The sequence below is a fragment of the Pontibacter mucosus genome (genome assembly GCF_003054055.1).
Taxonomy (GTDB): domain Bacteria; phylum Bacteroidota; class Bacteroidia; order Cytophagales; family Hymenobacteraceae; genus Pontibacter; species Pontibacter mucosus.
In genome coordinates, this window is sequence record NZ_QBKI01000004.1 from 115,343 (window position 1) to 171,409 (window position 56,067).

Genomic DNA, 56,067 nt, shown 5'->3' on the forward strand with positions numbered 1-56,067 from the left:
TATACTTGCTTTTTTTGCTGCTGTCTCACTTCTGTGTTTAAACTCAATTCCGGCATGGTATCTGCACTATATATCCCGAACCAAACGAGAAATATATGATGCAAGACACCAAGAACAACACACAACTAATCAGTAAAGAGCGCATTCCAACCTTAAAATTCAGCAAGAATGACGTGCTGCAGGATGCCGACGCGAAAAGCCGTCGCTACTACGCCGCCAACCGCGCCACCATCCTGGGCAACACTTACCGCAACAAGTCCATGATTACATTTAAGACCGCCTCCGGCGAGATTAAATGCGTGGAGGCTGCACTCTGGGGCTTCGACAAGGACTTTGTACTACTTAAATCCGGCATGTTTCTACCGCTGTGCGCTATCCTGGAAATTAATTACTGCTAAACCATGACACCACTCCCGCCCATACTTCCACCCAAGTATAAAGTATAGCAGCTTGCCCGGTAAACCTGAGCAAGCTGTTATTTTTTTGGCCGGTTTATACTTATATTCTATCCAGCACCTTCAGGATTAGCTCGTCGATTACCTGCTCGGCGTTGTCGGCAAACTGCTGCGTGATGCGGTTGGCCACAATGGCGTTTAGCGAGAGCATCTCGTGGCCCAGCAGGCGGCCCATGCTGTAGTAGCCGGCTGTTTCCATCTCGAAGTTGGTGAGCAGGTAATCGTTATGGCGGAAGTTGTGGTAAGTCTGCAGCAACTGCTGGTTACGCAGGCCTCCGCGCAGCACGCGGCCCTGCGGCGCGTAAAAGCCGGGGCAGGTAAGCGTGTTGCCTGGTATCATGTCAAAAGCGATTTTTTGGATGAGGCTTTGCGAACCATTTACCAGGTAGGGTTGAAAGTCCAGGCCCAGTTCCTGCTGTAATTTGGAAGTTATACTTTGCTCCTCCGCTGTCTGCTCCAGGGGGTAGAACTGCATGAGGGTATCCAGGCCGATGCTGGTATGCGAGGCCAGGTGGCTGCCCAGCGGCACCGACTCCTGCAGCGAACCTGAGGTACCGATGCGCACAATCTTCAGGCTTATTTTATCCTCATTCACCTCGCGGCTCTGGAAATCGATGTTCACCAGTGCGTCCAGCTCATTCATCAAAATGTCGATGTTATCGGTGCCCATGCCCGTGGAGATGACTGTAAGCCGCTTACCTTTGTAGTAGCCAGTGTGCGTGATAAACTCGCGCTTGGCCACCTCCACCTCCAGTTCATCGAAATGCCGGCTTACCTTGGCCACGCGCTCCGGGTCGCCTACGGTGATGATGGTGTCGGAAATATGCTCAGGCTGCAGGTTAAGGTGGTATACTGTGCCGTCCGGGTTGATGATTAGTTCTGATTCAGGAATGTAGGCCATGGTTCTTTTTTTTCCGTATCACGTAGCACGTATCATGTAGCACGACTGGGTTCTTCGACTAGATGACGAAAGACTACTTGACAAGGGGCTCAGGGAGCATTAAAGAAGGCCTGAGCGTCTTTTGTCATAAATCCTTTGTCAAAAGGTCGTGCTATGTGTGTCGTGGTACGTGATACGTAGTTTAAATAAACACGAAAAGCGTGGCCGTTTGGGCGCACGCTTTTCTGAGCTTTAGAGAATACTTATACTTGTACGTCAGTTTTCTTTTTGCGGTTAAATCCTTTTAACGGATTATAGCCATTCAACTCTTTTTGATAGTAACCGGTGCCGTCGTAAGGGCGTTTCTCAGGATGCTCCTTGCACTCTGATGAGCAGGCGCCATCCAGTTCCCAGCCACAGGCCTCGCAAATCGGCACGTGCAGGTTGCACACCGGGTTAGCGCAGTTCACCATGCGGTCGCTCTTGGTGCCGCACACGTGGCAGGTAGAAATAACGGTGGGGTTCACGGTGTTCACATCCACGGCCACGCGGTTATCGAACACATAGCACTTGCCTTCGAAATCCTCGCCGCCGGCTTCCATGCCATACTTGATGATGCCACCGTGCAGCTGGTACACGTCCTCAAAACCCTGCTCCAGCAGAAAGGCGCTGGCCTTCTCACACTTAATACCGCCGGTGCAGTAGGTCAGAATTTTCTTGTCTTTATACTTCTCCTTCAGCTCCTCTACCTTCTCCGGAAACTCGCGGAAGTTCTCAATGTCCAGCGTCACGGCATTTTTGAAGCGGCCCACGCTGTACTCGTAGTCGGAGCGTACGTCCAGTACCACCACATCCTCGCGGTCCTTCATTTCCTTAAACTCCTTCGGGGCCAGGTGCTTTCCGGTGCGGGCGTTCGGGTCGATGTGCAGCAGGCCGGAGTGCACAATCTCGGATTTGGTGCGCACATGCAGCTTGGCAAAAGCATGCTTGTCGGAGTAATCCACCTTAAAGTCGATTTTGGCAAAGCGCGGGTCAGCGTGCATGGCGGCCATATACTTCTCACAGTCTTCTTTCAGACCGGAAATGGTGCCGTTCAGGCCCTCTTTGGAAATGATGATGCGGCCGAGCAGGTTGAGCTCCAGGCAGAAAAGGTGGTGTTGCTCACGAAACGCCTCCGGGTCCTCGATGGGCGTGTAGCAATAGTACAGTAGTATGCTGTAGGGATTGTTCATAACTGCTTAGGTTCAACTAAGTGTTTGACTTTATTTTGGTTAATCGTTTTTCGTTATTCGTTATTCGAATGAGTTTTTACAGGATTAGAAGGTGAGCAGGATTATCTCTATTCCTTATTCACTCATCCGCTCACGCACTCATTCAAAATTTGCCACAAAAGTATAACCTGCCGCGCTGCTGCAAAATGACTTTTGTCAGTTCTGTAACAGCTTGGGCAAGTATAAAAGTTTACTTTACCGGGGCGGCCGGGTTGCCGAATACCGTGGCTTTGGCAGGCACGTCAGCTACGACCACCGAACCGGCGCCTACGCGGGCGTTCTTGCCGATTTTCACGCCAGACACCACCACAGCACCTGTTCCGATAAAGGCTCCGTCTTCTACCACCGCCTCAGCGTTGATGATTGCGCCGGCACCAATTTCTACGTTGTCACCAACCTCTGCTTTGGTATCCACCAGCGCGCGGGCGTGGATGATGTTGTTATCACCTACTTTGGCGTTGTTGCTGATGATAGCACCCGCGCCCACGAGGTTGCCGTGGCCCAGCCAGGCATTCTCCGACACCGCGCTGAAACGGTGAATGGCGTTCACCGGCACTGCCTTGTACTCTTCCTTCAGCAGTTTTACTAAGCCTTTGCGCGCGGCGGAGTCCTCTACGGCCACAAACACGTCGCACTTCTTGCCCACCAGTTTCAGGAACTCGTTGTCTTCGGTATTGCCCATCACCGCCACGTTGTTCACCTCTTCCTGTTGCAGTTTGTCGTCCAGGAAGCAGTACACCATCACGCTGTTGCTGTTAAAGATGTCCAGAGCGGTAGTACCCAGTTTTTGGGCACCCAATATGATTACCGGATTTTGCATAACTCAGTCTTAAATAAGGCGCAAAGGTACGAAAAAGCGAGGGAGTTTGAAAGTAGGTCTACGGGAGGCGCAACCGCTGTAGCAGCCGTTGGGCATATACATTCTGCAGCAGCAGGTACACCAGGAACGGCAGGTACACGATACGGTAACGACTTAGGGTGCCAAAGTTTGGAGTAGAGAGCCCGGTAACGCCGGCCATACCAAGTATAAACACGAGCAGCAGCACGTGCAGCAGCGTTACCTTTATACTTGCCTCTTTTCGGAAGGCAGAGGCTACGGCCATGCCTGTGAGGAGAAGCAGCAGCAGGTTCTCCAAGCCACTCAGCAAGTATAGCAGCCGCCAGGACTCCCCAATAAAAGGACGGTAAATGGAGCTCAGCGCCGCCTCGGGGTAATGCAGAAGCATACTTAGCAGGGTCGGCTCCAGGTCGTTGAGGTTGATGTGGGGCCTGTGCTGGGAGCGGCTCAACAGCGTGCTGTAGTTGCGCTCCAGGTTCCAAAGTATAAAATCGGGATTAAATACGGAGCGTTGCCACATCACTACCAGCACCACTACACCTGCCAAGGCCAGCAAGAGCAGCAACTGTACCGTGGGCGACTGCAGCGGCTTGATGTATACTTTCAGGCGTTGCACCAGCACGTAAGCCAGCAACAGCGGCAGCAGTAGCCCGGCATAAAACAGTTTTATTTTGATGAACACGTATACCTGTAGGGGCAACAACAGCCAGGCCCAGATGCTGAGTTTTTGCCCTTGCGCCAGCTGCAGCGCCGCTCCCACCACCCAGCACATGCTGCCAAACATCACCGGCTCCTTCATCACGCCCGTGCTCCAGAACACCACCGACGGGAAGAACAGAAAGGCCGCCACAGCCGCCGATTTATACTTTGGAAGTACGCGCGTAAGCACCGACACCAAGTATAAACTGCCCCAGAAACTGAAAAGCGACAGGTAGAGGTTGTTGAGGTAATAAGCCCCGGCGGTCAGCAGATTCAGCACGCTCAGCAGCTTGACAAAGTAAAAGGAGTTGGTAAAGTCCGGGAACCGGGAAAAAGGTAAGGAAGCGCGAAACGCCTCGCTCTCAAACTGGTTTAAGAACAAAAGCTTCAGGTAAGCCGATGGATTGAGTTGCCCATACTCGAGCAGCTGCAAACTGGCGGCGTGGTACACGTGGGTATCGCTGGGGGCGGCATAGCTGTAGCGGAAAACGGCAAAGGTAAGAGCTAAGAGCAGCTTCAGCACCAGCGCCGGCCAGAAGTATGGCCTGAGCTTTTGCGCCCACGCCTGCCGGTACAGCCACCAGACCAGGCCACCCAATATAAGCAGGTTAACGAGGTAGACGAGAAGGATGCTCACAGGGTGGCTTTACGTTGTTTCATGATTTTGTTGCCGACGGCGCAGCGCATACAGTTGACATGGGAGCAGTAGCGTTTGTACAGCCCCAGGGCTGCCTGGTTATCCGCCGCGGATTTGGCACGCCACCCCAGCTCCTCGTAGAGCCGCGTATACTTGTTACTCTCTTCCTTCAGCTGTTCCAGTAAATTTATGGCTTTCTCCAAATAGGCGCGCTCGCCGCTGTGGTTGGCGTAGGCGGCAAGTATAGGCACGGCCACGTTAACCACCAAATTCTGCGCGCTGCTTTTGCCCATCCCCTGAGTTATCGTTTTACTCTCCCGCCCCAACATGTAGTGCCGCTGCCAGTATGCCGACACCGTAGCTGCAAACAACTGCTGATACTTTTGGGTAGTATCCGTTTCGAGTATGTTGGTGAAGAAGGAAGGATGCTGGTGCAGCAAAGCCGCTAGCTGGGCTAGCCGTGCTGTGGGGAAGTTAGCCGGGCGCATGCGCAGAAAATTCCAGTGATGGCGCGGCAGAGGTTGTAGTTTATACTTGTGTTGCAAGAAAGTATACTCCCGCTGCAGCTGCTGTGAATATTCGTCTCCGGCATCAGCCAAAAAGCCAGCCTGCCCCAACAGCAGTGCCTCCAGTTGTAGCAGGTTGTGCTGATGCCGCCGCACCACGTGGAACGGCAGTGATTTGGCCACTAGCTCAAATGCCTGCTGGTTAATTTTAAAGCCGAAGCCGCGCAGCAAAGTATAAAAAGCCGCCTGCTCCCAATCGTTGCCGTAGCTCTGGTATACCTGCAGCACCTCCCCGCCTTTTTCCTCCAGTCGTTCTACCAGCGCCCGCTCCAGCATTAGCGCTTTGGTAATCTCCGGCACCTCCGGCCAAAAAGCCGCGCAGGGAATTGCGTGTTGTGCTTGCTGTAAAACTTCGTAGGTCTTTAGCAGGCGCAAATCTACCCGGTGCTGCAGTTCCAGCACGGGTACCAGTGTTCCATCTGTTCGCACAACCGGCACATCGGACTGCCAAACCACATGCAGCACTACCTGGTCATACTTGGGGTCGTGTTGGTGCTGGTGGCGGTGCCAGTCAGAGGCGTTCAGGTGCACCTCCACGCTGCCGGCCCACTCTACCTCCCCTATCCGAAGTATAGCTTCCCGGAAATCGGGGCCAGCATCGGTGTTATAAAAACCCACCCGCAGTACCTGCACCGGCTCACCGGCAGTGGTCGCCAAATCGGCCTTATCGAAATACTGATGTTGCCAGATGTAGTGCAGGAAGTCCTCTTTCATGGGCCGGGTTTATACTCAAGATGCGGAAAGTAACGTATAAAATCAACCAAAGTATAAACGCCTGCCCCATAGGTTCGGGAACAGGCGTTTATACTTTGCTATAGCTATACTTTGTTTTCGCTGCTTCTCTACTTGCTCTCCCTTTATACTTCGCTCTTTCGGAAACAGGCGTTTATACTTTGCTATAGTTATACTTAGTCTTCGTTGCCTCTATACTTGATCTGCATGCCGTGGAGGAAGTTTCGCAGAATCTGGTCCTTCAGCGGGCGGTAGTGTTGGTGGTCAGGTTTGCGGAAGAAGGCGCTCAGCTCGTGCTTGCTCAACCGGAAGTTGGCCAGCAGCAGCATCTCCAAGATGTCCTCGTCTTTGAGGTTAAGGGCGATTTTGAGTTTGCGCAGCGTGACGTTGTTGTTCAGGCGCTTTTCCGGCGCTGGCTGGGGTCCTTCTTTTTTTCCGCGCTTCTCATTGATAAAGCCGTTGAGGAAAGCCGCCAGGTATTCATCGTTCAGCCCTTTGTACTCCGGGTCCTCCTCTTTCTTCAGCCAGTCGCTTACCTCGGCGCGCGTTACCTGCTTGCCGCCCGAGCCGAACAGTGCTATCATTTTATCGTCACCGTAATCAAAAGTATAGCGGATGCGGCGAAGTATGTCGTTGTTGGTCATGCTATGTTTTTTGTCGTTCAGGCATTGCCTGTCAATTTAATTTATACTTCCAGGTTTAGCTGCCACGACATGCCATACTTGTCGCTCAGCCAGCCGAACTTTTTGCTGAAGCCGTAGTCCCCGAGAGGCATCAGGGCGTTACCACCCTCCAGCAGCTTCTGGTAAAGCGTGGCAATTTCTTCCTCGCGCTCGCAGTTTACGAAAACAGACACAGCCGGGGTAAAGCTGAACTGGTGCCCCACGCCGCCATCCATGGCCCTGTACTCCTGCCCGTCGAGGGTAAAGATGGCCTGCTTTACGGTGCCTTCCTCGCCTCCGGGCTCACCCGCCTTAAAGTAGTCTATATGCTTTACGCCTGAGTTCCGGAAGAGCGAAGTATACAGGCTGATGGCTTCTTCTGCTTTCCCATTTTGCTCGCCGACAAACAGCAGGTAGGTGGTTGTTTTTTGCATGGAAGTATAGGGGCTTTTAAAAAATCATGGGCTTACTAGGCCTTTCTCACAAACTCAGACTTAAGTCCCATCGAGCCAAAGCCGTCAATTTTGCAGTCGATGTTATGGTCTCCGTCCGTCAAGCGGATGTTTTTTACTTTTGTGCCAGCTTTTACAGGTTTGGGAGCACCTTTTACCGGCAAATCTTTGATGACCACAACCGTATCGCCATCCTGCAGGACGTTTCCGTTCGCATCCACTACCTTCAAGCCTGCCTCTTCTTCCACTTCATTCGGGTTCCACTCATTGCCACACTCCGGGCAAGCATAAATTTCCTCACCCATTGCATAGCCATAAGGCGAATTACATTTCGGGCACTGCTTCATTTCTTCTGACATGGTACTGTTTGATATTAATGTTTTGGGTTCTGTTTTATCACCGCTTAATGGCCTCATATAGATAGTGAGTGAAGCTTCAACTGAACTTAGTGTCTGTGCTTTGTTGGTGAAATATGTTCTTTTATTTTATATTTTCTCCTACTCAATTCTGCAATAGCATTTTCTTCTAATTCAGCCTTACTTAGCTTATTCCTTTCTTTTTTATGCTTATAAATAGCAAATCCTATAATAATAGCCAAGATGATTATTGAAGGTACAATTATCCAATAAGGTAGATTGGTATGATAAGGTATTCCAAATTTCTCTTTCCCAGGATTAAGTGTCTGTAAGAGTATTTGCTTTTTCATTATCAATGCATCAAGAAATCCTCTTATTATTTTTTTTGTTACTATTTACCACCGATTATACTAGTACATAAGGAGTTATTCCGTTTACACTACCAAATCCAGCGTCTAAACAAACTCAAATTAATAAACCTCCTACACTTCCCGCAGGAACCAACCCCTACAACAACTCCTCCAGCAGCTTCTCCATCTCGCGCTGCACAGCAAAGGCAGCTTCGCGAGCGCGCTCTGCAAAGTCGTAGCCCGAGGAGGCGTAAATGATGGCGCGCGACGAGTTTACCAGCAAGCCGCACTGGCGGTTCATGCCGAGGCGGGAGATCTCTTCCAGGCTGCCGCCCTGCGCACCCACACCCGGCACCAGCAGGAAGTTGTCCGGTGCTACCTGGCGCACGCGCTGCACGTAGTCGGACTGCGTGGCACCTACCACGAACATCAGCTGGTCGGCAGTAGCCCACTCCTGGCTGGTTCTCAGCACTTGTTCAAACAAATATTCTTCGTTGCCATCCTCCAGGCGCAGCATCTGGAAATCCTGGCTGCCGGCGTTAGAAGTCAGCGCCAGCAGAATTACCCACTTGCCTGCCTGCGTCAGGAACGGCTTTACCGAGTCGGCACCCATGTAGGGGGCAACCGTCACTGAGTCGAAGTCCATGTTCTCGAAGAAGGCGCGGGCATAAAGCTCGGAGGTATTGCCAATATCGCCACGCTTGGCATCGGCTATCGTGAAAATCTCCTTCGGGATAACCTGCAGCGTTTTTTGCAGACTGACCCAACCCTGCGGCCCCTGCGCCTCATAAAAAGCGATGTTGGGTTTGTACGCCACGCAAAGGTCGGCAGTGGCCTCTATGATCTGGCGGTTAAACTCGAAAACCGGGTCTTCCAGGTCCAGCAGGTGCTGCGGCAGTTTCAACGGGTCGGTGTCGAGGCCGATGCACAGGTATGATTTCTTGTTGAGGATCTGCTCGAAAAGCTGCTCTCTTGTCATGGCTTGCAGGGAAATGGTTTATGCAAAAGTATGAATTTGCCCCAGAGCCCGAAACTTTCCACCTCATTTCCTGCCTGCACTCCCTTATTTATACTTTAAACTTAAGTTGCGACGAACCCACCTCGCTGAGAAGGCAGGGCTGTTAAGTTCTACAGAAGACTGTCCCCTTGAGGGGACTATAGGGGTGTAAAGCTAGAGGCAAAGGCCTTCCCTAAAAGTAAACACCCCTCTATGAACTGTGTTCGCAAACTACGCACTCCCGTGCTCGTTTGTCCTCAAGGGGAGACTCTAGCTCTTACTATCTTCAGCTTTACTGCCAAGAACTTGTGCTTTAAGTAAGAACTTAACAGCCCTGCCCGCTCGGAGGGATAGGGCTGGGTTTATACCTGCACAAAAAATAGCAAATCGCACTTGAGTATAAGCAAACTATAAAACAAAACAGGCTGCCCCAAACGGAGCAGCCTGTCTCATTATCATAAAGGGTTAGGTTTATCTTAAATCTACCACGCTCACGCCTTTATACTTGGCCTTGTTAAAGGTGAAGGCATCGGGAGCAAGCGTCGGGTTTGCCTGGAAATTGCTGATGGTGTAAGTATAGCGGTTGCCGTTGTTGCGGAACATCTGCCAGCTTCTCAGGGTCTTGTCTTTCTGGTTAATGTACAGGCGCACCTTGTAGATCGGGTTCTTACGGTCTTCAGGGGCCAACTCAATCACGTCATACTTCACGCCGCTAATCGTCTCCGTGCCGGCATGCGCATACTTATAGCCTTTTTTATACATGTCGAAGATCTTGCTTGGTGCCATCGCCTCTGCTTCTTCGTCTGTCTCGGTAATCGTCACCTCGTTGGCATCCTTCAGGAAAGTATACATGGTTTTGCCATCGCTGATGACCTCCTGGCCACTTACTCCCAGTCTATACTTGTCGCCGCTCACGGTAACGCTGCCGTTCATGGTTTCCTTTACATTGGCCGAAGGGTTCTCCATTGTCTGGGAAAAATCAGCTTTAAAGGCTTTCATTGAGCGGTACTTCTGGCTCATGGCGTTCAGCACCTTGGCCGCCTCCGGGTCTTGCTGTGCATGGGCCACAGACGCAATCATCAACACTGCCAGCAGAAGAGAGAGTAACTTTTTCATATCAGGTTTACGTGTACTTGTTTCTTGGTTTACCCAAGCGTATTCAATAACTGTTCCAAACTGTACTCATCCTGAATCAAAACTTCGCGGGCCTTGCTTCCCTCAAACGGTCCTACCACTCCGGCTGATTCCAGTTGGTCTATCAGGCGGCCGGCGCGGTTGTAGCCCAGCTTCAGGCGGCGCTGCAGCAGCGAGGTGCTTCCCTGCTGGTGCTGCACAATCACGCGGGCGGCCTCTTCAAACAACGGGTCGCGGTTGCTCGGGTCAAAGTCTGCTTTCTCGTTACCACCGTCATCGCCTACGAACTCCGGCAGCAGGTAAGCATCGCTGTAGCCCTGCTGCTCGCCGATAAAGTCGCAGATGCGGTCCACTTCCGGCGTATCCACAAAGGCGCACTGGATACGGATCATGTCCGAGCCAATCGAGAAAAGCATATCACCCTGTCCAATCAGCTGGTCGGCGCCGCCGGCATCGAGAATGGTGCGGGAGTCAATCTTAGAGGTTACCTTAAAGGAAATACGCGCCGGGAAGTTGGCCTTGATGATACCCGTGATCACGTTTACCGACGGACGCTGCGTAGCCACGACCAGGTGTATACCAATGGCACGGGCCAGCTGGGCCAGACGGGCAATCGGCGTTTCCACCTCTTTACCGGCTGTCATCATCAGGTCGGCCAACTCGTCTATCACCAGCACGATGTAGGGCATAAAGCGGTGGCCCTTCTGCGGATTCAGCTTGCGCTCCACAAACTTGCGGTTATACTCTTTCAGGTTACGGCAGCCCGCATCCTTCAGCAAATCGTAGCGCATGTCCATCTCCATACACAGCGAGTTAAGCGTGTTCACCACCTTTTTGGTGTCGGTGATGATGGCCTCGTCGGTGTCGGGCAGCTTGGCCAGGAAGTGGCGCTCAATCTTGTTAAACAGCGAAAGCTCCACCTTTTTCGGGTCCACGAGCACAAACTTGAGCTGCGAAGGGTGGCGCTTGTAGAGGAGCGAGGTCAGAATCGTGTTCAGACCAACAGACTTACCCTGGCCCGTGGCACCCGCCATAAGCAAGTGCGGCATCTTGGCTAGGTCAGTGATAAACACCTCGTTGGTGATGGTCTTACCGAAGGCAATCGGCAGATCCATCTCGCTCTTCATAAACTTCTCCGTGGAAAGTATGGAACGGATGGAAACCATCTCCTTCTTCGTGTTCGGCACCTCGATACCGATAGTACCTTTGCCCGGAATCGGCGCAATGATACGTATACCCAGGGCTGCCAGGCTCAGGGCAATGTCATCCTCCAGGTTCTTGATTTTGGAGATACGCACCCCGGCGTCCGGCACAATCTCATAAAGCGTAACGGTAGGACCAATCGTGGCCTTAATGCTGGCGATGCCAATGTTATAGTTGGCCAGCGTGTCTACAATCTTGTCCTTGTTGGCTTCCAGTTCCTCTTTTGTCACTGACACTTTGTTGGCGCCATAGTCGTTCAGCAGCTCGATGCTAGGGTATTGGTAGCGGGCCAGATCCAGCGTCGGGTCGTAGTTCTCCATCTCCCCAATGGCAGGCGCCTCCTCGGGTACTTCTTCTATCTCCAGGGCCATTTCCGACTCTTCTTCCTCGGGCATCACCTCATCCAGGTAGGCATCCTCCGGCAGGTCAATGTCCAGCTCCAGGGCAGGAGATTCTGTTTTGGCAGGCGGCGCTTGCTTCTTCTGGTCCTGCAACGACTGCAGTTCCATCTCCAGCGCCCGGTTTATCTCCTCGTCCTCCTCATCAAACGGCGGTTCCTCTTCCTCATAGTCCAGTGAGGCCGTTGGATCGGTGTTATGGTTGATGCTGTTCGTCTTCTTACCCAGCACATCGCCCAGGTTCTCGGCGTAGTTTTTATCGGCTCTGCCCGCGCCCGCCGCTGCGGCGGCAGGTTTGGAGCTACTCCAGTTTATACTTGTGATGTTAAAGAAGCTCACCACGAACACCAGCAGCAGGAAGCCCAGCAGCAGCCAGGAGCCCCAGCCAATCAGGCTATTGATCCAGATAGCCGCCTCCACACCGATGGCACCGCCCAGAAAGCCCAGCCCGCCGATCGTTTTGGTGGAGAAAACGATATAGCCCATCGTCAGGCTCAGCCACAGCATGCTAAAGCTGCACAGCCCCAGCACATAGCTCAGCGATACCTGCAGGCGTTTGAATACGATTTTGGCCCCTGTAAAGAAAAGTACCGGGATCAGGAAGAAAGCCCCGATTCCCACCAGATCGTTTATAAAGAAGTGCGAGATCCAGGCACCCAGCAGGCCCAGCCAGTTCTCCGCCTCCTGCCCCGACTCTTTCAGACCGGTGCCGCTCACGGTTTCCACCACGCTCTGGTCGGCGTTGCCGGTGAAGAGGTAGGATACAAAGGCAATGGTCAGGAAAAAGGAAAGGAGCAGGAACGTAAAGCCCACCGTCAGCTTAAAGCGGCGGTCGTGCAGAAAGCCTATTCTTAGATTTATCCGGGGAGTCGGAATCCGGAAAGACCATTTCTTCTTTTCTTTCTTCGGTTTCTGTCCCTTCGGCATATTTGCCCCACGTGGCTCATTCTTACCACGCACCTCGTTCTTCCGCCCTGCTTGCAGCGTGTCGTCTCTGTAAGTGTTCTTGGCCATACCCTCAGCTAAGTTAGAATCTCAAATTTACACTTTTTCGTGGCATTGCCTCAGCCTTTCAACCTGAAAGTGTCTCTACCGGGAGAGTATTTTTTTATTGATCTGGCTTATCAGGGAAGGCCCCTCGTAAATAAAGCCGGTATAGAGCTGTACCAGGTCCGCGCCCGCATTCAGCTTGTCAATCGCGTCCTGCGCTGTCATAATGCCCCCCACTCCAATCAGGCGGATCTCCGGCGGTAGGTAAGTGCGCAGGTGCTGTATGATCTGGGTTGATTGTATTGTCAACGGCTTGCCGCTCAGGCCACCCATGCCAATCTCCTGCACCCGTGCCTCCGGTGTTTGCAGTCCGGCGCGGCTCACGGTGGTGTTGGTGCCGATGATGCCGCTCAGTTTCGCCACTTGGGCAATTTCGATGATGTCGTTGAGCTGGTCGAGGTTCAGATCCGGGGCGATTTTGAGCAGCAGCGGCTTGGGCGTGCCCATCCTCTGGTTCTCCTCCTGCAGCGACACCAGCAGCTTCTGCAGCGGCTCCTTGTCCTGCAGCGCGCGCAAGTCCGGCGTGTTGGGCGAGCTGACATTCACCACAAAGTAATCCACCACGTGGAACAGCGCCCGGAAACAGTATAAATAGTCGCTCAGCGCCTCCTCGTTTGGCGTTACCTTGTTTTTGCCGATGTTACCGCCTACGATGATGTTGCTCTTGCGCTTCTCCAGCCGGCGAACGGCTGCATCCACGCCCTCGTTGTTAAAGCCCATGCGGTTGATGATGGCCTGGTCCTGCGGCAAGCGGAACAGACGCGGCTTATCATTTCCCGCCTGTGGCTTGGGTGTCAGGGTGCCAATTTCCACAAAGCCAAAGCCCAGTTCTGCCAATTCATCTACCAATTTGGCATCTTTATCAAAGCCTGCGGCCAGTCCTACAGGGTTCGGAAACTTCAGTCCGAACAGCTCCCGCTCCAACCTCGGGTCCGTTACCTTAAACATACTTTCGGTGATGCCCTTGGCAAAAGGCAGCTTTAGCGAAGCGCGCAGGGCATCGGTCGTCAGGTAATGTACTTTCTCGGGGTCGAGTTGAAACAGCAAAGGGCGAAGCAGGCTTTTGTACACGGCGTAGAAGGTTAGGTTATACTTGCCTGCAAAGATAGGATTAGCTTTTGATGATTGCTGCGGGTAGTGGATTTTTTAAGCACGTCTCCGCAGGCGCTTATACTTATACTTATACTTGCCTTGTAGCCAGCTTAAGCCAGTATAACCAAAGGCCGATGCGCATGCTTACCTGAAAAGGTTCTCCAGAAAATCGCCGGCGAAGTAGGCAAGTATAGCTGCAATCCCTCCCAGAAACAGCGTCTCAGCCACGCCCTGCAGCACGTTTTTGTTGTTTACCGTGCTCTTCAGCACCCCGATAATACTGAGCGCCACTCCCGTCAGGATGCAGGCATAGAGAAAGAGGTTGTCTTTGCTGGTGTCGAAGATCAGCGCGAACACGTAGGCGGCCAGGGGTATAAAGCCAATCAACAGGAAGGAGAAGAAGGTCATGCCAGCGGTCTGGTACGGGGATTTCTGATCTTTCGACAGCTCCAGCTCCTCCTTCATCATCGTATCCACCCATACTTCCTTATTCGAGGTAATCACAGCTACCACTTGCTCCAGCAGCTCTCCTTCGAAGCCTTTTTTGCGGTAGATTTCGCGAATTTCCTCTACCTCTGTTTCACGCAGGTTGTCGATCTCCCAATGCTCTGTCGCCTTGTGCTTTTCATAAGCATCAACACTAGCTTTGGACGAGAAGAAGTTCCCCACCGACATAGAGAAGCCATCCGCAATCAGGTTGGCGAAACCAAGTACAATCACCACCGGAATATCGAAGCTGGCGCCTGTGGCACCGGCCACCACGGCAAAGGTAGTGATGGCCCCGTCGATGCCCCCATACACAAACTCTGGCAGGAAATCCCTGCTCAATAAACCAGTTTTTCCTGCTGCATGTGGCTCTTCCATAGCTTTTACATTTCAGCTATACTTATACTTGATTTTTAGCTTCTTGGGTGGAAGTCGCGGATCACCTGTTTGAGGTAATCGCGGTCGAGGTGGGTATAAATCTCGGTAGTAGTAATGGACTCGTGGCCCAGCATCTCCTGCACGGCACGCAAATCAGCGCCACCCTCTATCAGGTGCGTGGCAAAGGAGTGGCGGAAGGTATGGGGGCTCACTGTCTTCTGGATGCCTGCCTTGGCCGCCAAATCCTTGATGATGGTGAACACCATCACCCGCGTCATTTTAGCGCCGCGCCGGTTGAGGAACAGGATATCCTCGTGTCCTTTTTTGATGTTGAGGTGGCAGCGCACCCCTTCGCGGTAGAGTTGAATGTGCTTCAGGGCATCCCGGCCAATGGGCACCAGTCGCTCTTTGTCGCCTTTACCGGCAATTTTCAGGAAACCGGCATCGGCATATAGGTTACTGATGCGCAGGTCCAGCAACTCAGATACACGCAGTCCGGAGCTGTAGAGCGTTTCCAGCATGGCGCGGTTGCGGGTGCCCTCCGGCGTGGAGAGGTCGATGGCTGAGAGCAGCTGCTCAATCTCGTGGAAGTCCAGCGTATCGGGCAGTTTGCGGCTCAGCTTAGGCGGCTCGATAGTGTCCGTGGGGTCGGTCTGCATCATGTCCTCCATAATCAGGAACTTGTAAAAGGCGCGAATGCCGGACAGGGTGCGGGCCTGTGAGTGCGCCGTCATGCCCAGTTCGTTTATCCACTCCAGGAAATCCCGAAGTATGGCCGGCTTCACGTCCTGTGGGGAAACTTGCAGTCCCTTGAGCTCCAGAAACTCCACCAGCTTGCGCACATCCCGCCCATAGGCTTCCACGGAGTGGCGCGAGAGCGACTTCTCCAGTTTCAGGTATTCCTCAAATTGCTTTAAACAGATGCGCCAGTTCACGGTTGGAAGTTAGAGAGTTAGAGAGTTAGAGAGTTAGAGAGTTAGAGAGTTAGAGAGTTTGGGAGTTAGAGAGTTTTGAATGAGCGGATGAGTGAATTTTGATTCTGCCCACCTTAAAATTCTGTAAACCCTGACCCAACAATTTAACCATCCAACAATTAAACAATTTTCACTGTGCAAAGATAGTTAATCCTTACCTTTGTAGCCTTGGAAATCTGCATTCGCTGAACTATGAAAGTACTTATTCTAAACGGCCCCAACCTGAACCTGCTGGGTGTGCGCGAGAAGTCCGTGTACGGCAACCGCTCCTTCGAAGACTACTTTGAGGAGCTGAAGGAGGCCTTTCCCGTGCTGGAGCTATCCTACTTCCAGTCTAACACGGAAGGCGTGCTCATCGACAAGCTGCACGAGGTTGGCTTCAGTTACAAAGGCATCGTCTTCAACGCCGGGGCTTATACCCATACTTCGGTGGCTATTTCGGACGCCATCCGCGCCATCGACGCGCCTGTGGTGGAAGTGCACATTTCCAATGTATTCGCCCGAGAGGCCTTCCGGCATAAAAGCATGATTGCCCCTTACTGCAAAGGCAGTATCAGCGGGTTTGGGCTGGACAGTTACCGCCTGGCCCTGCAATATTTCGAGCGCCTGAAGCCGAAACAGATAGGTTTTAATGTATAACTTTTGCAACCTGGACCGTTATCAGATCGTTTAAGAAACTCCGTTAATATAGTTAGATAGCTATATAAAAATTCCTGCATTATGCTCAACTTCTATCCCGGCCCTTCCAAAGTATACCCTGAAGTACGCTCCTACTTGCTGGATGCGTACGACGAGGGCTTTATGAATACACCGCACCGGGGTGAGCAGTTTGTGCAGATGTCGCGCACGGTGGTAAACTCCATCAAGCGTAAAATCAACATCCCGCAGGATTACTACATCTTCTTTGCCTCCTCGGCCACCGAGTGCTGGGAGATCCTGATCCAAAGCCTGACCAGGCACAAAAGCTACCACATCTACAACGGCTCCTTTGGGGAGAAATGGTATGAGTATGCCAAAAAGCTGCGCCCCAACGCCGAGGGCTTTCAGTTTGACCTGAACGAGCCCATGCCGGTGTCGGACCTGCAGGTGAGCGCCGATACCGAGCTGATTTGCTTTACGCAGAACGAGACCTCCAACGGCACACAGGTCAGCCCTACTACCATCCTGAACCTGCACAACCGCTACCGCGACACCCTGATTGCCGTGGATGCGACTTCATCTATGGCGGGCCTCAACCTGAAGCTGATTAAAGCCGATATCTGGTTTGCCTCGGTGCAGAAGTGCTTCGGCCTGCCCCCGGGGCTGGCCGTAATTGCCTGCTCGCCGCGCTCTATTTTCCGGGCCAAGAAGCTGGCCGAGCGCAGCCACTACAACAGCCTGGTGCCGATGTACGAGAAGATGCTCAATTACCAGACCACTCATACGCCCAACGAGCTGAACATTTACCTGCTCAAGCGCATGCTGGAGGACCGCCCTTTTATCAAAGGCATTGAGCAGCACCTGACCGACCGGGCCCAGGATCTGTATACGTTCTTTGAGCAGTTCGCTGACTTTAAGCTGCTGGTTGAGAATGAGGAAGTGCGATCTAAGACGGTGATAGCTGTGCAGGCCAACGAGAAACTGGTGGAGGACGCCAAGAAGCGTGCGCTGCACCATAACATCCGGCTGGGCAACGGCTACGGCCCCTGGGCACGCAACACGTTCCGCATCGCCAACTTCCCGGCCATACAAGACGAGGAGTACGAAGAACTAAAGCGCTTTTTCCTGCATTACTACGCCTAAGCCGAGTTAAAGAGTTTGGGAATTAGAGAGTTTAGGAGTTTTTTTGTACTCAAAAACTGTAACCTCTCAAACTATAAATAACTCTCTAACTCCTAAACTCATTAATTCTCTAACTGTCTATGTTTAGCATCAAAGAGATAGCTTCTGTTACACTTACGCTGTTTGCGGTAATTGATATCCTTGGCTCTATCCCGATCATCATCAACCTGCGCAAGCGCGAAGGGCGCATCGAGTCAGAAAAGGCCACCATTATCTCAGGTATACTGATGATCGCCTTCCTGTTTCTGGGGCAGTCCATCCTAAAACTCTTTGGCATCGATTTCCAGTCTTTTGCCATGGCCGGTGCGATCATTATCTTCCTGATCGGCCTGGAAATGATTTTGGGCAAAGATTTCTTCCATACCGACCCGGAGAGCAAAAGCGGCTCTATTGTACCGCTGGCTTTCCCGCTTATTGTGGGTGCCGGCACCATGACCACGCTGCTCTCGCTGCGGGCCGCCTACTCGCTGCCCAACGTGCTGGTAGGTATCGTGATTAACCTGATATTTGTATACATCGTGCTCAAATCGAGCAGCTGGATTGAGGCTAAACTGGGCAAAACCGGCGCCGATGTGCTGCGCAGGGTGTTTGGTGTCATCCTGCTGGCCATCGCCATTAAACTGTTTAAGACTAATCTGTAATTTTGAATGAGTGGATGAGCGAATGAGTGAATTGAATAAAAAATCACTCATTCGCTCATCCACTCATTCACTCATTTAAGTACATGATCGAATTATATACTGACGGAGCCTCGCGGGGAAATCCGGGACCGGGCGGCTACGGCACCATTCTGCGCTGGAGGCAGCACGAGAAAGAACTGACAGAAGGCTTCCGCAAAACCACCAACAACCGCATGGAGCTGCTGGCCGTGATCAAGGGGCTGGAAGCGATTACCAAGCCGGGGATGCCGGTTACCGTTTACTCCGACTCGAAGTATGTGGTGGATGCCGTGGAGAAGGGCTGGGTGTTTGGCTGGCAGAAAAAAGGCTTTAAAGGCAAGGCCAACGCTGACCTGTGGGCCCGCTTCCTGCGCGTGTACCCGAAGCACCAGGTAAAATTCGTGTGGATACGCGGCCACGCCGGCCACCCCGAAAACGAGCGTTGCGACCAACTGGCCGTCGCCAGCGCCCTCTCCTCCAACCTGCTCGTAGACCAGGGCTTTGAGTCAGGTGCTTATTTGCCGAGTTAATTCAATGAGCGAATGAGTGATTGAATGAATGAGTGAATGTAGTTCTCAGTATCAGTTATAAAGTAGCTTTGGTTGAGAGTAAGACTGCGGATTCCAAATAAAATCTTCCTAAAGTATAAACATCAAATTATTCACTCATTCACTCAATCACTCATTCAAAACTCCCCCACTCCTCATGCCCAACACCTACTTCCAATTCAAGCAGTTCCGGGTGGAGCAGGACAGGTGCGCCATGAAGGTATGCACCGACTCCTGTGTGTTTGGGGCCTATGTGGAGGTTGGTGAGGCGCAGCGGATACTGGACATTGGCACGGGCACGGGATTGCTCGCGTTGATGGTGGCGCAGCGCAGCGGGGCCAGTATAGATGCCGTAGAGATAAACCCGGAAGCGCAGCAGCAGGCGCAGGAAAACTTTGCCGCCAGCCCTTGGGCCGACCAGCTGCACCTTCACCCCATGCCGCTTCAGGTCTACGCCCAGAAACAGCTCCCCAAGTATGATGTTATACTTTCCAACCCGCCTTTCTTCCTGAGCTCGCTTAAATCCGCGGATGCAGCCAAGAACATGGCTAAACATACCGGCGAGCTGCTATTCGAGGATATTTTATACTTCGCCCAGCAGCACCTCACGGAGCAGGGGAAGTTATACTTGCTGCTGCCGCCTGCCGAGGCTTTATACTTTGCCGGGCTGGCCAAAGCATCAAATTTATACTTGGCGGAGGTGCTGCAGGTGTATACTTACCACGGCGGCAAGTGCATCCGCCACATTCAGACGTATACTTATACTCCCGTAACAGCGCCTGTGGCAAAAGATTTCTTCATCCGGGAGGCCGACAAAACCACCTATACTTCGGAGTTCAGGCAGCTGCTGCAGCCGTACTATCTATACCTTTGAAAGTATAGCCGGCTTAGCTAATATCCTGCAGCCGGATAATTTTATCGCCGGAGAAATGGAAGATGGATTTCCCTTCCATACTTACCTTGTCGCCTGCCTGCATGCCGTTGGGTAGCTCAAAGGCCACGGTACCTTCGTAATCAATCTCCACCTCGGCAACGCCATCCTTGAAAGTTATACTTTTGATCCGTTGCTCCCGCTCCTGAAAAAACTCTGTGGCCTGCTCGGCCTGCGTCCGGAAGCCCGAAATGCCTTGAATTTTAAGGTTAGTCATCCCGTCGGAGATGTTCTCAAACACCACATCAGGGTGCAGGTCCTTCACCATACCTGCCACGTCGAAAGAGTTATAAGCCTGGATATAAGCTTCTATGATTTGCCGCTGGCGCGTTTCGTCTGTCATACTGCAAAGTATAAATTTTAAGGCACTACTTAAATTTTGAGTCGGCTAAGTATAAATTTAAGGTTTACCCTACCCGCTCGACTACCTTCTCCGTCTCCACAAACCGGATACCGTACTCCTCCAGCTCGTCCAGCACCGGCTCATATAGCTCCGGGTGAATCGGGATGACAACGCCGCGGTGCGTGATTTTGTCCTGCAGGAGCAGCCTGGCCAGCATGCCTACCGGCAAGCCCACGGTTTTGGCCATAGCCGTCTGTACTTCGTCTTCGCCCAGCACCACTAAGGTAGAGCATACTTCGCGCTGCTCCCCGTGCAGTTCATAGGCAAACAGGTGCTGCATCACAATCATGTCTTTGTCGCCGGGCGTCAACGTCCATTTGGCTTTCAGGATCTTCTCCAGCACCTGCGCTGGTGTAGCCGCTTCCAACTCCACGGGAGTTTCGTCAAACAGCCCCAGCCACTCCAGCTTCTGCATTACCTCCCCTTCCTGCGGAATCCCCAAGTATACACTTACCCGCTCGGCCATACTTTGAGCGGATGAGGTCGCGGCCGGCAGAAAGGCCTCTACAAAACTGCGGTGCGTCATGCGCTCCGAGCCCTCTAACGTATAGCTGTCGTCGGTGAGGCCCAGTTGCACGAAGGCATCCCAGGCCTCGCAGTAACCCGGACGGCGCAAAGTGCCGCGCAGCATGGTGGGGATGGTGAGCAGGCCGTAGGGCTCGCGGTAGCTCAGGGAGTCGCGGTTGGCGTAGCCCTCGAAGGGGCCGTAGCCATCCACGTAAAGCGTTTCGGTGCGCTGAAAGAGCTGGTGGTAGGGGATATACTTGTACTGGCCCTCCCGGATGTACTTGGCCGTGCCCTGGCCTGCCAATACCACGTTGCGTGGGTTCCAGGTAAACTTATAGTTCCAGGGGTTGTTATCTGATTCAGGGGCCACCAGTCCGCCCGTGTAGGATTTAAAGGAAGTGAGTGTTCCGCCGGCCGCCTGTATACTTTTTATCACGCGCATGGCCGACATGTGGTCGATGCCCGGGTCCAGGCCTGACTCCATCAGGAACGTCAGGTTTTTCTGCTGAGCCTCCGCGTGCAGCGCCAGAAACTCCGGCGACACGTAGCTGGCCGTAATCAGGTGCTTCTCTTGCTTGAGGCATTCTTTGGCTACTTCGATATGGAAAATGGCCGGCAAGAGCGAGATCACCAGATCTGCCTGGCCTACTTCTTTCGCCCGTTGCGCCGAATCGTGCACATTAAAAGTGATGACCTCCGCAAAGGAGAGGCGCTCTACAAGCGGCTGCAGGTGCGTAATACTGATGTCGCCGATGGTGATGTGCCAGCTTTCGGCGGTGGCGTGGTCGAACAGGTAGCGGATAAGCGAGGAGGCCGAACGACCGGCACCAAGCAGGAGAATCTTTTTCATAGGATTATCGGGTTCCGGCATAAGTTATAAATTAGCTGGTGCAAGGCAAAGATTAAGTATGGTTTTATCAGAATTATGCGCTAGATTTATACCCCTTTTCTCATTTTCAGACCTATTTATACTCAGATGGCAAGTAAACTGGAAGTACAAATCAGCGTGGATGTGCTGGAGCCGCAGGAACTGACACCGCAGGAACAGCAAGCCATGCAACTGGCGCAGGAGGCGGCCAATGATGCCTATGCCCCCTACTCTAACTTCCTGGTGGGCGCGGCGCTGCTGCTCGAGGATGGCTCCTTCTTTAAAGGCAGTAACCAGGAAAACGCCGCCTATCCTTCCGGGCTTTGCGCCGAACGCACGGCCCTTTTTGCCCTGAGCGCGCACCATCCCAAATCGAAAATAAAGCTATTAGCTGTGACGGCCCGCCGGCGCCAGGAAGAGCACTTTCTGCCCGCCATGCCATGCGGCGCCTGCCGGCAGGTAATGGCCGAGTATGAGTTCCGGCAGCGCGAGCCCATTCCGGTACTCCTGCAAGGGCCGGATGGCCAGTTCTACCGCTTCCAGTCTGTGGGCGACCTGCTGCCGTTCCAGTTTACGCCGGACAACCTGTAGGGAGTTAAAGAGTTTGGGAGTTAGAGAGTTAAAAAGTTAGAAGGTTAGAAAGTTGAGAAGTTAGAAAGTATGGGTTTGGCGCGGGTTTGTAACTTTTGGCTTCGTGGGGAGTTGGGTTGGTAATTAAACTGGTTATACTGCCGCCTATACTTTGCACCAGGTATACTTATACTTCATAAACATTCCGGGTAAAGGTGGCAGAAGTATAAATCCTGAAAGCACTTTTTTGATGATGAACGAACACAGCCTTACTGTACCCCGCACGGCCCGCTACTATACGTTGGGCACGCCTTCTGAAAGTATAACCGACCTCTGGATTGTGTGCCACGGCTACGGCCAGTTGGCGCGTTTCTTTCTGCGGCATTTCAGTGTGCTGGATAACGGGCGGACGCTGGTGGTGGCCCCGGAGGCGCTGTCAAGGTTTTACCTGGAGCGGTTCTCGGGCCGCGTGGGCGCCACCTGGATGACAAAAGAAGACCGCCTTTCTGAGATTGATGACCAGGCGAGTTACCTCAACCTGCTGCTAGAGGAGCAACTGCGCCAGTTGCCGCAAAACGTTCGCCTTACGGTGCTGGGCTTCTCGCAGGGCGGGGCTACCGTAAGCCGCTGGCTGGCTACGCAGCAGGTACCGGTGCACCGGCTTATACTTTGGGCTGCCTCCTTCCCCGAAGACATCGACTTTGCCACCGGAAAAGCTGCCTTTGCTAATTTGCCTGTGGCCATGGTCTACGGCACTCAGGACGAGTTCATCACACCCGAAGTCCTCCAACGCAAGCATCAACTGATGCATGAGTTAGGCATCAACCCACAAATTTATACTTTCGAAGGCGGCCATACCTTGCACCCTGAAACGCTGGCGCTGGTGGACAGGGAGTTGTAGGTGAATTGCGGTTTTACTATATTACTCTTCTTATATTATCGCAAGATAGAGTTCTCCCCAAAGCTTCTATGCAGAACTCCGCACATAGTGCAGATAAACGGAATAGAGTAACGTTTATACTTTAGTTGGCAGTTATAAAAAGACAAATATGAAACATGTACTCTTCATTTTTATAGGAGTCTTTCTTCTATCAAGCCTTAAGCAAAAGAACAGGTACGCTATTGAAGTGGAAATCTTAGGCTGTGAAACCAGCAGAAAGTATAGTGACTGGGTCTACCTTATGAAAGGAGAAAAAAAAGTAGATTCAGTCAATACCTATACATACAGAGACTTTGTTCTTTTCCAGTCATGGGTTCGGAAAGATAAGTTCAGGTTCAAAGGTTTAAGCCCAGGCGAATACCAAATTAAGTATACCCCGAGATACAATTTTGATTCTGTAGCTACGGTACAGGTTATCGGCAGCGACATCAAACACAGAATCTGTTTTGATGAAATCCCTACAAATGCATATAAACAACTTACCCTGATTGATAAGCTTTCCTCTGGTGATACCCTGTATGTAAACGGATACATTGCTGCTGGCGGAGAGTTCGGAGGATATGATGAAGGACTGTGGATTTGGAAGGCAGAAAACCAACTTAAAGGACAATTCTACGCTCTCGCCAATTCTTACGGTATAGGATGGGAAACGAATCGGCAGGAGTTTTATAGGCAAAATATGAGTAAGGCTAAAGCTATTTCTCAGGTGTTTGTGCTAACTGAGAACCAAATTCAAGATATAAAGCGGTTTTTAGTCGAGACAAGGAATTACAGGAAAAGAAATGCTATTAGTAATGCTCCTGAGTTCATAGCAGTTTATAGCAATAGCGGAGGTTATCAGATTATTGAGCACGACTTTAAGTGGCGCCCTTTTTTGAGCTTAAAAGAGAAAATTACAACTGCCAACAAAGTGTATGAATAACAGCATCCTTTGGAATGCTCCATTTCATACACCAGCACGTTGCCATTAATTGTAATCATGAAAGAAGTACTATTAGGAATGATTATGCTGTCATTTTTGGGTTGCAACTCGACCAATCCAGAAACAGGCACTTTAGACGCTCAAAAAGAAATCTTATCACATGCTGACTACAACATAATCTTCGACAATGATACAGTTGAAGGAACAGCTATTGAGATACTTAATGCAGGTAATTTGGAAGTTACATCAGGGCAGATTGTTGTATGCGACCCGCTTGTTATGCCCAATAGCAAGCCACTGGCCAGAAGTGTAAAAACTGGTAGCTATCCTGTTAAACTCTATGTTGCTAAGACTGAAGACGCTGGCGATAGATTCGCCATTGCCAAACTTGAGTTCAACAGCAATAAAGCAGTGAAATGGGTACTTGCCTTAAAGGCAGGTGAAGATGTTACTGAATTGAAACAAGGAGACTTCTTCGGATTTCCTGTTGACGCTGGCTTAGGGGCTTTCTTCGACTATGAATCAGGAATCGCTTACAACAAACTTTATGAAGGCATTATGCGTGCCAACCCTGATGGCAACATTTATGATGACTTGCTTGCAGCAGAGTTTAAGAAAAGTGCTAAAAACCCTAATGACCCAAACGACTATGGTGACTGGGTAAATTTCAAAGTCCCAAAGAGCAATTCAAATATTATCATGTTTCAATCAGGCTATGGCGATGGGACGTACCCAGCCTATTGGGGAATAGATGAAAATGGAGAAGTTACATCCTTAGTTATTGACTTCTTTGTCTTGCTTGCATCAGAAAATGAAGAATAACTTATGGCAACAAGGTATAAAAGTCATACTTCAGCTACGCTTTGTCCGCCTTTTATACAAGACGTTGGATTGTACCCCTAATTGCCGCCCTTGTTAGTATTTTCACTAACAAGCAGCGCTTCGATAATCTTAAAATAGCTTACTTCCATCCCCCCGTTTGTTCCTTCAACTCAAGAGCCCTATGTTTGTACTCAAAGTATAAACTGCCCGGAACAATTGCCAATTCAGCGGGTTATTCCAAAATGCTACACGAAGTAAGAGTAAAAACAGCACATATCCTCCACAGCTTCCTCCCTTTGGCGCTGCTGGTGGGCTTGTTGCTGTTCTCTTCTTGTAAACTGCGTGTACCGCTCCAGGAGTACTTCCAAACCCCTGTCTCAGCTTCCCTTAACCTTGCCAAGGCGACCGTAGGCACACAGACCCCCTGTTATGTTGTTTCGGAGACCACGCCAGCCAAGAGCATTCAAAAGAAGTACCACCTTCTTCCCCTGCTCGCGGTCCTCCGGCAGGAAATAACTTTGCCAGTCGCGGGTACGGCTTGCCGAAGTATAAGCCAATACTTCTCCAGAGGAAGCCTCTCGGAGCCTATCCCCCTCTACATACTTTATAGAAAGATGAAGCTCTCGTGCTAGGGTTTCCCGGTCCTGCATTGGGTCCCACACCTTAGCCCCTGGTACTACCATGTACCAGGCCACTTCAACTATTTCGCTGGCACACTGCCAAGCGCCATCTTTCTATTGCTCAACGTATGAAACATCAACACATCGAAAATACGCAGTACCAGCCGCACCACATGGCTGGCTTGTTTACCCTAGCCCTACGCCTGGTAGTTGGCTGGACCTATTTCTCGGCCTTCTGGCGGAGGCTTATACTTGAAAATAAACTGGACCCCGAAGCGGCGGGATACATCGGCGAAAAATTTAACCACTTTCTGCCAAATGCCCTGGGCATCGGCCCGTTGATAGAGTACCTGGTCACGCACCCCGAAGCCCTTTGGTGGGCAATGACGGCTTTTACGATTATAGAGGCTATCGTCGGGCTGTTTATGATGCTGGGCCTGTTTACCCGGCTGATGAGCATTGGCGTGTTCGGTCTGGCGATGGGCATCTTGCTCGGCTCGGGTTGGCTGGGCACCACCTGCCTGGATGAGTGGCAGATTGGCGTACTGGGCATTGCGGCTGGCTTCACCATCTTTTTGTCCGGCAGCGGCAGGCACTCCCTGGATTACTGGCTCAGCACTCGAGCTACCAAAGTTACCAAGCAGAAGTGGTTTGCCTGGATAGGATCCGGCGCCCTGCCCGTTCACCCCAGGCCCTTGCACAAGTTCGTTTTTGGCGGCGCCCTGTTTATCCTGTTCATCACCCTGTTTACAAACCAGTACTTCCATGGTGGGGTATGGGGCACGCTGCACAATAAGTCGGTGAAGCCAAAAATTGAGATTGCGGATGCGACCATTCAAACGGGAAAACTCTCTTTTGAAGTATACCGGGTAGAGGGGGCGGATGTGTATGGCTCCTTCCTGATCGGCATTACCCTGCGCAACAGCAACGGGGAAGTTATACTGGACAGAAACGGCACCGACCTTTCCAACTTCCCGGTCAGCAACATCCACAACCGGTATGTTACAAAGGTGAAGCCCGGTGCACATAGCCTAGTAATTCCTCTGGGCGCCAGGGCCACGCTGGCTGTTCAGGATGAGGCGCTGCAGGGTTTACCGGCAGGAAACTACCACCTGCTGCTAACCGATATCAACGGACTAACCTGGTCAGCCACCATCCGCATCTAGCGTAGTGCTCCTGTTACAGGCACGCTTCGTAGCTGCAGCAGTTGCGAAGCGTGCCTTGCCGGGGCTCTACCCCCGCTCCCACATGCCTTCCATGATGATCTCCAGCAGGTGCTCGTCCGGATCGCGGAAGTAGAAGGAGAGAAAGCCGCCGCCCCAGTTATACTCCTGCTCGATAGGGATGCCCAGGTTCTGCACTTTCTGTTTCCAGGGCCTGTACTGCTCCTTCTCCACCTCAAAGGCCAGGTGCAACTGCCCTGCCCCAAAATGCGGCGGCAGTGTGCCGGGTTTCTCCGATACCTCCGCAATAAAGCAGAGCAGCACAGAGCTGCCCACTCTGAAGAACACATGGCGCCCCTCCAATTCTCCAATCACCTCAAACCCGAGCCTTCGGTGGTAGAAGTCCTTACTTTTCGTAATGTCTTTTACATAGAGGCAGGTTTCCTTAATCTTCTTTATGTTCATATCTACAGTGGGTCTGGTGAACGTATAAGCCAGGATTTTATACAGGAATTTATACTTTCTAGCTTAACGTGCATACGTGCTTCTCGTTTATACTAGCACCGCACTATCTATTTACTACATGAAGCTAATGATAAAAATCTCTATTATTTTTCTGGCTATCATCGGGGTGGCCATTTACTTTTCCCGCGATTTCCTTTTTGAAGAGGCGCCTGCAAGCCCTGCCGGACTGGAGCGCCTGGCGCCGCTCTCGGGGCAGGTACAGGAAAGCTCCGGGATAGCCGTGCTGGGCCAGGGCGAGTACCTGACGCACAATGATGCGGGCAACAGACCCGAACTTTATAAAATAGACGCAAAAGGCAAGGTACAGCAAACGATCAAACTGAAGGTGCCGAACGTGGATTGGGAGGATCTGGCGCAGGACCCGGAAGGAACTATTTACATAGCCGATACGGGCAACAACGACAACAAACGCCGCGAGCTGGCCGTGTACAAACTAAACCCAGATGCGCCGGAGCAGGTGCAGGCCATTCGTTTTACCTACGAGGACCAGAAGGAGTTCCCGCCCAAGAAAAAGGATCGCAACTTCGATTCTGAGGCTCTTTTCTGGAGCGACGGCAACCTCTACATCATCTCCAAGGATCGCGGCCAGGGGCAGACCGCCAAAGTATACCAGGTACCCGACCAGCCCGGCACTTATAAGGCTAAGCTAATCGGAAGCCATAAAATAAAGGCACAAATAACCGGGGCCACCATCAGCAGAAATGGTGAAATCGTAGCCTTGCTCAGCGAGGAGGCCCTGCACTTGTTTCGGGACTTCGACAGCCCCGACAAGTTTTATGAAGGCAAGTATGAGAAGCGGGCGTTGAAAGGCGCTGGACAGACCGAAGCCGTGGCGTTTGAAACTGACGATGTGCTCATCATCACCAGCGAGGGCGGAAACCTGTACCGTTATGCGTTGTAAACACTCCACAAAAAAACCTCCCCTTCTGCCAATCAGCCAAAGGGGAGGTTCCGGGATAGTTTTATACTTGCTTATACTTTGCTGCTTTCCTTCAGGCGGCCGCCCGGCAATGCTGGCTTCGGATTTTGCCATACTCTGAAAAGTATAACCAGGCCGGCAATAATCAGCGGGATACTCAGCTGCTGCCCGATGTTCAGGGCCATGGTTGCCTCTTTGGCTACCTGGTCCTCTTTGAGGAACTCCACCAGGAAACGGAAAGTGAACAGCGCCGTCACGAAAATACCGAACAGCAGTCCCTTCGGCAACGCCTCCTTATACTTCTTCCAGAGCCAGTAAAGCAGCACAAACAGCAGGAACACGCTCAGCGACTCATACAGCTGGGTGGGGTGGCGCGGCACATGCGAGTACTCATTCTGACGCACGAAAATAAAGCCCCAGGGCAGGTTGGTCGGGTGGCCGAAAATCTCGGAGTTCATCAGGTTGCCCAGTCGGATGAGGGCGCCGCCCAGGGCCACCACAATCACGATGCGGTCCAGCACCCACATGTAGTCGAATTTATACTTGCGGCTGAACATCCACAGCGCCAGCAAGATACCGATGGTCGCCCCATGGCTCGCCAGTCCGCCCTCCCATATTTTCAGTATCTCGATGGGGTTGCTCAGGTAGTACTCCGGCGAGTAAAACAACGTATGGCCCAAACGTGCGCCCACGACGGTGCCCACAATCATGTAAATCGTGATGATGTCCACGTCGCCTTCGGTGCGGCCTTCAGCTACATATATTTTAGAGAGGATGCGTTGCCCGATGATGAAGCCCAGTGCGAAAAGCAGGCCATACCAGCGAATACTGAGCGGCCCGATGTGGAATATCTCGGGGTCAACGTTCCAGGTGATGTAGTTTAGTAAGTTCATAAGGGTGGTGTTATCTCACAAAGTTAAGATAAATCAGCCACTGAAAAAACGGAAGCGGTATTGCCGGTAAAGCTGATGCGGCAACAAGTTGGTGGCAGCCAGGATAGAAAACCATGCAAACGGTCCTCTCGGTTAGATTTTACCATAAAAACGAACAGCGGCGCCCCCTATCCGGGGAGCGCCGCTGTAGCCTTAATTTATCCTTTCTACTGCTGCTGTAGCTTCTCCAGTTCAGCCTTAAAGCCCCCGCTCAGGATTGGGAAGCGCAGCCAGCTGCGTGGGTCCACGTTGTAATCATCCAGGTGGAAGGCCGGGGCATAGCGCTCGCGTTTCCATTGGTTGCGGCTCCACATGGTATAAAACTTCGTGATCCATGCTTTCAATTGCTCCGGTGTCCCTTTCTGCTGCTCCAGTAGGATGGCGTATACTTCCTCCGGGGCGTAGCGATCGTAGAAGGCCAGCCGTTCTATCTGGTTCAGCACCTCATACGGCATTAAGTCTTTCTCGTCGGTCTGCGTCTGCTCCTGCGGGCGAAGCTCCGCGCTTGGCTGCAGGTTGTTCACGTACTGCAAACCTATGTAGCCCAGCTCCTGCTGCGCCCAAATAAGAAACTGCCGGATAAAGGCCTTATCGATGCCCGCGATGGGGGAAATGCTGCCGGCCGTGTCGCCATCCATGGTGGCGTAGCCCACGGAGGCCTCGCTGCGGTTGGAGGTGGCCAGCAGGAGCGCATACTTGATGTTGGCCAGCATCCAGATAGCAGGGGCACGCACCCGGGCCTGAATGTTCTGCAGCGTCACGTCATCCTGCTGCCAGGTTAGCTGGCGACCAAGGGCATGCTCCACTTTAGAAGTATAGCCCTGCACCTCCTCGTCAATTGTCCAATTATAGAAGGTAGCCCCGATAGAATCTGCCAGTTCTTTGGCTGAAGTATAGGTATCGTCGGAGGAGTTGACCGTGCCCTGGTAGGCGCAGGTCAAGAGTTTACCAACAATCGCTTTCCGTGCCGCCTCCTTGGGAAGTTGCGCCAGTTCTGCCATTTCTTCCTCTGTAAAGAACAGGGCCTTCTCCAGGAAAGCCTGCAAGCCTATACTTTCCACGCCGCGGCGCACCATTTCAGCCACAGCCACTGCGCATAGCGAGGAGTCGGCACCACCGCTCAGCGAGAGCACAAAGCCACGGCTGCGGCTCTTGCGCATGTAGTCGAACAGGGCCAGGCTGAGGGCAGCAATCAGTTCCTTGTTCTCGTCAATGGGGGGCAGGTACTCGATTACTTCCGCTATTTCCGGGTTGGCCGAAAAACACACTTCCGCATACTCCAGGTCCACGTCTTTAAAGCAGAGCAAATCGTTTCTTCGGATTAGTTTCCCGTTCTGGGCAATCAGCACCTCCCCGTCGTAAATCATCTTGCCCGCTTCGTTGCCCAATAGGTTGGCGTACATGTAGGCGCACTGGTATTTCTTAGAGGCATCCACCACCAGCCGGTAGCGCACATCGGTTTTGCTCAGGGCAAAGTGGCTGGCGCTGGGGTTAAGTATAAGTTGCACGCCCTTGGCCATATGGCGCTCAGCCGGCCGGTTCGGTCGCCAGGCATCCTCGCAAATCTCAAACGCATACTTTACGCCCTGCTCCTCATATACAATATCGCCGATCTGATACTTCTGGCCCCGCATCTCAAACTCCTGTACCTCGTTGGCCGGCCACGGCGCAAACCAGCGCGGCTCGTAATGCACGCCGTCGCTTGCCAGGAACTGCTTGGCCGTAAAGCCGATGATCTCTTTGTTCTTAATCACGCAGGCCGTGTTATACACCTGCTTGTTCAGAAAGACAGGCAGGCCAACAGCCACCGTGATGCCGTCGCACCACTCCTTTACCTCCAGCAGTTTCCCGAAGGCCTCCTCTGATACCCAGGGGCTCAGGAACAGGTCTTCGCAGCCGTAGCCGGTGATGCAGAGTTCAGGGAGTAACAGGATGTGGGCGTTTTGCCGCTTTGCCTCCTGAATGGCAGTCTGGATATGTTGCAGGTTGCCGGCCCAGTCCATAGGGGTTTGGTTAAGGGCAGCGGCGGCCAGGGTCAGTTTCGTTTCTTTCATAGGTGTTTTTAACGCATGTAATCAGGGGCAAGTTAATTTTAATTGTTGGATTGTTAAATGGCGGCTGCCCATTGTAGGCGGTGTTACGACAAGGCTATACTGGCAAAGTATACAGCCCAGGGATAAACCGGTCTTTCCATACTTTCACCACGCTGTTGGCTGCAGGTTTAAAACAAAAAAGCCGCAAAGTATACTTCACGGCTGGCAGCGAACAACGGATAACATTAATTAGGTGATATTCAGGAACTCAAGCCCTTTTTCGGCAGCGGCCTGATCGGCTTTTTTCTTGGAGAGGCCTACGCCAATGGCAATAGGTTTTTCATCGATGTATACTTCTGAGGTAAACTCGGTGGTGTTGCCCTGCTGCTTCCGCTTCACGATGTCGAACCTAATTTCCAGGTTCTGGCTCTGTGCCCACTCAATAAGCTTGCTCTTGAAGTTGGCGGTGGTGTTAACCAGGGTATGAATGTCTACGTGCGGCTTTACGAGCTTGCCAAGTATAAACTGGCGGGTGGTGTTATAGCCCTTGTCTAGGTAAATGGCTCCTACCAATGCCTCCAGCGCGTTCCCGTTCACAGACTTATGCCGCATACTATGGTTCGAGCTGTCTACCTTCACCAACAGGCTGAGGCCTATCTTCACGGCAATATGGTTGAGCGACTCCCGGTTAACGATGCGCGAGCGGATTTCGGTCAGGAACCCCTCGTCTTCATAAGGGAACTTCTTGAACAAGTGCTCGGCCACTACAGCACCCAGTACGGCATCTCCCAGAAACTCCAGGCGCTCGTTTGTCTCATGCTTGCCGGCAGAGGTCTGCCGCGCAAAGGACGTGTGCGTCAGGGCGAGCTTGTACAGTCGCAGGTTATCGGGTGTGCTGCCAATAATGCCAGCAAGAGCGCGTACTAATGCTTTATCTCTGTTGAATAATATGTGGTACGCGCGCCGGACTGGTTTAAAAGGGCCAAACACTAATCGTTCAGTTGACGGAATATAACAGAGGTATTGTGTCCACCAAAACCAAAGGTGTTGCTCATGGCAACCTTCACTTCACGCTCCTGCGCCTTGTTGAACGTGAAGTTCAGGCGGCTGTCGAAGCTATCATCATCGGTGAAGTGGTTAATGGTTGGCGGCACGATGTTGTTTCGAACAGCCATGATAGAGGCGATGGCCTCAATGGCACCGGCGGCACCCAGCAAGTGACCCGTCATGGACTTAGTAGAGCCAATGTTCAGCTTGTAAGCATGGTCTCCAAATACCGACTGTATCGCTTTTACCTCGCTAATGTCGCCCAGCGGAGTAGAAGTGCCGTGTACGTTGATGTAATCCACTTCCTCCGGCTTGATGTTGGCGTCGCGCAGCACGTTTTTCATTACGTTCAGCGCACCCAGGCCTTCCGGGTGAGGAGCGGTCATGTGGTAAGCGTCAGCAGACATGCCACCGCCGATGATCTCGGCATAGATCTTAGCGCCACGCGCCTTGGCATGCTCATACTCTTCCAGGATAAGGGCACCGGCTCCTTCACCCAGCACAAAGCCGTCGCGGTCTTTGTCGAATGGGCGGGAGGCAGTTTCCGGAGAGTCGTTGCGCTCAGAAAGGGCTTTCAGAGCGTTAAAGCCACCGATACCGGCCTCTGTTACAGCTGCTTCAGAACCACCGGTCACCACCACATCAGCCATACCCAGGCGGATATAGTTAAAGGAGTCGATGATGGCGTTGGTGGCAGAGGCACAGGCAGAAACAGTCACGAAGTTAGGCCCGCGGAAGCCATGCTTCATGGAGATGTGTCCGGCACTGATGTCGGCAATCATTTTAGGGATGAAGAACGGGTTGAAGCGCGGTGTGCCATCGCCGTTGGCGAAGTTCACGCACTCTTCCTGGAACGTGCGGAGACCGCCGATGCCAGAACCCCATATTACCCCGACACGGTCCGGATCGTAATTTCCCTCAGTCAGTTTAGAGTCGGCTACGGCCTCATCGGCCGCCACCATGGCAAACTGGGAGAAGAGGTCCATTTTGCGGGCCTCTTTCCTTTCAAAGTAATTCTCAGGGTCGTATCCTTTTACCTCACAGGCAAACTGGGTCTTAAACTTACTCGCATCAAAGCGTGTGATAGGTGCAGCGCCACTCACGCCATTGACCAGACCGTTCCAGTACTCCGAAACGGTATTTCCAAGTGGCGTGAGTGCGCCTAGCCCAGTAACTACGACTCTCTTAAGCTCCATAAGCTGTTAGTAGAGGGATAGATAGTAGAAATTCTTGATAAAAAAGGGACGTGTATATTACTTCGCGTGCTCTTCCAGGTAGCTGATAGCCTGACCTACAGTAGCAATGTTTTCAGCCTGATCATCCGGAATAGATACATTGAATTCTTTTTCGAATTCCATGATAAGCTCAACTGTATCCAGTGAATCGGCGCCAAGGTCGTTAGTAAAGCTCGCCTCCGGAGTAACCTCTGACTCTTCTACACCCAGCTTATCAATGATGATAGCTTTTACTTTTTCTGCGATTTCTGACATTTTATCTTATAGTTTATTAAAACACTGTGCAAAGAAATAGCTTTTAACAGACAATGTCAAAAAAATTTACTCTATTCGCTCCATCACAAAAGTTTTATACCTTACGCTCCCAATTACGGGCTAAGGTTCTTATTTTAGCGTTCCGTCCAGAAACATGAAAACGCACCACCTGCAAATAGAGTACGACTATAGCTTTGACTTGTACGGCATGGTTACGGCTGCCAGGGATTACAAGTTGGCCTGGGCACTGAACAGGCTGCTGGACCTGCGCCTGACCCGCCAGAAAGACCTGTGCTTTGACCTGCTCGACAAGGACCGCCTGATTATAGCTAATTACAGGCATCTTACGGAGCATAGCGAGGTGCGGTTATTTCGCAACAGGGGGCTGGGCGGCCACACGCTAAAAAAACCTTTTTTGCTTCCGGACATTAAAGAGTATGACTATGTGCTGCAAATAACCGGGGCCATGCAGCAACTTCACCCGCAGGAGCTAATCAGAAACCTGATGCGCGCACCGCTCGTGCAGTATGTAAAACAGTTAGACCCGCTCACTTTAAAATTTAAAGAGAACCTGATTTTCTAAGTATGAAAGTTACATTTAACAAAACTAAAGTTCTGGCTACCGTAGGGCCTGCCAGCGATTCGTACGAGCGCCTTACAGCTCTTGTGCAGGCAGGTGTTAATGCATTTAGACTTAATTTCTCGCACGGGGCCTACGAGGCGCACAAGCAGGTAATTGACAACGTGCGCGAGGTTAACCGCAATTACAACACCAACATCTGCCTGGTGCAGGACCTTCAGGGGCCAAAAATCAGGGTCGGGGATGTGGAGAACGGTGGCGTTGAGATAAGAGAGGGCGAGATCATCAGAATTCTCTGCGACGGCTCGATGAGCGTACCAGGGCAGCTTGCCACCAACTATACTCAGCTCGCTAAAGATGTAAACATAGGCGACCATATCCTGCTGGATGACGGTAAGCTGGAGGTGGTGGTTACCAGCACCGACAAGCAGAACGTGGTGGAGGCCAAGGTGAAGTATGGCGGCATCGTGAAGCCACGCAAGGGCATCAACCTGCCAAACACAAGGGTATCGGCCCCGTCCCTCACCGAGAAGGATATCAAAGACCTGCACTTCGGGCTGGATAACGATGTAGAGTGGGTAGCGCTTTCTTTTGTGCGCAAGGTGGAAGACATCTACGAAATCAAACGCATTATACAGGAGCGCGGCAAAGACACCCGCGTAATCGCCAAGATTGAGAAGCCCGAGGCGATTGAGAACATCGATGAGATCATCGAGGCAACGGATGCCATCATGGTGGCCCGCGGTGACTTGGGCGTGGAAGTAGGCATGGAGAAAGTGCCGATGATTCAGAAGATGCTGATCGATAAGTGCAACATGGCCGCCAAGCCCGTGATTGTGGCGACGCAGATGATGGAAAGCATGATCGTGAACCCCCGCCCTACCCGCGCCGAGACAAACGACGTGGCCAACGCGGTAATCGACGGCGCGCACTGCCTGATGCTGAGTGCCGAGACAGCCGTGGGAGCCTACCCGGTTGAGACCATCCAAAGCATGACGCTGACCATCCGTACGGTTGAAGATCACCAGGAGGGATTCCACAAAGTATACTCCCCGAACCCAGCCTCTGAGACTTTCCTGAGCGACATCCTGGTAGCCAACGCCTGTAACCTGGCCCGCGACACCAATGCCAAGGCTATCATCGGCATGACCAAGTCAGGATACACGGCTTTCCAACTGGCCAAATACCGTCCGCAGGCGCACATTTTTGTCTTCACCGAGAACCACCGCCTGCTCAACACCCTGAACCTGGTGTGGGGCGTGCGCGGCTTCTTCTACGACAAGTTTGAGTCTACGGACAATACAATCGCTGACATCAAGGAGACCCTGCTACAGGAAGGCCACCTGCAGAAAGGCGATGTGTTCATCAACACGGCCAGCATGCCGATTAACGAGCAGAAGCGCACCAACATGATTAAGCTGAGTGTGGCTTAGGCTATAACTTTCTATAGTATAAAAAACGCCCGGGGCTTTGGCTTCGGGCGTTTTTGTTTATTTATACTTGTGGTAATGAAGGCAGGCTATAGTACTTCGTTTCTCGTTCTTGTTTGCCTCTGCCGTCTTGGTTTATACTTTTGGCTATAGTTTACACTTACTCCTTCTGGCGCAAGTTTTCAGACTTGTGTCTAACAATGATGTCGAGTCTCTGACTCGACTGGCTTGAAAAGCCATACTTGCTCTGGCTATACTTTATAATTCAGCTATACTTTTATACTTGCTGATTTATACTTCCCTAGCCGCTGCTTCCCACAACTGTAGCTAAGCTATCCTTGCTAGCTGCCGTTCATCCTCCTGCTGTTCCGGACATCCTTGTCCGGAACCATTTCTGCTGCGGACTCCCTAGTCCGCGTAAGTAATACCCCTATACTTGTCTGTTTATATATTCATAGCCACTGCTTCCCGCAACTGGACGCAAGTTCTCCTTACTAGCTGCCGTTCCTCCTCTAGTTCCCACAAACGTCTCGTTGCATCTCCAGCTTTCTGCCCTCAAGGCCGGGAGGCCTCGCCTTCGGGCATCGCGCGGTGTACATTTCTTTTGCTACCCTTCAGTCGCAATGCCGCTAAGGCGAAACCAGAAATCTACAAGGCGCTCAACCCAAAGGCTGGGAAGCGTTCGATAGCTACGGCCTTTGCTACTAGAAAGGAAAGTATAAATTAGTAATTCAGAACTGTCCCCTTGAGGACAAGTGAGAGCGGCAGTTCGAAACTTGCGAGCAAAGCTCAACAGGGGGGTAATCACCTGCAGGCAATTCCCCTCCTCGGAGGGGCTAGGGGTGGGTTTATACTTGTAGGGACAGGTCGCGACCTGTCCGCACGAGACAGCAGCTACAAAGCTTATACTTCAGCCAAAGCAGCTACAGGCTCCCCGCCTAAGACAAGGAGAGGTTAGAGGTGGTTGGGCCCGTCACTGTAACTCTTCCCCTGTTCATAAGAGAGAGCTGAGGAGTGAGTTAATCGCAACTTATACTTGCTGTGCAGCTATTCTTACTCTATGACGACTTGTGTAGCCATAGCGTCACCATCATACTTGCTACACCTTACTCGAAAAAAGTAACTCTTAGTACCGAAACGACATCGACCTCCGATATCACTAAAAACCAGGCACCACCACAAACGCAAAAGCCCTGCACGGTGGGTGCAGGGCTCTCACAAGTATGGTTTCCCAAAAATTAAGCAGCGATGCTGTTAACCAGCTTAGCCAGTTTAGACTTGTTGTTGGCCGCTTTGTTTTTGTGGATGATGTTTTTCTTAGCCAGACGGTCAAGCATAGAAGAAACTGTCTTGAACAGTTCCTGCGCCTCGGCCTTGTCAGTTGTAGTTCTCAGCTTCTTGATGAAAGTACGAGTAGTTTTCGCCTGGTATCTGTTACGAAGACGTTTAGCGTTGTTCGCTCTGATTCTTTTTAATGCCGACTTATGGTTAGCCATGTTATTCTATAATATTAATTCTTTCTGATGCTTTTATCAATGAGTTTGCAAAGGTAAACCCTTTAACATTAATTTCCAAAACACCCCTGCCAAAAATATTTTTGGATGTCAGAGAGCCACAAATATAACGAAATCAGCGGGTTTACTACAACTTGCACCATGCAAATTTCAGTTTGTTTCCCCTTAGTTTTTGGGTTCGCCTGCACAGGCCGCATCATGGCCGTTTCACCCTCCCCTGGCTTGTAAAAAATAAATCCGCTGCAGTAGCTACCGCAGCGGATTTAGTAGAATGACAGCTGATACGCTTAGTTGTTATCGCGGTTTACATCCACGTCCACGTCGATGTCATCGATCTTGCCTAAGCGTTTTTGTACTTTGTTCTCAAACTCGTTCCACTCGGCCTTGGTGTTCTCCCAGGCACGGCGGGTTTCATCGTCCCAGGTAGAGGACTCTGCTTCTACCTCCGCTTCACGGCGCTTGTACTCGGCGCGCATCTCGCGGTACTCGTCCTTGGTTACCGTTTCAGCACGCTCTGTGTTGGTGTCTACCCAGGCCGAAAAGTCATCGTAGGCTGTTCTGGTCTCCATTTCAGCCTCGTCAATTTCGGCGTTCATTTCGGTCTGTGCCTCATTTACTTCTGCGTTTGTTTCGTTCTGTGTTTCCTGGCTACAGGCAAACATAAACGCACCTAGTACAAACGCATATCCTATTGTTTTAAACTTTGATGTAATTTCCATAGTTGTATTAATTTGGTACTTTTGCCATTTTATACGACCAAACCGAAATATTGATATATAACATCCTAGTTCAAGGCCTTTTTCCTGTTTTTTTCGTATTTATTATTACACAAGTATAGTATTAGTAAATATATTATTGTTACATACCATGCCTCTCTTACCTTCCAAACACCGCCCTCCCTTTTACCTTTTCAACGGACACTTACAAACCATTGTCCCAAGCTTGTTCAGGCAGGTGGAGGGCGTGCAGTACGAGCGGGAGCGCCTGCTCACCCCGGACGACGATTTTATAGACGTGGACTGGTCACGGGTGGGATCTGACGCGCTGCTGGTGCTCTCGCACGGGCTGGAGGGCGACACGGGCCGGCCCTACATTACGGGTATGGTAAAAGCTTTTAACGCAGAGGGGGTGGATGCCATGGCCTGGAACTACCGCAGTTGCAGCGGCGAACCGAATAAGCTGCTGCGCTCCTACCACCTGGGCGCCTCCGACGACCTGGACTTTGTGCTGCAGCACGCGCTGGCAAGCGGAAAGTATAAAGAAGTGTACCTAGTAGGCTTTAGCGCGGGCGGCAACATTACCCTTAAGTACTTGGGCGAGGCTCCGGAGCAGGTTCCGCCTCAGGTAAAACGCGCCACCATGTTCTCCACCCCCATCGATTTGAAAACTTCGGCCATGAAAATCTCTAGGGTCTACACGCAGCGCTTCCTCAAAACGCTGGGCGAGAAGTTGGAGCAAAAGCGCCAGATGTACCCCGATGAGCTAGACCTGACGGACTACAGCATCTTCTGGAGCTTTCCTGAGTTTGATGACCGCTACACGGCGCCCATACATGGGTTTAAGAACGCCGACGAATACTACGCCCGCGCCAGCTCCAAGCAGTTCCTGAAGCACATCCGCATCCCCACGCTGCTGGTGAACGCCAAAAACGACCCTTTCCTGTCACAGGGTTGCTACCCGGTGCAGGAGGCGGAGGATAACCCATACTTTTATCTGGAGATGCCGGACGAAGGCGGCCACGTGGGGTTTGCAGAGGACTTCCGGAAAAACCGCTATTACTCAGAGGAGCGGGCGTTGCAGTTTATACTTCATGACAAGGTTTAGAGCCGCTCCTCGAGCCGCAGCAGGGCCTCGTAGGGGTCGCCGGGCAGGTTTAGCAGGCGGGCAAAGGCTGGCTCTGTCTTTACGCCCCGCTTTTTCAGGTGCACTACCTGCTGCCTAAGCGGCTCGCCATACGTTTGCAGCAGGTCATACTCTACCAGCATGTGCCTGTAAGCGTGCTGCTCCCGCGACGGTGTGCTTTGCCCGAACACCTCCACTTCAAAAGTATCCAGCCAGAAGCGCGCCACCATACTTTCCTGCCCCCTTACCGCACATTCCTTTAACGCAAAGCCTGGGTAACCTGAAAAGTATAGAAGCAGGGTTTGCCGAAAGTCGGCTTTTGATTTCCAGCAGCAGATAATGTCCAGGTCGCTCCGCTCCACATCTATCCCGATAGGAATGGTGCCTGCCAACAACGGGTCGAAGGAAGCCAGCTTCTGCATGACTTCATACTTCAGGAGCACCTCATAAGCCGCCCGCTGCCGCTGGTTGCCAGCCTGCAGGTAAGCTATGTCCTTGAAGTTAGGCACGGATTTATACTTTTTAACAGGGCTACAGGGAGTTCCTACCGCTTCAACGGCACGTACACCACCTTCTTGGTTTCGAAAAACTCCTCGCTGAAGTAGTCGTTCAGGTTGTAGAGTTGGGTGATGAGGCCAGACTCTTCGAGCTCCTCCTGCAGGTCGCCGCCTTTGAGGTAGTATAGCCCCTCGTGCGCCAGACCGGTCTTCTTAAAGCTGTTCATCACCCAGGGCCAGAAGTTGGCCAGGCGGGTCACGGCACGGCTCACCACAAAGTCATACTTGTCACGGACCTGCTCGGCGCGGGTGTGGGTAGCGGTTACGTTGTGCAGGTGCAGCTCGCGGGCAATCTCCTGCACCACGTGTATTTTCTTGCCGATAGAGTCCACCAGGTGGAACTTCACGTCCGGGAACATCACTGCCAGGGGCAGCCCCGGCAACCCGCCGCCTGTGCCCACGTCCATCACCGAAGTATGCTGCGGAAACTGCACTACCTTGGCAATGCCCAGCGAGTGCAGGATGTGGTGCACCCCCAGCATATCCACGTCCTTGCGCGAGATGACGTTGATCTTCTGGTTCCAATCTTTATACAGTTCGCCCATTTGTTCGTACTTCTGCAGCTGGTCTTCGGTCAGCTCCGGGAAATAGCCGGAGAGCAGCGTACGGATGGCGTTGGAGTGCGGCATATGTGGTAGTAGGGTGTTAAGAAGTTAGGCGGATATTTTGAGCGACAGGTACAGAATAGCGGTGCCTGCAAAGGCAAACACAACCACTCCGATCGCCATCAGGAAATCGAACAGCAGCATCAGCCCGGCGTTGCGGTACTGGCCCTCATACTTTATACTTAGCTCGCGCTTAATCTTCTGAGGCGCGCGCAGGCGCAGGTATAAGTATAGCTTTCCAACTTTCGATAAAAACCTGTTCGCTAAAGCTTGTTTCATGATAGGTGAAATGTATATGGATTTGCAAAAGTATAAAATAAGTATGGTATAGTCACACAAAGTATAAAACCCCTGTTGCTTACGGGCAACAGGGGCTTATCACATAATCAATATATTAACCTTAATTTAATACTTGATAAAAGCACTTGCTTGTCGGATTTGCGGGTTAGCAGCCCCTTAGCCAATAATTAAATCAGGTGCTTTTTGTTCTTCACCATGTCGTAGAGCAGCTCGCGGGCGCGGTGAAGTTGCGCCTTTACGGTGCCGAGCGGTGCATTCAGTTCGGTGGCGATTTCCTCGTAGCTCAGCTCGTTGAAATAGCGCAGCGTAACCAGGCGCTGGTATTTTTCGGGCAGCTTGCCCACCACATACTGCATGATCTCGATCTTCTGATTCTTAATGGCCTCTTCCTGCGGGTTGAGGTTCTTGTCCTTGAAGTCGATCGTAATCTCATCGCCGTTGTCGATTTTGATGGCCGAGTCGATGCTCATGGTCTTGATCCGGTTTTTGCGGATGAAGTCGATGCAGTTGTTGGTGGCGATGCGAAACAGCCAGGTACTGAAGGCGTACTCCGGGTTAAATTTGTGCAGGTTCTTGAAGGCCTTGGCGAAAGCCTCTATGGTCAGGTCCTCTGCATCGTCTGGGTTGCGCACCATTTTAAGCACTACGTGGTACACCGGTTTTTTATAGATGCTCATGAGCTCGGCATAAGCCTTCTCATCGTTCTCTTCCACCGCAGCCTGTATAAGCTTAAAATCGTGCTTTGCTTTCGCAGAGAATTGTTTGTTTACTTCCATCTGAATTGTTTATACAGTAACACAGATATCCCTAGGAATAAGTAGTTCACAAAGTAAACCAGATCCAGCACGGGCATCAGCAGTAAGGATATCTTATCATCGAGCCTACGGGCGGCCGCCAGGTACACCGGGAAGACCGCCAGGTAACGAACACCTGCAAGCGCTCCTAATATAGCTAAATGGCTATTTAGAACAAGAAGAATCAAGAAAAGTATGTAAAAAAGTATATTAGCACCTATAAAAGCCCCTATCCTTCTTCTGTCTGCTGCTCTGTAGCGCCCCCCGACCGACAAGTGTCTCCTTTTCTGAACGACCCACTCCCGAAACGTCTTTTTGGGAATACTGGCTGTCTGCGCCTCTTTGTCTATAACTATGGTAACTTTACTATTGCTGGCGGCATCGCGGACAAAAAGATCATCGTCGCCGCCGGTCAGTTTGATATGAGATGCAAACCCCTTGTTCTTAAAGAAACAAGACTTCGTGTACGATAAGTTTCGGCCCACGCCCATATATGCGCGGCCCGCATTTGCTTGTGACAAATACTGAATTCCGGTCAGTAAGGTTTCATACCGGATAAGCTGATTCAAAAATCCTTTTAATTGTACATACGGAGAATAGCCAAGTACCACTTCTGTCCCCGAATCGTAACCAGCCTGCATCTTCGCAATCCAGTGCGGGCTGCAGGGACGGCAGTCGGCGTCGGTAAAAAGCAGGTGCTCGTAGCGTGCCGCGCGGATGCCCAGGGCCAGGGCATACTTCTTCGAGTTGAGGTAATCGGGCGTTTTCTTCACCGTCACCACCCTGAAGTTGGGGTACTGCCGCTCGAGCTCGTAAGTATAAAACTCGGTGTCGTCGTCGGAGCGGTCGTTTACCAGCAGCACCTCAAACTCGGGATAGTCCTGGTCCAGCAGCTGGGGCAGCAGCTCAAACAGGTTGTCCTGCTCGTTATGCGCCGCCACTATCACCGTCACCGGCCGCTGTGTGACGGGCACGGGATCCTGGTAGCGGGTCAAGGGCAAAAATCTGAAGAAGGCAAAGTATAACTGCACCAGCACACATACTGCCAGCACACCGAGAAGTATAAGTGTTACCAAATTCTGTTACTTGTTATCCTGGTCGAAAAACGCGTGCAGCCTGCCTGCACCGGGGCTTCCCTTCAAAATTAGGCAAACTACCGCCATTTACGAAGCAAGTACGGCTTTAAAGTATGATAATTTTTGGTTTCTCCTTTTGCACAGATTCCCACCGCCCGCCTGCCGCGCAGAGCCACAGCAAAGTACATTTTTTTAAGTATGAGCGGCAGGCAGGTGATGATTTGTGCCGGCACAGTTCGTATCTTTGCCGGTTAATTAGATTTTTACAGAACTTAAAGAAATAGAAGCCCTTAGCGGGCAGGCCGGTTCTGGTGTTGTTTTTGCAAGATGATGCACCGGCAAAGTATAAACCATGCAGTTTAACCTAGTAGCGACAGACCCGCAGTCCAAAGCCCGCGCCGGGGTGGTACAAACCGACCACGGCGCCATCGAAACGCCTATTTTTATGCCCGTTGGCACGGCCGGCTCGGTAAAGGCGGTGCACCAGCGCGAGCTGAAGGAGGACATAAAAGCCGAGATTATACTTGGCAACACCTACCATTTATACTTGCGCCCGGGCCTGGAGGTGCTGGAGAAGGCAGGCGGCCTGCACAAATTCAACGGTTGGGACCGCCCTTTGCTTACCGACAGCGGCGGCTACCAGGTGTTCTCGCTGGCCGGCACGCGCAAGATTAAGGAGGAAGGCGTGAAGTTTAAGTCGCATATTGATGGCTCTACGCTCAACTTCACCCCGGAGAACGTGATGGATACGCAGCGCACCATCGGCGCAGACATCATCATGGCCTTCGACGAGTGCACCCCCTACCCTTGCGATTATACTTACGCCAAGCAATCCATGGAGCGCACCCACCGCTGGTTGCAGCGCTGCGTGGACCGCTTCGACAGCACCGAGCCCAAGTATGGCTACTCCCAAACGCTCTTCCCGATTGTGCAGGGCAGCACCTACAAAGATCTGCGCATGCAGTCGGCTGAGACCATAGCCAGCTTCGGCCGCGAGGGAAATGCCATTGGCGGTTTATCCGTGGGAGAGCCGGCCGAGATGATGTACGAGATGACGGAGGTGGTGTGCGACATACTGCCCAAGGACAAGCCGCGTTACCTGATGGGCGTGGGCACGCCGGCCAACATCCTGGAGAACATCGCCCTGGGCGTGGACATGTTCGACTGCGTGCTGCCGACCCGCAACGCGCGTAACGGCATGCTGTTCACCACGCAGGGCATCATCAACATAAAAAATAAAAAGTGGGCCGAGGACTTTAGCCCGATTGATGCGGAGCTGGGCGGCTATGTGAGCACGTTTTATACCAAAGCGTACCTGCGCCACCTCATCCACAGCACCGAGTACCTGGCCGGGCAGATTGCCAGCGTGCACAACCTTACGTTTTTCCTGTGGTTGGTAAAGCAGGCCCGCCAGCAAATCCTGAACGGAACTTTCCGCGACTGGAAAGACCTGATGGTAAAGAAATTAATGACGAGGCTCTAAAGAGCCAGTTAAAAGTTAAGAGTTTAAAGTTAATAGTTGGTTTGATTTATCATTATTTGCCTGCTTCTAACTATCATCACACAGAAACTCTTAACTCATAACTCTTAACTCTAAACTAAAGCGTAGCGTTGAAGCTCCTCGATAAGTACATACTGAAGAAGTTCCTGACCACCTATGTGTTCACGGTGCTGATCATGGTGGCCGTTATTCTCGTGATTGATTTCACCGAGAAAAACGACGACTTCATCAAGACCAACCCAAGCATAGGCGAGATCATCTTTGACTACTACCTCAACCTGATCCCGTTCTACGCCAACATGCTCAGCCCGATCACGGTGTTTATCGCCACGGTCTTTGTGACGGCCAAGCTGGCCTCGCACACTGAGATTGTGGCTATCCTGAGCAGCGGCATCAGCTTCAGGCGCTTTCTGGTGCCCTACATCATCGGTTCTACTCTGATCGGGGCCATCATCTTTGTGCTCATCGGCTGGGTCATCCCGAACGCAAATAAGAAGAGTGTGGCTTTCCAGGTGAAGTATATCAAGAGCCCCTTTACCTACGACAGCCGCAACATCCACATCAAAATCGGGCCGGAGACCTATGTGTACATGGAGAGCTACAACAACTCGGCGCACATCGGCTACAACTTCGCCATGGAGACGATCAACGGCACCAACCTGCGCCAGAAGCTCACCTCCAGCAGCATCTCCTGGAATGCCGAGAAAGAGAAATGGCACATCAACCAGTACACGCTGCGCACCTTCGACGGCGAGAAAGAGACCATCTACAAAGGCACCAACCTGGACACCACGCTGAACATGTGGCCCAAGGATTTTGAGAGCACCTACAAGCTGGAGCAAACCCTGACGCTGACGCAGCTCAACGACTACATAGACGAGAAAATATCGCGCGGGGCCGACGACATAGAAACCTACCTGATAGAGAAGTATGAGCGCTTCAGCTACCCGTTTACCATCATCATCCTTACCGTTATCGGTGTGATAGTGAGTGCGCGCAAGGCACGCGGCGGGGTGGGCTTCCAGATTGCGCTCGGCTTCCTGCTTGCCTTTATTTTCATCATCTTCGTGATCACGAGCCGAAGTCTGGCGCAGGTGGGCGATATTGCCCCGCAGATCGCCGCCTGGATTCCGTCTATTGTGTTTACGGGCATTGGTTTCCTGTTATACCGTTACATTCCGCGCTAAATGCCACGTCTTAAAGATTTTATTGAGCTCCACTTCGTCATTTTCCTGTGGGGCTTCACGGCCATACTTGGCAAGCTGATAACAATACCCGCAGTAGAGTTGGTGGCCCTGCGCACGATTATCACGGCCCTGGCGTTAGGGGCTATTGTTTACAGAACCGGCGCCCCGCTTTGGATAAACCGCAGCGTGGCCTTAAAACTGATGGGGATTGGCGTGATCATAGCCGCTCACTGGATACTGTTCTTTGCCGCAGCGCGGGTAGCTTCTGTTTCCATCAGCCTGGTGGGCTTGGCTACCAGCAGCCTCTGGACGGCCATTCTGGAACCAGTGTTTAATAAGGGAAGGATAAAGCCGCACGAGATTTTCCTGGCGCTGCTGGTCATCATGGGGCTCTACATCATCTTCCAGCACGAAACCAGCTTCGACAGTGTACTGGGCATTATCATGGCGATTACGGCGGCCTTGATGGGCTCCATTTTTACCATCCTCAACGCCAACCTGGTAAAGAAAATCCCTTCTACGACCATTACCATGTACGAGATGGGGGGCGCCTTTCTGGGCACGGTGCTGTTCTTCCCGCTATACACGGCCTACCTGACTGACACGGGCAGCCTGGACTTCAGCCTGAACCTGGTAGACTGGATTTGCCTGCTTATACTTTCGCTGGTGTGTACGGTATATGCCTATACAGCCTCTGTGCGCCTGATGCAGCGCATCTCGGCCTACACGGTTAACCTGACCGTGAACCTGGAGCCGGTGTATGGCATCATCCTGGCCTGGTTTATCTTTAACGAGGGCGAGCAGATGTCGGGAGGATTTTACATAGGCACTGCGGTTATCCTGCTGAGCGTGTTTATCTACCCGGTGCTGGACATCCTGGAGAAACGCCGCAAGAAAAGACTACAGCAGCCCCTGCCAGACAGCGTAATGGGCGGGAAAAATTAAGTTAGCCGGAGCCTCCTTAAACAAGCCATACACCGCAGAGCCCGAGCCCGTCATGGCAGCATAAGAGGCCCCGGCCTCATACAGCTGCTCCTTTAGCCGCGGCAGCTCCGGGTACTTCGGGAACAGGGCTTCCTCGAAGTCATTCTTCAGCACCTCCTTCCATACTTTCACATCCTGCTTCAGAAGCATCTCCATAGTGCAGGACGGCTGTTGCGGTTTTATACTTCCGTAAGCCTCTGCCGTGGTAATATGAATGCCGGGATGCACTATCACGCAAGTATAACCGCTTAGATCCAGGCTAATCGGCGTGAAAATGTCGCCCCGCCCGGTGGCCACCACGGGCTTGTTGCGGATAAAGAAGGCGCAATCAGAGCCGAGCTGGCGGGCATAGTCCTCCAGCGCCTCCTCCTCAAGCCCCAGTTCAAACAACTGGTTCAGGATGCGCAGCGCAAAGGCGGCATCGGCGGATCCTCCCCCTAACCCCGCTCCCATGGGAATTACTTTGTGCAGGTGCATGTGCACGGGCGGCAGGTCATAATCCTGCTGCAGCAGCTTGTAGGCTTTCAGGCACAGGTTCGTATCGGGATTTCCCGGCACAGGCAGCCCCGTCATATCAAACTGCAGTTGCTCCGAGGGCAGTATTTCCAGGGCATCACACCAGCGCACCGGGTAGAAGCAGGTTTGCAGGTTATGGAAGCCGTCAGGGCGTTTCTCCGTTACATACAGGCCAAGGTTTATTTTAGCGTTCGGGAAGTTGAGCATTGTCTGAGTGGTGCATTACAGGTTGCAATCTATAAAATTACGCTGAAAAGGTGGTGAAGGCTAAAACCTCTTCGCATTTATATAGTATAAATCGATTATAGCGTACACATAATCTGTATCTTGAGAAAGCGGTAACACGCCCCCTATGAGTAGCGGCATCGCCTCAGGCAAGAATCAGTGTATGGCAACACTTAATCCAAAGCTTCAGGTTACAGAAGCCACAAGCCACAATTTATACTTATGAACTACAGGCCAGGACGTATTTTCCTTTCGGCGCCGCACATGGGCGGGCACGAGAAAAACTATGCGCTTAAAGCCATAGAAGACAACTGGGTGTCGACGACTGGCCCTAACCTGCCTGGCTTTGAGCACGATATCTGCCAGCACACCAATGCCCGCCATGCCGTTGCCCTCAGCTCCGGCACCGCCGCCCTGCACCTGGCCCTGCAAGTGGTGGGGGTTAAACCCGGCGACGAGGTGCTCTGCTCTACCTTTACCTTCGTGGCATCGGCCAACCCTATTTTATACTTGGGAGCTAGCCCCGTGTTTGTAGAGAGCGAGCCCGACACGTGGAACATGGATCCTGAAGCATTGCGCGCAGCCATTACCGACCGCCAGCGCCAGGGCAAACGACTAGCTGCTATTGTGCTTGTGCACCTTTATGGCATGCCTGCCAAGCTGAAGGAGATTATGGCAATAGCGGATGAGTTTGGAATACCGGTGATTGAGGATGCGGCAGAGGCCCTGGGCTCGCGCTACAGCGGCCATCAGGTGGGCACTTTCGGCAAGGCGGGTATCTTCTCCTTCAACGGCAACAAAATCATCACCACCTCCGGAGGCGGCGCGCTTATCTCGGAGGATGAGCAACTCGTAGAGCAGGCACGCTTTCTGGCCACCCAGGCCAAAGACCCGGCTCCTTATTACGAGCACTCCCAGATGGGCTATAACTACCGCATGAGCAACATCAGCGCCGGCATCGGGCGTGGGCAACTGGAGGTACTGGAGAAGCGCATTAAGCAGCGTCGCGATATTTTCCACTTCTACAAGCAGCAACTGGGCCACATAGAAGGACTGGAATTTATGGCGGAGCCTAAAATCTGCTACACCAACCGCTGGCTTACCACCGTGCTGCTACCCGAGCCGCACACGCCCGAAAGTATACGCCTGGCCCTGGAGGAGGAGAACATCGAAACGCGCCCACTCTGGAAGCCCATGCACCTGCAGCCGCTCTTCCAGCACCACCCTTACACAGGCAATAACCTCAGCGGAAAGCTCTTCGAGCGCGGCCTCTGCCTGCCCAGCAGCAGCAACCTGACGGAGGAGGAACTGGATAAGGTAGTGAAGCACCTGAGGCGGCTGCTGGAGGTAGTGTAAGGAAGTATGTGGGGGATATAGTGGATATTATGTCAGCTGTTTTTGCAGTACCGGGTCCAACCACCCCTACACCTCCTTAGCTAAGGCGGGGAGTTTGTGACAACTTTGGCCGGAGTACAAGTTTTATAGTTAGAGTGTAAACACCCCTATGGTCCCCTCGAGGGGACAGTCTGGTCTTTAATCATTCCCTGTCATCTCGAGCAGCGCGAGAGATCTATCGGGAATTATAGTCAGATCTCTCCCGAAGGTCGAGATGACAGCATTAGCCGTAGCGGGCTAGTCTGTTCCTAGCCCTCTTCTCGGCAAGCGACTATCATCCCCCTACCCCCTTCAAAGGGGGACTTTTGCTGAAGCTCCGTCAGCAGGAGCTATCGAATGATTCCCAGCCTTTAGGTTGAGCGCCTTGTAGATTTCCGGTGCCCGCCAAGGGCATTGCGACCGAAGGGCAGCAAAGGAAATGTAGACAGCGCGATGCCCGAAGGCGAGACCTCCCGGCCTGGGAGGGTAGAAAGTATGCTATGCAACTGTAGGTTGGTGGGAACTAGAGGATGAACGGTGGTTTGGAAGTATAGCTTGTTTCAAGCTGAAGGAAACAGCGGCTATGAAAGTATAAACCGGCAAGTATAAAAGTATAGCTGAAAGTATAGAATATTGGCTTTTCAAGCCAGTTGGGTTACAAACCCAACATCATAATAGGCACGAGTTGCAAACTCGCGCCAGCGAGGGCTGAAGTATAAGTTTCATAGCCAAAGTATAAACACCCCTATTGAGCTTTGCTCGCAAGTTTCGAACTCCCGTTCTCACTTGTCCTCAAAGGGACAGTCTATACTTGCTGTATAGCAAAGGCACAAGCCTACGCTTACGCCAGAGATAGCTTCTCCCTGCTATACTACCGCCAAGGCAGTCTCCAGCTCCGCAATCAGCTCCTCCAGCTCCTCAATCCCTGTCGAAAAACGAATCACCCCCACTGTTATACCCAATTTCTGCTGTTGCTCAGGGGTTAGGGATCGGTGCGAGGTTCCTAAGGGATGCGAAATAGAAGTGTTCACGCCCGCCAGCGACGGGGCGAAAGGAACGGTTGGCAGCGCCTGCATAAAACGATTTACGGCCTCTGCCTCGTCTTTAATCCGGAAACTGAGCATGCCACCGAACAGCCCCTGTCCCTGTTGTTTGGCCAGTTCGTGCTGCGGATGCTCTTCCAACCCCGGATACCATACTTTTTCCACTTTCGGGTGTTGCTGCAGGTACCGGGCAACCTGCAGGCCGTTGCTGCTGTGCTGCTTCATGCGCAGGCGCAGCGTCTTCAGCCCGCGGGCGGCCAGCCAGCCTTCAAACGGACTCAGGTTAAGGCCATACACCATCATGACCTTCTGCACGCGCTGCAGCACCTCCTGCGCCCGGCATATTACTACACCCGCTGTTACATCGCTGTGCCCGGAGAGGTACTTGGTTACACTGTGGATTACGATGTCCGCGCCTAAAGTAAGCGGCTTGGTGAGTATGGGTGAGGCAAACGTGTTGTCGATGACAAGTTTTATACTTTGCCGGCTCGTTTCCTGGGCCAGCCTGGCGATATCGAGCACCTGCAGCAGGGGGTTGCTCATGGTTTCGGCCAGCATCAGGCGCGTGTTTGGTCGCACGTAGCTGTCTAAAGTGTACGTATCGGCAGTAGGCACAAAACTCACTTCTATGCCCACCCGCGTTAGTTCCTGCGTCAGCAGCGCCGACGAGCCACCGTAAATCTCCTCCGCACACAGCACATGGTCGCCGGCCTGGCAAACGGCAAGTATAGCCGCCAGTATAGCCGACATACCCGAAGAGGTAACCACAGCTCCCACGCCGCTTTCCAGTTTGTTCACCTCCTGCGCCAGCTCATCGGTATTGGGGTTGCCGTAGCGGGTGTACATGTAGCTTTGCCCCGGCTGCCCGAAGTATAACTCCAGCTCGTTCAGGTCGTCGAAAGTGAAAACAGAGGTCTGGTAAATCGGGGTGGTTTTCGGGTGAATGTTCGGCATGGGTAAAAGTATAAGTATGGCTAAATGTAAGGATGAATTTTTATATTGTAAAGGTATAGCGGTTAGTTAGGACTTTAATTTTATACTTATAGACTAGGTATAGACTCCTTATATAAGGCGGATAAGTGTAAGCTTGCTGCTATGTTACAGTTGCCATTTATGAGTAGATTAATGAAAAAAAAACTCTACCTATTTCTCCTGATTGGAGTTTGCTTTTCTTGTAACACCGCGCAGGAGTTAGAAAAAGAAGGTATCACTTTTATCTACACCGACTCGGTAAGTAAAGAGTTGGCAGACTCCATCTCTGACTACTTCGCGCGCTGTAAACGAAAAAAAGACATGAATTGGGTGGGGCTCGATAAGGTAAAGAGTGTTAAAATTGATTCTGCCTACTATTCCTATTTACTTTATCTCAATCTATCAAATTTAGATTCTGTGCTAACTGATAAGCAGAAGAAGGTAAGTTATCAAGCTTTTGCAAAATTTCTTTCAGTTGATAGATTCGATAGTGCAAGGGTACATATCTTTTTAACGGATGACAATTTTGAAGTGAAAGAAGGATTGCCTTATGACCCGAAATCCTATACTGTAATTGAAAGTAATTATACATACCACAACGCTGAAACTAAAATACTGGTTAAGGGTGAATTTATTGACATGGTAGCCAAAGGACTGTACCATGAGTTCCGCTTAAACAAGCCAGAGCTCTTCAAGTCGACAGATTCGCTTTACATAGAACTCAGCAAAAAGGATGTTGAAGTAGGAGTGAATATTTTCATCGACCCAAAGCAAATCAACTTGGCTACATTAGTTAATCAATTTGAGAAAAGCGACCCTTTAATTTATGATATCCTCTTCTCATACTACCCAACATACTTTAATATCATTGACAAAGACACACAAGAAAAATTGAAAGTTATCGCCCATCGCATTTCGGAAGAATAATTGCATTTGCTAACAAAATTCAGGCTGTATGCTCTGCTTCCTTCATCGGATGCTCGATAAACGTTAGCAAGCCAGAGCACGATACCACCTTCAACTACGAACCAAACAAATACCTATGGCAAAAAACAAGACGACCGTAACTGGGATAAGTGTCTTTGACTTTATCAACTCCTTCGTGGACAATGAGCAAAAGAAGGCCGACAGTTTGCGCCTGGTTGAATTGATGCAGGAATGGTCCGGGTTTGAGCCCAAGATGTGGGGGCCTACCATTATTGGGTTTGGCAACTATCATTACAAATACGCCAGCGGACATTCAGGGGAAGCCCCTCTGATTGGTTTCTCGCCCCGTAAAGCAGCTTTCTCGCTTTATGTCTACACTCCGGGCGAGGAAAGTGAAAACCTGTTGGCAGACTTAGGCAAGTATAAAATGGGGAAATCCTGTATCTATGTTAAAAAGCTCTCAGACATCCACCTCCCGACGCTGGAGAAGCTCTGCAAGGCAACATTTGCCTACCTGGAAGATCATCCTGAATGTGCCTGTTAAACTTATTGAGTGGCAACGATGGATTTCACCTCTCTAAAAGTATAAACCAGATAGTTTCTGCCTTGTTCCTGTAAAGCAGTTACGACAGCATCCTGCCGCTTCCGCAGTACTTGTTTTAACTACTTATACTTTACTGCAGGCCTCAGCCACTTACCACTTATACTCATAAAACACCAAGGCCTCCTGCTCACAAAGAACAGGAGGCCTTGGTTTATACTTTGTTACGGGCTGTTATGCTGATACAGACTCAGCCAGTACAATAATCTTGTTGTTGAGCACTTCTACCACACCACCGTCCACGGTAAAGAACTCCTGCCCTTTGTTGGTAGTGATACGGATGCTTCCTTTGTCAAGGGTGCTGATGAGCGGGGCGTGCATGTCCAGCACCTCGAAAGAGCCATTGCTTCCCGGGAATTGAGCGGCCTCTACCTCACCGGCGTAAACCTTCTTGTCAGGTGTGATTATCTCTAAATACATCTTTATTAGTTAAGAGTTTAGAGTTAAGAGTTATGAGTTATTGTAGCAGAACCAACTTTTAACTCTTAACTCTTAACTTTTAACTATAAAACCTATTTTGCTTCGGCCAGCATTTTCTCGCCTTTCGCCACAGCGTCTTCAATGGTACCTACCAGGTTGAAGGCTGACTCAGGAAGGTGGTCGTGCTTACCGTCCATGATCTCGTTAAAGCCACGGATGGTGTCTTTGATGTCTACCAGTACACCTTTCAGGCCTGTAAACTGCTCGGCTACGTGGAATGGCTGAGACAGGAAACGCTGCACACGGCGCGCTCTGTGTACCACCAACTTGTCCTCGTCAGACAGTTCGTCCATACCCAGGATGGCGATGATGTCCTGAAGCTCTTTGTAGCGCTGCAGCAGCTCTTTCACGCGCTGTGCGGTGTTGTAGTGCTCCTCGCCTACCACGTCTGGCGTAAGGATGCGGGAAGTTGAATCCAGCGGATCCACAGCCGGGTAGATACCAAGCTCGGAGATCTTACGGGAAAGTACGGTCGTCGCGTCCAGGTGGGCAAACGTTGTCGCCGGGGCCGGGTCAGTCAAGTCGTCCGCTGGTACGTAAACGGCCTGTACCGATGTAATGGAACCACGCTTGGTAGAGGTAATACGCTCCTGCATGGCACCCATCTCAGTGGCCAGCGTTGGCTGGTAACCTACCGCAGATGGCATACGTCCCAGAAGGGCCGATACCTCAGAACCTGCCTGCGTAAAGCGGAAGATGTTGTCCACGAAGAACAGGATGTCGCGGCCGGAGTCGCTTGAGCCAGGCTCACCATCGCGGTAGTACTCCGCCATCGTCAGACCGGAAAGGGCCACACGGGCACGCGCCCCTGGCGGCTCGTTCATCTGTCCGAACACGAAGGTAGCCTTTGACTCCTTCAGCTCGTCGAGGTCTACCTTAGAAAGATCCCAGCCGCCATGCTCCAGCGACTCCAGGAACTCTTTACCGTAACGCACGATTCCAGCCTCGATCATCTCGCGCAGTAGGTCGTTACCCTCACGCGTACGCTCGCCCACACCGGCAAATACAGAAAGACCACCGTGTGCTTTCGCGATGTTGTTGATCAGCTCCTGGATCAATACGGTTTTACCTACACCGGCACCACCGAAAAGACCGATTTTACCACCTTTTGCATAGGGCTCGATCAGGTCGATTACTTTGATACCTGTATAAAGAACTTCAGAAGAAGTAGCCAGGTCTTCGAAGCGAGGGGCCGCTCTGTGGATTGGCAGACCACCTGTGCTTACAGGCTGCTGGATGCCGTCAATGGCCTCGCCGATTACGTTGAAAAGGCGGCCTTTGATGCCTTCGCCTGTCGGCATTTTGATTGGGCCACCCAAGTCAACAACTTCAGCTCCACGGGTAAGACCTTCGGTAGAGTCCATCGCAATGGTACGTACGCGGTCTTCGCCAAGGTGCGTCTGACACTCCAGCACAATTACCTGGCCGTTGTCTTTCGTCACTTGTAGGGCATCCAAAATATTTGGTAGTTTTGAGTTTTCACCCGCAAAGCTAACGTCCACAACCGGACCGATAACCTGGGTAATTCTGCCAATATTCGCCATCTGACTTTTTATATTGATTAACTTTTTATAACGGAGTTATTTCAGGGTGCAAAACTAATGTATAAATCTCTTATATCCATGCAAGCACCTGAAAACTTTTGCACTGGCTGCCTAGGCCGCTCGGAAAGGCACAATACGAAAAAACCAGATAAAACATACAAGCGCAGGCACGCCTTACGATTGCGCAGCAAGCGACCTGTCAAAGCTCAACACGCACTACCCAACTCCCGGCCTCGTTTATCCTGAAGTTTATCACGCGCTCATAAATAACGGTGTTCATTTTGTTGGGAGACTTGAACCGCACGGTTCCCTCAAAAGGCAGTACGAAGTTCTCGAAGATAATGCGGGAACCGTCGCTTATCTGGCTGCCGCTGCTGCCTATCATCTGCAGGTCCTGGGGGTTGCGGACGGCCAGGCCGCCATCCATGATTACCAACTCGGCAAGATAGCCATCCGGGCTGCGCTGTGTGACAGATGCCCTTACCACATTGCGTGTGGAGGTAACGGCCGCGGCGGCGGGCTCGCGCTCATCTTTAGACTTGATTTTCTTTCTTTTCTCTTTTGCCGTTTGTGTCTGGCGGGAGTTGGAGGCTTGCTCCTGCGCAACGGCAGGTACTTGCTCCATAGTGGCTTCCGATGGACCGGAAGCCACGCCTGCGAAGCTGCACAGGCTGATTAAAAGTATAGAACGTAACATGGCACACTGTTTAAAGAAACAGGCCAATGTACTACTTACTTACCTGATTATAAAGCGATAACCTTAGTAAATCAGCACTTTCACCTACAAATTCTTCAGCATTTCTATTTGCTCGTCATTTAGCAGGATGTACCTGTTGTTAAATGGGTTAGCGTAGAATTTCTCCGCGATGATATACTCCCCCGTTTTCAGCTTATGAATGTTGTAGCTGAACAAGCTGTTAGATCGCTCTATCACCAGTTCAGTACTACTCAGGTCTAGCTCTCGTCCACAAGTGGTTGTAATCATGTCAGGGTTAATGGTAGTCATAAGCTGAAGCATAGAATAACAGTTAATGCGAATATCTCTACGCATAAAACCTGCCCGGGTGTCACTTCATTTAAATAAAATAATATATATCAAAAGCCTGCCTATAAAATCCAACTTAGGCTTCTCACTTCTTATACTTTATTCCAAGTACATGAGTAGAACTCGCTTGCTCTGATGATGAAAATATAGAAAGGGCGCCCCTCCTATTCTATGGTAGTCTCAGCAAAAAAAGCGTCTTCTTCAGGAATGACGCAGGAAAGTTTACAGAAATAACTACAGCACTGCGGAAAAGTTTTACTGCTCCTGCAAAGCAGCCGGTTTATGAATGAGCCCTGTAAAATAAGGCCATGAACCTCACGAAATTAGGCAGGCAAAAAGGCCTAAGTCAGCCCGCAAAAGAAGCGCTTTCAGGGGGTGTTACGGGGCCGAAAAAACACCATGATAGGGCCCTGAAGCAGATTTCGGAGTAAAAATTTCTAAAAATTTTGAGGCAATTGTTTGCAGTTTAAAATCGTCTCTCTATCTTTGCATCACCAAACGACAAAAGAACCACGGTTCCGATGTCAGACAGGGAGATTGTCCGATGGTGTAACTGGCAACACGTCTGATTTTGGTTCAGAAGAGTCCAGGTTCGATCCCTGGTCGGACAACTTGAAAAGAACAACACTCAAACCGGGTGTTGTTCTTTTTTTATACCTGTAAGGCAAGTGTAACTGGTTAAAAATCAGAAATATTTAATGCCTACCATCAGGATTTTTGGTAGCTTTGCGGGCATAATCAACTAAACCCAATACAACCGTTATTATAGTTTTAGCACCATTATGCCACAAGTAAAAATCTTCTCTGGTTCAGAATCCCGTTACCTGGCTGAGAAAATAGCTGCCTCTTATGGCACTCCACTCGGCGACCTGACCATCTCCCGCTTTATCGACGGGGAGATTGGTGTGCATTACAATGAGTCAGTGCGTGGCGCAGAGGTGTTTATCGTACTTTCTACGTTTCCGCCTGCCGATAACCTGATGGAACTGATGCTGCTGGTGGACGCCGCCAAGCGTGCCTCGGCCCATAAAGTGATTGTGGTGGTGCCTTACTACGGTTATGCCCGCCAGGACAGGAAAGACAAGCCGCGCGTGTCAATAGGCGCTAAAGTGGTGGCTAATGCCATCCAGTCTGTGGGCGCCGACCGCCTGATGACCTGCGACCTGCATGCCGGCCAAATCCAGGGCTTCTTCGACATTCCGGTAGACCACCTGGATGGTTCAGCCATCTTTGTGCCTTACCTGCGCAGCCTGAACCTGGGCAACGACCTGATCTTCGCTTCGCCTGACGTGGGCGGTGTGGTAAGAACAAGAGCCTTTGCCAAGAACTTTGGCGCCGAAATGGTTGTTTGCGACAAACACCGTAAACGCGCTAACGAAATCGCCTCGATGCAGGTGATTGGTGACGTGGAGGGCATGGACGTGGTGCTGGTAGACGACATGGTGGATACGGCCGGAACGATAACCAAGGCAGCCGAGCTGCTGAAGGACAAGGGCGCCAAAACCGTTCGCGCCATTGCCACGCACCCGTTACTCTCAGGCCCTGCCTACGAGCGTATCGAGAACTCGGTGCTGGAGGAGCTGGTAGTGTCGGACACGATTCCGCTGAAGCAGCAGAGCTCCAAGATCAGAGTGCTGTCT

The 56,067-nt window shown here is 51.6% G+C and carries 58 protein-coding genes and 1 tRNA gene (1 of these 59 running past the window's edge); 23 read left to right on the forward strand and 36 right to left on the reverse strand.

The window, feature by feature from the left end:
- Positions 1 to 95: 95 nt before the first annotated feature.
- Positions 96 to 398, forward strand: coding sequence for a hypothetical protein (locus tag C8N40_RS09125; RefSeq protein WP_245756298.1), 303 nt, complete (start codon positions 96 to 98; stop codon positions 396 to 398).
- 100 nt (positions 399 to 498) lie between these two features.
- Here C8N40_RS09125 and C8N40_RS09130 read toward each other — a convergent pair whose 3' ends face one another.
- The 15 genes from C8N40_RS09130 to xerD form a co-directional block, all read right to left on the reverse strand.
- On the reverse strand, positions 499 to 1,356 hold the full coding sequence (locus tag C8N40_RS09130) for a nucleoside phosphorylase (RefSeq protein ID WP_108211479.1): 858 nt from the start codon (positions 1,354 to 1,356) through the stop codon (positions 499 to 501).
- 242 nt (positions 1,357 to 1,598) lie between these two features.
- On the reverse strand, positions 1,599 to 2,567 hold the full coding sequence (trhO, locus tag C8N40_RS09135) for an oxygen-dependent tRNA uridine(34) hydroxylase TrhO (protein WP_108211480.1): 969 nt from the start codon (positions 2,565 to 2,567) through the stop codon (positions 1,599 to 1,601).
- Between the two features lie 229 nt (positions 2,568 to 2,796).
- Positions 2,797 to 3,426 carry a NeuD/PglB/VioB family sugar acetyltransferase gene (locus C8N40_RS09140; protein ID WP_108211481.1) on the reverse strand — a complete coding sequence of 210 codons (630 nt, stop codon included), beginning with the start codon at positions 3,424 to 3,426 and terminating at the stop codon, positions 2,797 to 2,799.
- Positions 3,427 to 3,484: 58 nt separating this feature from the next.
- On the reverse strand, positions 3,485 to 4,780 hold the full coding sequence (locus tag C8N40_RS09145; protein ID WP_146173541.1) for a hypothetical protein: 1,296 nt from the start codon (positions 4,778 to 4,780) through the stop codon (positions 3,485 to 3,487).
- Entirely contained in the window at positions 4,777 to 6,060 is a 1,284-nt protein-coding gene (locus tag C8N40_RS09150) for a DUF2851 family protein (protein ID WP_108211483.1), read from the reverse strand. The genes C8N40_RS09145 and C8N40_RS09150 overlap by 4 nt, the downstream gene beginning before the upstream one ends.
- Before the next feature lie 194 nt (positions 6,061 to 6,254).
- Complete coding sequence (locus C8N40_RS09155; protein WP_108211484.1) at positions 6,255 to 6,722, reverse strand: YehS family protein; 468 nt, start codon at positions 6,720 to 6,722, stop codon at positions 6,255 to 6,257.
- 41 nt (positions 6,723 to 6,763) lie between these two features.
- Positions 6,764 to 7,174, reverse strand: a complete 411-nt coding sequence (locus C8N40_RS09160; protein WP_108211485.1) for a VOC family protein — start codon at positions 7,172 to 7,174, stop codon at positions 6,764 to 6,766.
- Positions 7,175 to 7,209: 35 nt separating this feature from the next.
- Positions 7,210 to 7,551: a zinc ribbon domain-containing protein YjdM gene (locus C8N40_RS09165; protein ID WP_108211486.1), complete on the reverse strand. Its 342-nt coding sequence runs from the start codon at positions 7,549 to 7,551 to the stop codon at positions 7,210 to 7,212.
- A gap of 86 nt (positions 7,552 to 7,637) precedes the next feature.
- Positions 7,638 to 7,898 carry a hypothetical protein gene (locus tag C8N40_RS09170; protein WP_108211487.1) on the reverse strand — a complete coding sequence of 87 codons (261 nt, stop codon included), beginning with the start codon at positions 7,896 to 7,898 and terminating at the stop codon, positions 7,638 to 7,640.
- A gap of 157 nt (positions 7,899 to 8,055) precedes the next feature.
- On the reverse strand, positions 8,056 to 8,877 hold the full coding sequence (gene pyrF, locus C8N40_RS09175; RefSeq protein WP_108211488.1) for an orotidine-5'-phosphate decarboxylase: 822 nt from the start codon (positions 8,875 to 8,877) through the stop codon (positions 8,056 to 8,058).
- 489 nt (positions 8,878 to 9,366) lie between these two features.
- Positions 9,367 to 10,011 carry an outer membrane lipoprotein periplasmic chaperone LolA1 gene (gene lolA1, locus C8N40_RS09180; RefSeq protein WP_108211489.1) on the reverse strand — a complete coding sequence of 215 codons (645 nt, stop codon included), beginning with the start codon at positions 10,009 to 10,011 and terminating at the stop codon, positions 9,367 to 9,369.
- A gap of 29 nt (positions 10,012 to 10,040) precedes the next feature.
- Complete coding sequence (locus tag C8N40_RS09185) at positions 10,041 to 12,644, reverse strand: FtsK/SpoIIIE family DNA translocase (RefSeq protein WP_108211490.1); 2,604 nt, start codon at positions 12,642 to 12,644, stop codon at positions 10,041 to 10,043.
- A 75-nt stretch (positions 12,645 to 12,719) separates the two neighbouring features.
- Entirely contained in the window at positions 12,720 to 13,751 is a 1,032-nt protein-coding gene (locus tag C8N40_RS09190; RefSeq protein ID WP_108211491.1) for a quinone-dependent dihydroorotate dehydrogenase, read from the reverse strand.
- 165 nt (positions 13,752 to 13,916) lie between these two features.
- Positions 13,917 to 14,636 carry a VIT1/CCC1 transporter family protein gene (locus C8N40_RS09195; protein WP_108211492.1) on the reverse strand — a complete coding sequence of 240 codons (720 nt, stop codon included), beginning with the start codon at positions 14,634 to 14,636 and terminating at the stop codon, positions 13,917 to 13,919.
- 35 nt (positions 14,637 to 14,671) lie between these two features.
- Positions 14,672 to 15,571 (reverse strand): site-specific tyrosine recombinase XerD, encoded by a 900-nt coding sequence (gene xerD, locus C8N40_RS09200; RefSeq protein WP_092104786.1) that lies wholly within the window; start codon positions 15,569 to 15,571, stop codon positions 14,672 to 14,674.
- A gap of 231 nt (positions 15,572 to 15,802) precedes the next feature.
- Between xerD and aroQ the strand changes: the two genes are divergently transcribed.
- From aroQ to C8N40_RS09225, 5 genes are all read left to right on the forward strand, one after another.
- A complete protein-coding gene (gene aroQ / locus C8N40_RS09205; RefSeq protein WP_108211493.1) occupies positions 15,803 to 16,249 on the forward strand; it encodes a type II 3-dehydroquinate dehydratase in 447 nt (148 codons plus the stop codon).
- Positions 16,250 to 16,330: 81 nt separating this feature from the next.
- A complete protein-coding gene (locus tag C8N40_RS09210) occupies positions 16,331 to 17,392 on the forward strand; it encodes an aminotransferase class V-fold PLP-dependent enzyme (RefSeq protein ID WP_108211494.1) in 1,062 nt (353 codons plus the stop codon).
- Between the two features lie 119 nt (positions 17,393 to 17,511).
- Positions 17,512 to 18,072 carry a MarC family protein gene (locus C8N40_RS09215; protein ID WP_108211495.1) on the forward strand — a complete coding sequence of 187 codons (561 nt, stop codon included), beginning with the start codon at positions 17,512 to 17,514 and terminating at the stop codon, positions 18,070 to 18,072.
- Positions 18,073 to 18,155: 83 nt separating this feature from the next.
- Positions 18,156 to 18,620: a ribonuclease HI gene (rnhA, locus tag C8N40_RS09220; protein WP_108211496.1), complete on the forward strand. Its 465-nt coding sequence runs from the start codon at positions 18,156 to 18,158 to the stop codon at positions 18,618 to 18,620.
- 175 nt (positions 18,621 to 18,795) lie between these two features.
- Positions 18,796 to 19,512: a tRNA1(Val) (adenine(37)-N6)-methyltransferase gene (locus C8N40_RS09225; RefSeq protein ID WP_108211497.1), complete on the forward strand. Its 717-nt coding sequence runs from the start codon at positions 18,796 to 18,798 to the stop codon at positions 19,510 to 19,512.
- Between the two features lie 13 nt (positions 19,513 to 19,525).
- On the opposite strand, the gene C8N40_RS09230 is transcribed toward C8N40_RS09225, so the two are convergent.
- Together C8N40_RS09230 and C8N40_RS09235 are read right to left on the reverse strand one after the other, a co-directional pair.
- Entirely contained in the window at positions 19,526 to 19,912 is a 387-nt protein-coding gene (locus C8N40_RS09230) for a nuclear transport factor 2 family protein (protein WP_108211498.1), read from the reverse strand.
- Between the two features lie 64 nt (positions 19,913 to 19,976).
- Positions 19,977 to 21,329: a saccharopine dehydrogenase family protein gene (locus tag C8N40_RS09235; RefSeq protein ID WP_108211499.1), complete on the reverse strand. Its 1,353-nt coding sequence runs from the start codon at positions 21,327 to 21,329 to the stop codon at positions 19,977 to 19,979.
- A gap of 126 nt (positions 21,330 to 21,455) precedes the next feature.
- Here C8N40_RS09235 and cdd point away from each other — a divergent pair, with 126 nt between their 5' ends.
- The 5 genes from cdd (at position 21,456) to C8N40_RS09265 (ending at position 26,387) form a co-directional block, all read left to right on the forward strand.
- On the forward strand, positions 21,456 to 21,938 hold the full coding sequence (gene cdd / locus C8N40_RS09240; protein ID WP_108211500.1) for a cytidine deaminase: 483 nt from the start codon (positions 21,456 to 21,458) through the stop codon (positions 21,936 to 21,938).
- Positions 21,939 to 22,167: 229 nt separating this feature from the next.
- Entirely contained in the window at positions 22,168 to 22,818 is a 651-nt protein-coding gene (locus C8N40_RS09245; protein WP_245905058.1) for an alpha/beta hydrolase, read from the forward strand.
- 148 nt (positions 22,819 to 22,966) lie between these two features.
- Positions 22,967 to 23,779: a hypothetical protein gene (locus C8N40_RS09250; RefSeq protein ID WP_108211501.1), complete on the forward strand. Its 813-nt coding sequence runs from the start codon at positions 22,967 to 22,969 to the stop codon at positions 23,777 to 23,779.
- A 57-nt stretch (positions 23,780 to 23,836) separates the two neighbouring features.
- Complete coding sequence (locus tag C8N40_RS09255; RefSeq protein WP_108211502.1) at positions 23,837 to 24,601, forward strand: DUF4241 domain-containing protein; 765 nt, start codon at positions 23,837 to 23,839, stop codon at positions 24,599 to 24,601.
- Between the two features lie 748 nt (positions 24,602 to 25,349).
- Positions 25,350 to 26,387, forward strand: coding sequence for a TQO small subunit DoxD (locus C8N40_RS09265; RefSeq protein ID WP_108211504.1), 1,038 nt, complete (start codon positions 25,350 to 25,352; stop codon positions 26,385 to 26,387).
- Positions 26,388 to 26,453: 66 nt separating this feature from the next.
- On the opposite strand, the gene C8N40_RS09270 is transcribed toward C8N40_RS09265, so the two are convergent.
- Entirely contained in the window at positions 26,454 to 26,849 is a 396-nt protein-coding gene (locus tag C8N40_RS09270; RefSeq protein WP_108211505.1) for a VOC family protein, read from the reverse strand.
- 118 nt (positions 26,850 to 26,967) lie between these two features.
- Here C8N40_RS09270 and C8N40_RS09275 point away from each other — a divergent pair, with 118 nt between their 5' ends.
- Complete coding sequence (locus C8N40_RS09275) at positions 26,968 to 27,810, forward strand: hypothetical protein (protein WP_108211506.1); 843 nt, start codon at positions 26,968 to 26,970, stop codon at positions 27,808 to 27,810.
- 71 nt (positions 27,811 to 27,881) lie between these two features.
- Here C8N40_RS09275 and lgt read toward each other — a convergent pair whose 3' ends face one another.
- The 5 genes from lgt to C8N40_RS09300 form a co-directional block, all read right to left on the reverse strand.
- Positions 27,882 to 28,721, reverse strand: coding sequence for a prolipoprotein diacylglyceryl transferase (lgt, locus tag C8N40_RS09280; RefSeq protein ID WP_092105027.1), 840 nt, complete (start codon positions 28,719 to 28,721; stop codon positions 27,882 to 27,884).
- A gap of 206 nt (positions 28,722 to 28,927) precedes the next feature.
- Complete coding sequence (gene nadE, locus C8N40_RS09285) at positions 28,928 to 30,814, reverse strand: NAD(+) synthase (RefSeq protein ID WP_108211507.1); 1,887 nt, start codon at positions 30,812 to 30,814, stop codon at positions 28,928 to 28,930.
- A 228-nt stretch (positions 30,815 to 31,042) separates the two neighbouring features.
- A complete protein-coding gene (rnc, locus tag C8N40_RS09290) occupies positions 31,043 to 31,783 on the reverse strand; it encodes a ribonuclease III (RefSeq protein ID WP_092105032.1) in 741 nt (246 codons plus the stop codon).
- Positions 31,783 to 33,036, reverse strand: a complete 1,254-nt coding sequence (gene fabF / locus C8N40_RS09295) for a beta-ketoacyl-ACP synthase II (RefSeq protein WP_108211508.1) — start codon at positions 33,034 to 33,036, stop codon at positions 31,783 to 31,785. The genes rnc and fabF overlap by 1 nt, the downstream gene beginning before the upstream one ends.
- A 57-nt stretch (positions 33,037 to 33,093) precedes the next feature.
- Positions 33,094 to 33,330 (reverse strand): acyl carrier protein, encoded by a 237-nt coding sequence (locus C8N40_RS09300; protein WP_007659745.1) that lies wholly within the window; start codon positions 33,328 to 33,330, stop codon positions 33,094 to 33,096.
- Positions 33,331 to 33,484: 154 nt separating this feature from the next.
- Here C8N40_RS09300 and C8N40_RS09305 point away from each other — a divergent pair, with 154 nt between their 5' ends.
- Together C8N40_RS09305 and pyk are read left to right on the forward strand one after the other, a co-directional pair.
- Positions 33,485 to 33,913, forward strand: a complete 429-nt coding sequence (locus C8N40_RS09305) for an IPExxxVDY family protein (RefSeq protein WP_108211509.1) — start codon at positions 33,485 to 33,487, stop codon at positions 33,911 to 33,913.
- Between the two features lie 2 nt (positions 33,914 to 33,915).
- Positions 33,916 to 35,343, forward strand: coding sequence for a pyruvate kinase (pyk, locus tag C8N40_RS09310; protein ID WP_108211510.1), 1,428 nt, complete (start codon positions 33,916 to 33,918; stop codon positions 35,341 to 35,343).
- A 1,235-nt stretch (positions 35,344 to 36,578) separates the two neighbouring features.
- Here the strand turns inward: pyk and rpsT are convergent.
- Positions 36,579 to 36,836: a 30S ribosomal protein S20 gene (gene rpsT / locus C8N40_RS09315; protein ID WP_092105040.1), complete on the reverse strand. Its 258-nt coding sequence runs from the start codon at positions 36,834 to 36,836 to the stop codon at positions 36,579 to 36,581.
- Positions 36,837 to 37,141: 305 nt separating this feature from the next.
- The gene (locus tag C8N40_RS09320; RefSeq protein WP_108211511.1) at positions 37,142 to 37,573 is read right to left on the reverse strand and encodes a hypothetical protein; all 432 of its coding nucleotides are present in this window, start codon (positions 37,571 to 37,573) and stop codon (positions 37,142 to 37,144) included.
- A 148-nt stretch (positions 37,574 to 37,721) separates the two neighbouring features.
- Between C8N40_RS09320 and C8N40_RS09325 the strand changes: the two genes are divergently transcribed.
- Positions 37,722 to 38,678, forward strand: a complete 957-nt coding sequence (locus C8N40_RS09325; RefSeq protein ID WP_108211512.1) for a YheT family hydrolase — start codon at positions 37,722 to 37,724, stop codon at positions 38,676 to 38,678.
- Here C8N40_RS09325 and C8N40_RS09330 read toward each other — a convergent pair.
- From C8N40_RS09330 to C8N40_RS09350, 5 genes are all read right to left on the reverse strand, one after another.
- Positions 38,675 to 39,205: a DUF4269 domain-containing protein gene (locus C8N40_RS09330; RefSeq protein ID WP_108211513.1), complete on the reverse strand. Its 531-nt coding sequence runs from the start codon at positions 39,203 to 39,205 to the stop codon at positions 38,675 to 38,677. The genes C8N40_RS09325 and C8N40_RS09330 overlap by 4 nt on opposite strands.
- Positions 39,206 to 39,240: 35 nt before the next feature.
- Positions 39,241 to 39,882: a 16S rRNA (guanine(527)-N(7))-methyltransferase RsmG gene (gene rsmG / locus C8N40_RS09335; RefSeq protein ID WP_108211514.1), complete on the reverse strand. Its 642-nt coding sequence runs from the start codon at positions 39,880 to 39,882 to the stop codon at positions 39,241 to 39,243.
- Positions 39,883 to 39,906: 24 nt separating this feature from the next.
- The gene (locus C8N40_RS09340; protein ID WP_108211515.1) at positions 39,907 to 40,137 is read right to left on the reverse strand and encodes a hypothetical protein; all 231 of its coding nucleotides are present in this window, start codon (positions 40,135 to 40,137) and stop codon (positions 39,907 to 39,909) included.
- Between the two features lie 188 nt (positions 40,138 to 40,325).
- On the reverse strand, positions 40,326 to 40,934 hold the full coding sequence (locus C8N40_RS09345; RefSeq protein WP_092105055.1) for an RNA polymerase sigma factor: 609 nt from the start codon (positions 40,932 to 40,934) through the stop codon (positions 40,326 to 40,328).
- Positions 40,925 to 42,004: a glycosyltransferase gene (locus C8N40_RS09350; RefSeq protein WP_170114064.1), complete on the reverse strand. Its 1,080-nt coding sequence runs from the start codon at positions 42,002 to 42,004 to the stop codon at positions 40,925 to 40,927. The genes C8N40_RS09345 and C8N40_RS09350 overlap by 10 nt, the downstream gene beginning before the upstream one ends.
- 376 nt (positions 42,005 to 42,380) lie before the next feature.
- Between C8N40_RS09350 and tgt the strand changes: the two genes are divergently transcribed.
- From tgt to C8N40_RS09365, 3 genes are all read left to right on the forward strand, one after another.
- Complete coding sequence (gene tgt / locus C8N40_RS09355) at positions 42,381 to 43,511, forward strand: tRNA guanosine(34) transglycosylase Tgt (RefSeq protein WP_108211517.1); 1,131 nt, start codon at positions 42,381 to 42,383, stop codon at positions 43,509 to 43,511.
- Between the two features lie 128 nt (positions 43,512 to 43,639).
- A complete protein-coding gene (locus C8N40_RS09360; RefSeq protein WP_108211518.1) occupies positions 43,640 to 44,716 on the forward strand; it encodes an LptF/LptG family permease in 1,077 nt (358 codons plus the stop codon).
- Positions 44,717 to 45,661, forward strand: coding sequence for a DMT family transporter (locus C8N40_RS09365; RefSeq protein ID WP_108211519.1), 945 nt, complete (start codon positions 44,717 to 44,719; stop codon positions 45,659 to 45,661). It abuts the gene before it with no gap.
- Here the strand turns inward: C8N40_RS09365 and ispE are convergent.
- Positions 45,617 to 46,423 carry a 4-(cytidine 5'-diphospho)-2-C-methyl-D-erythritol kinase gene (gene ispE / locus C8N40_RS09370; protein WP_108211520.1) on the reverse strand — a complete coding sequence of 269 codons (807 nt, stop codon included), beginning with the start codon at positions 46,421 to 46,423 and terminating at the stop codon, positions 45,617 to 45,619. The genes C8N40_RS09365 and ispE overlap by 45 nt on opposite strands.
- Positions 46,424 to 46,663: 240 nt before the next feature.
- Between ispE and C8N40_RS09375 the strand changes: the two genes are divergently transcribed.
- Positions 46,664 to 47,797, forward strand: coding sequence for an aminotransferase class I/II-fold pyridoxal phosphate-dependent enzyme (locus C8N40_RS09375; protein WP_108211521.1), 1,134 nt, complete (start codon positions 46,664 to 46,666; stop codon positions 47,795 to 47,797).
- 884 nt (positions 47,798 to 48,681) lie between these two features.
- On the opposite strand, the gene C8N40_RS09380 is transcribed toward C8N40_RS09375, so the two are convergent.
- Positions 48,682 to 49,812: a trans-sulfuration enzyme family protein gene (locus C8N40_RS09380; protein WP_108211522.1), complete on the reverse strand. Its 1,131-nt coding sequence runs from the start codon at positions 49,810 to 49,812 to the stop codon at positions 48,682 to 48,684.
- A gap of 171 nt (positions 49,813 to 49,983) precedes the next feature.
- Here C8N40_RS09380 and C8N40_RS09385 point away from each other — a divergent pair, with 171 nt between their 5' ends.
- Complete coding sequence (locus C8N40_RS09385) at positions 49,984 to 50,757, forward strand: hypothetical protein (protein WP_146173542.1); 774 nt, start codon at positions 49,984 to 49,986, stop codon at positions 50,755 to 50,757.
- 115 nt (positions 50,758 to 50,872) lie between these two features.
- On the forward strand, positions 50,873 to 51,301 hold the full coding sequence (locus C8N40_RS09390) for a DUF1801 domain-containing protein (protein ID WP_108211524.1): 429 nt from the start codon (positions 50,873 to 50,875) through the stop codon (positions 51,299 to 51,301).
- Positions 51,302 to 51,532: 231 nt separating this feature from the next.
- Here the strand turns inward: C8N40_RS09390 and atpC are convergent, their stop codons facing one another.
- The 4 genes from atpC to C8N40_RS09410 form a co-directional block, all read right to left on the reverse strand.
- Positions 51,533 to 51,778, reverse strand: coding sequence for an ATP synthase F1 subunit epsilon (gene atpC / locus C8N40_RS09395; protein WP_108211525.1), 246 nt, complete (start codon positions 51,776 to 51,778; stop codon positions 51,533 to 51,535).
- 92 nt (positions 51,779 to 51,870) lie between these two features.
- Complete coding sequence (atpD, locus tag C8N40_RS09400; protein WP_108211526.1) at positions 51,871 to 53,382, reverse strand: F0F1 ATP synthase subunit beta; 1,512 nt, start codon at positions 53,380 to 53,382, stop codon at positions 51,871 to 51,873.
- Positions 53,383 to 53,581: 199 nt separating this feature from the next.
- Complete coding sequence (locus C8N40_RS09405; RefSeq protein WP_108211527.1) at positions 53,582 to 54,079, reverse strand: hypothetical protein; 498 nt, start codon at positions 54,077 to 54,079, stop codon at positions 53,582 to 53,584.
- 84 nt (positions 54,080 to 54,163) lie between these two features.
- The gene (locus C8N40_RS09410; RefSeq protein WP_108211528.1) at positions 54,164 to 54,400 is read right to left on the reverse strand and encodes a hypothetical protein; all 237 of its coding nucleotides are present in this window, start codon (positions 54,398 to 54,400) and stop codon (positions 54,164 to 54,166) included.
- Between the two features lie 565 nt (positions 54,401 to 54,965).
- Between C8N40_RS09410 and C8N40_RS09415 the strand changes: the two genes are divergently transcribed.
- A tRNA-Gln gene (locus tag C8N40_RS09415) sits at positions 54,966 to 55,038 on the forward strand.
- Positions 55,039 to 55,209: 171 nt separating this feature from the next.
- Positions 55,210 to 56,067 carry the 5' portion of a ribose-phosphate pyrophosphokinase gene (locus C8N40_RS09420; protein ID WP_108211529.1) on the forward strand. Its footprint extends 72 nt past the window's final position, so the window shows 858 of its 930 coding nt (coding positions 1–858); it begins with the start codon at positions 55,210 to 55,212; its stop codon lies off the right edge, out of view.

Bases quoted from the DNA above. Each gene is read 5' to 3' on its own strand.
- C8N40_RS09405 (WP_108211527.1), bottom strand. From the start codon at position 54,079: ATGTTACGTTCTATACTTTTAATCAGCCTGTGCAGCTTCGCAGGCGTG.
- C8N40_RS09210 (WP_108211494.1), top strand. From the start codon at position 16,331: ATGCTCAACTTCTATCCCGGCCCTTCCAAAGTATACCCTGAAGTACGC.
- lolA1 (WP_108211489.1), bottom strand. From the start codon at position 10,011: ATGAAAAAGTTACTCTCTCTTCTGCTGGCAGTGTTGATGATTGCGTCT.
- C8N40_RS09410 (WP_108211528.1), bottom strand. From the start codon at position 54,400: ATGCTTCAGCTTATGACTACCATTAACCCTGACATGATTACAACCACT.
- C8N40_RS09270 (WP_108211505.1), bottom strand. From the start codon at position 26,849: ATGAACATAAAGAAGATTAAGGAAACCTGCCTCTATGTAAAAGACATT.
- fabF (WP_108211508.1), bottom strand. From the start codon at position 33,036: ATGGAGCTTAAGAGAGTCGTAGTTACTGGGCTAGGCGCACTCACGCCA.
- C8N40_RS09130 (WP_108211479.1), bottom strand. From the start codon at position 1,356: ATGGCCTACATTCCTGAATCAGAACTAATCATCAACCCGGACGGCACA.
- atpC (WP_108211525.1), bottom strand. From the start codon at position 51,778: ATGTATTTAGAGATAATCACACCTGACAAGAAGGTTTACGCCGGTGAG.
- atpD (WP_108211526.1), bottom strand. From the start codon at position 53,382: ATGGCGAATATTGGCAGAATTACCCAGGTTATCGGTCCGGTTGTGGAC.
- C8N40_RS09275 (WP_108211506.1), top strand. From the start codon at position 26,968: ATGAAGCTAATGATAAAAATCTCTATTATTTTTCTGGCTATCATCGGG.
- C8N40_RS09380 (WP_108211522.1), bottom strand. From the start codon at position 49,812: ATGCCGAACATTCACCCGAAAACCACCCCGATTTACCAGACCTCTGTT.
- C8N40_RS09125 (WP_245756298.1), top strand. From the start codon at position 96: ATGATGCAAGACACCAAGAACAACACACAACTAATCAGTAAAGAGCGC.
- C8N40_RS09345 (WP_092105055.1), bottom strand. From the start codon at position 40,934: ATGGAAGTAAACAAACAATTCTCTGCGAAAGCAAAGCACGATTTTAAG.
- C8N40_RS09140 (WP_108211481.1), bottom strand. From the start codon at position 3,426: ATGCAAAATCCGGTAATCATATTGGGTGCCCAAAAACTGGGTACTACC.
- C8N40_RS09245 (WP_245905058.1), top strand. From the start codon at position 22,168: ATGATGAACGAACACAGCCTTACTGTACCCCGCACGGCCCGCTACTAT.
- C8N40_RS09305 (WP_108211509.1), top strand. From the start codon at position 33,485: ATGAAAACGCACCACCTGCAAATAGAGTACGACTATAGCTTTGACTTG.
- C8N40_RS09230 (WP_108211498.1), bottom strand. From the start codon at position 19,912: ATGACAGACGAAACGCGCCAGCGGCAAATCATAGAAGCTTATATCCAG.
- cdd (WP_108211500.1), top strand. From the start codon at position 21,456: ATGGCAAGTAAACTGGAAGTACAAATCAGCGTGGATGTGCTGGAGCCG.
- C8N40_RS09320 (WP_108211511.1), bottom strand. From the start codon at position 37,573: ATGGAAATTACATCAAAGTTTAAAACAATAGGATATGCGTTTGTACTA.
- rpsT (WP_092105040.1), bottom strand. From the start codon at position 36,836: ATGGCTAACCATAAGTCGGCATTAAAAAGAATCAGAGCGAACAACGCT.
- C8N40_RS09195 (WP_108211492.1), bottom strand. From the start codon at position 14,636: ATGGAAGAGCCACATGCAGCAGGAAAAACTGGTTTATTGAGCAGGGAT.
- C8N40_RS09235 (WP_108211499.1), bottom strand. From the start codon at position 21,329: ATGAAAAAGATTCTCCTGCTTGGTGCCGGTCGTTCGGCCTCCTCGCTT.
- tgt (WP_108211517.1), top strand. From the start codon at position 42,381: ATGCAGTTTAACCTAGTAGCGACAGACCCGCAGTCCAAAGCCCGCGCC.
- C8N40_RS09165 (WP_108211486.1), bottom strand. From the start codon at position 7,551: ATGTCAGAAGAAATGAAGCAGTGCCCGAAATGTAATTCGCCTTATGGC.
- C8N40_RS09340 (WP_108211515.1), bottom strand. From the start codon at position 40,137: ATGAAACAAGCTTTAGCGAACAGGTTTTTATCGAAAGTTGGAAAGCTA.
- ispE (WP_108211520.1), bottom strand. From the start codon at position 46,423: ATGCTCAACTTCCCGAACGCTAAAATAAACCTTGGCCTGTATGTAACG.
- C8N40_RS09185 (WP_108211490.1), bottom strand. From the start codon at position 12,644: ATGGCCAAGAACACTTACAGAGACGACACGCTGCAAGCAGGGCGGAAG.
- C8N40_RS09325 (WP_108211512.1), top strand. From the start codon at position 37,722: ATGCCTCTCTTACCTTCCAAACACCGCCCTCCCTTTTACCTTTTCAAC.
- C8N40_RS09365 (WP_108211519.1), top strand. From the start codon at position 44,717: ATGCCACGTCTTAAAGATTTTATTGAGCTCCACTTCGTCATTTTCCTG.
- nadE (WP_108211507.1), bottom strand. From the start codon at position 30,814: ATGAAAGAAACGAAACTGACCCTGGCCGCCGCTGCCCTTAACCAAACC.
- C8N40_RS09170 (WP_108211487.1), bottom strand. From the start codon at position 7,898: ATGAAAAAGCAAATACTCTTACAGACACTTAATCCTGGGAAAGAGAAA.
- C8N40_RS09375 (WP_108211521.1), top strand. From the start codon at position 46,664: ATGAACTACAGGCCAGGACGTATTTTCCTTTCGGCGCCGCACATGGGC.
- C8N40_RS09255 (WP_108211502.1), top strand. From the start codon at position 23,837: ATGAAAGAAGTACTATTAGGAATGATTATGCTGTCATTTTTGGGTTGC.
- C8N40_RS09225 (WP_108211497.1), top strand. From the start codon at position 18,796: ATGCCCAACACCTACTTCCAATTCAAGCAGTTCCGGGTGGAGCAGGAC.
- pyrF (WP_108211488.1), bottom strand. From the start codon at position 8,877: ATGACAAGAGAGCAGCTTTTCGAGCAGATCCTCAACAAGAAATCATAC.
- C8N40_RS09390 (WP_108211524.1), top strand. From the start codon at position 50,873: ATGGCAAAAAACAAGACGACCGTAACTGGGATAAGTGTCTTTGACTTT.
- rsmG (WP_108211514.1), bottom strand. From the start codon at position 39,882: ATGCCGCACTCCAACGCCATCCGTACGCTGCTCTCCGGCTATTTCCCG.
- C8N40_RS09265 (WP_108211504.1), top strand. From the start codon at position 25,350: ATGAAACATCAACACATCGAAAATACGCAGTACCAGCCGCACCACATG.
- trhO (WP_108211480.1), bottom strand. From the start codon at position 2,567: ATGAACAATCCCTACAGCATACTACTGTACTATTGCTACACGCCCATC.
- C8N40_RS09300 (WP_007659745.1), bottom strand. From the start codon at position 33,330: ATGTCAGAAATCGCAGAAAAAGTAAAAGCTATCATCATTGATAAGCTG.
- pyk (WP_108211510.1), top strand. From the start codon at position 33,916: ATGAAAGTTACATTTAACAAAACTAAAGTTCTGGCTACCGTAGGGCCT.
- C8N40_RS09250 (WP_108211501.1), top strand. From the start codon at position 22,967: ATGAAACATGTACTCTTCATTTTTATAGGAGTCTTTCTTCTATCAAGC.
- C8N40_RS09150 (WP_108211483.1), bottom strand. From the start codon at position 6,060: ATGAAAGAGGACTTCCTGCACTACATCTGGCAACATCAGTATTTCGAT.
- lgt (WP_092105027.1), bottom strand. From the start codon at position 28,721: ATGAACTTACTAAACTACATCACCTGGAACGTTGACCCCGAGATATTC.
- C8N40_RS09215 (WP_108211495.1), top strand. From the start codon at position 17,512: ATGTTTAGCATCAAAGAGATAGCTTCTGTTACACTTACGCTGTTTGCG.
- C8N40_RS09160 (WP_108211485.1), bottom strand. From the start codon at position 7,174: ATGCAAAAAACAACCACCTACCTGCTGTTTGTCGGCGAGCAAAATGGG.
- rnhA (WP_108211496.1), top strand. From the start codon at position 18,156: ATGATCGAATTATATACTGACGGAGCCTCGCGGGGAAATCCGGGACCG.
- C8N40_RS09385 (WP_146173542.1), top strand. From the start codon at position 49,984: ATGAAAAAAAAACTCTACCTATTTCTCCTGATTGGAGTTTGCTTTTCT.
- C8N40_RS09155 (WP_108211484.1), bottom strand. From the start codon at position 6,722: ATGACCAACAACGACATACTTCGCCGCATCCGCTATACTTTTGATTAC.
- aroQ (WP_108211493.1), top strand. From the start codon at position 15,803: ATGAAAGTACTTATTCTAAACGGCCCCAACCTGAACCTGCTGGGTGTG.